This window comes from Actinoplanes cyaneus, from assembly GCF_016862095.1.
Lineage (GTDB): Bacteria > Actinomycetota > Actinomycetes > Mycobacteriales > Micromonosporaceae > Actinoplanes > Actinoplanes cyaneus.
On record NZ_BOMH01000073.1, the window covers coordinates 57,187 to 103,093 of the forward strand.

General features: G+C 69.4%; 44 protein-coding genes and 2 pseudogenes (1 of these 46 cut by a window edge). 23 read left to right on the forward strand and 23 right to left on the reverse strand.

All coding sequences use genetic code 11. From position 1 onward, the window contains the following. A pseudogene (locus Acy02nite_RS40680) lies at positions 1-118 on the reverse strand (response regulator) (it extends 493 nt beyond the left edge of the window). A gap of 184 nt (positions 119-302) precedes the next feature. Here Acy02nite_RS40680 and Acy02nite_RS40685 point away from each other — a divergent pair. After that, positions 303-438: pseudogene (locus Acy02nite_RS40685) on the forward strand (IS5/IS1182 family transposase); the annotation flags it as partial. 116 nt (positions 439-554) lie between these two features. Continuing rightward, positions 555-1,235 (forward strand): DUF2238 domain-containing protein, encoded by a 681-nt coding sequence (locus tag Acy02nite_RS40690; RefSeq protein ID WP_203753973.1) that lies wholly within the window; start codon positions 555-557, stop codon positions 1,233-1,235. 9 nt (positions 1,236-1,244) lie between these two features. Here the strand turns inward: Acy02nite_RS40690 and Acy02nite_RS40695 are convergent, their stop codons facing one another. Then, entirely contained in the window at positions 1,245-2,516 is a 1,272-nt protein-coding gene (locus Acy02nite_RS40695; RefSeq protein ID WP_203753976.1) for a hypothetical protein, read from the reverse strand. 215 nt (positions 2,517-2,731) lie between these two features. Here Acy02nite_RS40695 and Acy02nite_RS40700 point away from each other — a divergent pair, with 215 nt between their 5' ends. Next, positions 2,732-5,035, forward strand: a complete 2,304-nt coding sequence (locus Acy02nite_RS40700; RefSeq protein WP_203753978.1) for a sialidase family protein — start codon at positions 2,732-2,734, stop codon at positions 5,033-5,035. Between the two features lie 148 nt (positions 5,036-5,183). Here Acy02nite_RS40700 and Acy02nite_RS40705 read toward each other — a convergent pair whose 3' ends face one another. From Acy02nite_RS40705 to Acy02nite_RS40715, 3 genes are all read right to left on the reverse strand, one after another. Then, the gene (locus Acy02nite_RS40705; RefSeq protein ID WP_203753981.1) at positions 5,184-5,801 is read right to left on the reverse strand and encodes an NAD-dependent epimerase/dehydratase family protein; all 618 of its coding nucleotides are present in this window, start codon (positions 5,799-5,801) and stop codon (positions 5,184-5,186) included. After that, positions 5,788-6,048, reverse strand: coding sequence for an alcohol dehydrogenase catalytic domain-containing protein (locus Acy02nite_RS40710; RefSeq protein WP_203753983.1), 261 nt, complete (start codon positions 6,046-6,048; stop codon positions 5,788-5,790). The genes Acy02nite_RS40705 and Acy02nite_RS40710 overlap by 14 nt, the downstream gene beginning before the upstream one ends. 132 nt (positions 6,049-6,180) lie before the next feature. Then, positions 6,181-7,035, reverse strand: a complete 855-nt coding sequence (locus Acy02nite_RS40715) for an NmrA/HSCARG family protein (RefSeq protein WP_203754086.1) — start codon at positions 7,033-7,035, stop codon at positions 6,181-6,183. 160 nt (positions 7,036-7,195) lie between these two features. Between Acy02nite_RS40715 and Acy02nite_RS40720 the strand changes: the two genes are divergently transcribed. Beyond that, positions 7,196-8,014, forward strand: coding sequence for an AraC family transcriptional regulator (locus Acy02nite_RS40720; protein WP_203753985.1), 819 nt, complete (start codon positions 7,196-7,198; stop codon positions 8,012-8,014). 545 nt (positions 8,015-8,559) lie between these two features. Here the strand turns inward: Acy02nite_RS40720 and Acy02nite_RS40725 are convergent. Further along, positions 8,560-9,000 (reverse strand): hypothetical protein, encoded by a 441-nt coding sequence (locus Acy02nite_RS40725; protein ID WP_203753987.1) that lies wholly within the window; start codon positions 8,998-9,000, stop codon positions 8,560-8,562. Between the two features lie 62 nt (positions 9,001-9,062). Beyond that, entirely contained in the window at positions 9,063-10,286 is a 1,224-nt protein-coding gene (locus tag Acy02nite_RS40730; protein WP_203753989.1) for a NucA/NucB deoxyribonuclease domain-containing protein, read from the reverse strand. 248 nt (positions 10,287-10,534) lie between these two features. On the opposite strand from Acy02nite_RS40730, the gene Acy02nite_RS40735 reads away from it, so the two are divergent. Next, complete coding sequence (locus Acy02nite_RS40735; RefSeq protein WP_203753991.1) at positions 10,535-11,059, forward strand: hypothetical protein; 525 nt, start codon at positions 10,535-10,537, stop codon at positions 11,057-11,059. A gap of 46 nt (positions 11,060-11,105) precedes the next feature. Next, positions 11,106-11,549: a carbohydrate binding domain-containing protein gene (locus Acy02nite_RS40740; protein ID WP_203753993.1), complete on the forward strand. Its 444-nt coding sequence runs from the start codon at positions 11,106-11,108 to the stop codon at positions 11,547-11,549. A gap of 466 nt (positions 11,550-12,015) precedes the next feature. Here Acy02nite_RS40740 and Acy02nite_RS40745 read toward each other — a convergent pair whose 3' ends face one another. Further along, positions 12,016-12,225: a hypothetical protein gene (locus tag Acy02nite_RS40745; RefSeq protein ID WP_203753995.1), complete on the reverse strand. Its 210-nt coding sequence runs from the start codon at positions 12,223-12,225 to the stop codon at positions 12,016-12,018. A gap of 90 nt (positions 12,226-12,315) precedes the next feature. Between Acy02nite_RS40745 and Acy02nite_RS40750 the strand changes: the two genes are divergently transcribed. The 4 genes from Acy02nite_RS40750 (at position 12,316) to Acy02nite_RS40765 (ending at position 14,642) form a co-directional block, all read left to right on the forward strand. Then, positions 12,316-13,005, forward strand: a complete 690-nt coding sequence (locus Acy02nite_RS40750) for a hypothetical protein (RefSeq protein WP_203753998.1) — start codon at positions 12,316-12,318, stop codon at positions 13,003-13,005. A 332-nt stretch (positions 13,006-13,337) separates the two neighbouring features. Further along, positions 13,338-13,526 carry a transposase gene (locus tag Acy02nite_RS47670; RefSeq protein ID WP_203754001.1) on the forward strand — a complete coding sequence of 63 codons (189 nt, stop codon included), beginning with the start codon at positions 13,338-13,340 and terminating at the stop codon, positions 13,524-13,526. Between the two features lie 140 nt (positions 13,527-13,666). Then, positions 13,667-14,095, forward strand: a complete 429-nt coding sequence (locus tag Acy02nite_RS40760) for a nuclear transport factor 2 family protein (RefSeq protein WP_203754003.1) — start codon at positions 13,667-13,669, stop codon at positions 14,093-14,095. 28 nt (positions 14,096-14,123) lie between these two features. Then, positions 14,124-14,642, forward strand: coding sequence for a TetR/AcrR family transcriptional regulator (locus Acy02nite_RS40765; RefSeq protein ID WP_203754005.1), 519 nt, complete (start codon positions 14,124-14,126; stop codon positions 14,640-14,642). Positions 14,643-15,188: 546 nt separating this feature from the next. Here Acy02nite_RS40765 and Acy02nite_RS40770 read toward each other — a convergent pair. After that, positions 15,189-15,581, reverse strand: coding sequence for a hypothetical protein (locus Acy02nite_RS40770; protein WP_203754008.1), 393 nt, complete (start codon positions 15,579-15,581; stop codon positions 15,189-15,191). Between the two features lie 500 nt (positions 15,582-16,081). On the opposite strand from Acy02nite_RS40770, the gene Acy02nite_RS40775 reads away from it, so the two are divergent. The 3 genes from Acy02nite_RS40775 to Acy02nite_RS40785 all read left to right on the forward strand — a co-directional run bounded on the left by Acy02nite_RS40775 (position 16,082) and on the right by Acy02nite_RS40785 (position 19,880). After that, the gene (locus tag Acy02nite_RS40775) at positions 16,082-16,870 is read left to right on the forward strand and encodes a hypothetical protein (RefSeq protein ID WP_203754010.1); all 789 of its coding nucleotides are present in this window, start codon (positions 16,082-16,084) and stop codon (positions 16,868-16,870) included. 348 nt (positions 16,871-17,218) lie between these two features. After that, positions 17,219-18,826: a methyl-accepting chemotaxis protein gene (locus tag Acy02nite_RS40780; protein WP_203754012.1), complete on the forward strand. Its 1,608-nt coding sequence runs from the start codon at positions 17,219-17,221 to the stop codon at positions 18,824-18,826. Between the two features lie 10 nt (positions 18,827-18,836). After that, positions 18,837-19,880 (forward strand): BMP family lipoprotein, encoded by a 1,044-nt coding sequence (locus Acy02nite_RS40785; RefSeq protein ID WP_203754014.1) that lies wholly within the window; start codon positions 18,837-18,839, stop codon positions 19,878-19,880. A gap of 26 nt (positions 19,881-19,906) precedes the next feature. On the opposite strand, the gene Acy02nite_RS40790 is transcribed toward Acy02nite_RS40785, so the two are convergent. The 3 genes from Acy02nite_RS40790 to Acy02nite_RS40800 form a co-directional block, all read right to left on the reverse strand. Beyond that, positions 19,907-20,743 (reverse strand): cysteine/serine endopeptidase inhibitor, encoded by an 837-nt coding sequence (locus Acy02nite_RS40790; RefSeq protein ID WP_239175703.1) that lies wholly within the window; start codon positions 20,741-20,743, stop codon positions 19,907-19,909. A gap of 133 nt (positions 20,744-20,876) precedes the next feature. Further along, entirely contained in the window at positions 20,877-22,016 is a 1,140-nt protein-coding gene (locus tag Acy02nite_RS40795; RefSeq protein ID WP_203754017.1) for a hypothetical protein, read from the reverse strand. A gap of 94 nt (positions 22,017-22,110) precedes the next feature. Further along, positions 22,111-25,815 (reverse strand): BTAD domain-containing putative transcriptional regulator, encoded by a 3,705-nt coding sequence (locus Acy02nite_RS40800; protein ID WP_203754020.1) that lies wholly within the window; start codon positions 25,813-25,815, stop codon positions 22,111-22,113. 330 nt (positions 25,816-26,145) lie between these two features. Here Acy02nite_RS40800 and Acy02nite_RS40805 point away from each other — a divergent pair, with 330 nt between their 5' ends. Both Acy02nite_RS40805 and Acy02nite_RS40810 read left to right on the forward strand, forming a co-directional pair. Further along, complete coding sequence (locus tag Acy02nite_RS40805; protein ID WP_203754023.1) at positions 26,146-28,041, forward strand: GDSL-type esterase/lipase family protein; 1,896 nt, start codon at positions 26,146-26,148, stop codon at positions 28,039-28,041. A 280-nt stretch (positions 28,042-28,321) separates the two neighbouring features. After that, entirely contained in the window at positions 28,322-28,924 is a 603-nt protein-coding gene (locus tag Acy02nite_RS40810) for a GNAT family N-acetyltransferase (protein ID WP_239175707.1), read from the forward strand. On the opposite strand, the gene Acy02nite_RS40815 is transcribed toward Acy02nite_RS40810, so the two are convergent. Together Acy02nite_RS40815 and Acy02nite_RS40820 are read right to left on the reverse strand one after the other, a co-directional pair. After that, positions 28,906-29,892 (reverse strand): phosphotransferase, encoded by a 987-nt coding sequence (locus Acy02nite_RS40815; protein WP_203754029.1) that lies wholly within the window; start codon positions 29,890-29,892, stop codon positions 28,906-28,908. The two genes, Acy02nite_RS40810 and Acy02nite_RS40815, sit on opposite strands and share 19 nt — an antisense overlap. A gap of 95 nt (positions 29,893-29,987) precedes the next feature. Further along, the gene (locus Acy02nite_RS40820; RefSeq protein ID WP_203754031.1) at positions 29,988-30,461 is read right to left on the reverse strand and encodes a hypothetical protein; all 474 of its coding nucleotides are present in this window, start codon (positions 30,459-30,461) and stop codon (positions 29,988-29,990) included. A 131-nt stretch (positions 30,462-30,592) separates the two neighbouring features. Here Acy02nite_RS40820 and Acy02nite_RS40825 point away from each other — a divergent pair, with 131 nt between their 5' ends. The 3 genes from Acy02nite_RS40825 to Acy02nite_RS40835 all read left to right on the forward strand — a co-directional run bounded on the left by Acy02nite_RS40825 (position 30,593) and on the right by Acy02nite_RS40835 (position 32,425). After that, positions 30,593-31,090, forward strand: coding sequence for a DUF6226 family protein (locus Acy02nite_RS40825; RefSeq protein ID WP_264653409.1), 498 nt, complete (start codon positions 30,593-30,595; stop codon positions 31,088-31,090). A gap of 126 nt (positions 31,091-31,216) precedes the next feature. Continuing rightward, positions 31,217-31,855, forward strand: coding sequence for a hypothetical protein (locus Acy02nite_RS40830; protein ID WP_203754035.1), 639 nt, complete (start codon positions 31,217-31,219; stop codon positions 31,853-31,855). A 156-nt stretch (positions 31,856-32,011) separates the two neighbouring features. Next, positions 32,012-32,425 (forward strand): Imm10 family immunity protein, encoded by a 414-nt coding sequence (locus tag Acy02nite_RS40835; RefSeq protein WP_203754037.1) that lies wholly within the window; start codon positions 32,012-32,014, stop codon positions 32,423-32,425. A 720-nt stretch (positions 32,426-33,145) separates the two neighbouring features. Here Acy02nite_RS40835 and Acy02nite_RS40840 read toward each other — a convergent pair. Beyond that, complete coding sequence (locus Acy02nite_RS40840; RefSeq protein WP_203754039.1) at positions 33,146-35,122, reverse strand: hypothetical protein; 1,977 nt, start codon at positions 35,120-35,122, stop codon at positions 33,146-33,148. Positions 35,123-35,230: 108 nt separating this feature from the next. Between Acy02nite_RS40840 and Acy02nite_RS40845 the strand changes: the two genes are divergently transcribed. The 3 genes from Acy02nite_RS40845 (at position 35,231) to Acy02nite_RS40855 (ending at position 38,771) form a co-directional block, all read left to right on the forward strand. Next, positions 35,231-37,765 (forward strand): hypothetical protein, encoded by a 2,535-nt coding sequence (locus tag Acy02nite_RS40845; protein WP_203754041.1) that lies wholly within the window; start codon positions 35,231-35,233, stop codon positions 37,763-37,765. Between the two features lie 247 nt (positions 37,766-38,012). Then, complete coding sequence (locus tag Acy02nite_RS40850) at positions 38,013-38,225, forward strand: hypothetical protein (protein WP_203754044.1); 213 nt, start codon at positions 38,013-38,015, stop codon at positions 38,223-38,225. A 210-nt stretch (positions 38,226-38,435) separates the two neighbouring features. Then, complete coding sequence (locus tag Acy02nite_RS40855) at positions 38,436-38,771, forward strand: hypothetical protein (RefSeq protein WP_203754047.1); 336 nt, start codon at positions 38,436-38,438, stop codon at positions 38,769-38,771. Between the two features lie 101 nt (positions 38,772-38,872). On the opposite strand, the gene Acy02nite_RS40860 is transcribed toward Acy02nite_RS40855, so the two are convergent. Beyond that, the gene (locus tag Acy02nite_RS40860) at positions 38,873-39,118 is read right to left on the reverse strand and encodes a hypothetical protein (protein ID WP_203754049.1); all 246 of its coding nucleotides are present in this window, start codon (positions 39,116-39,118) and stop codon (positions 38,873-38,875) included. Positions 39,119-39,298: 180 nt separating this feature from the next. Further along, positions 39,299-40,060 (reverse strand): SDR family oxidoreductase, encoded by a 762-nt coding sequence (locus Acy02nite_RS40865; RefSeq protein WP_203754051.1) that lies wholly within the window; start codon positions 40,058-40,060, stop codon positions 39,299-39,301. 104 nt (positions 40,061-40,164) lie between these two features. Here Acy02nite_RS40865 and Acy02nite_RS40870 point away from each other — a divergent pair, with 104 nt between their 5' ends. Then, positions 40,165-41,040 carry a helix-turn-helix transcriptional regulator gene (locus tag Acy02nite_RS40870; protein WP_203754053.1) on the forward strand — a complete coding sequence of 292 codons (876 nt, stop codon included), beginning with the start codon at positions 40,165-40,167 and terminating at the stop codon, positions 41,038-41,040. A 350-nt stretch (positions 41,041-41,390) separates the two neighbouring features. Continuing rightward, the gene (locus Acy02nite_RS40875; RefSeq protein WP_203754055.1) at positions 41,391-41,561 is read left to right on the forward strand and encodes a hypothetical protein; all 171 of its coding nucleotides are present in this window, start codon (positions 41,391-41,393) and stop codon (positions 41,559-41,561) included. Positions 41,562-41,725: 164 nt separating this feature from the next. Here the strand turns inward: Acy02nite_RS40875 and Acy02nite_RS40880 are convergent, their stop codons facing one another. The 6 genes from Acy02nite_RS40880 to Acy02nite_RS40900 form a co-directional block, all read right to left on the reverse strand. Next, entirely contained in the window at positions 41,726-42,142 is a 417-nt protein-coding gene (locus tag Acy02nite_RS40880; protein WP_203754057.1) for an RICIN domain-containing protein, read from the reverse strand. Beyond that, positions 42,139-42,291, reverse strand: coding sequence for a hypothetical protein (locus tag Acy02nite_RS40885; protein WP_203754059.1), 153 nt, complete (start codon positions 42,289-42,291; stop codon positions 42,139-42,141). Before Acy02nite_RS40885 ends, Acy02nite_RS40880 begins: the two co-directional genes overlap by 4 nt. A gap of 235 nt (positions 42,292-42,526) precedes the next feature. After that, on the reverse strand, positions 42,527-43,015 hold the full coding sequence (locus tag Acy02nite_RS40890) for a hypothetical protein (protein ID WP_203754062.1): 489 nt from the start codon (positions 43,013-43,015) through the stop codon (positions 42,527-42,529). Positions 43,016-43,053: 38 nt separating this feature from the next. Next, positions 43,054-43,182 carry a hypothetical protein gene (locus tag Acy02nite_RS47380; protein ID WP_264653406.1) on the reverse strand — a complete coding sequence of 43 codons (129 nt, stop codon included), beginning with the start codon at positions 43,180-43,182 and terminating at the stop codon, positions 43,054-43,056. A gap of 304 nt (positions 43,183-43,486) precedes the next feature. After that, entirely contained in the window at positions 43,487-44,362 is an 876-nt protein-coding gene (locus Acy02nite_RS40895) for a UbiA prenyltransferase family protein (protein WP_203754065.1), read from the reverse strand. Positions 44,363-45,125: 763 nt separating this feature from the next. Next, positions 45,126-45,907, reverse strand: a 782-nt coding sequence (locus tag Acy02nite_RS40900) for an META domain-containing protein (protein WP_203754068.1), incomplete at its 5' end; no start/stop codon positions are given.

Here is a 45,907-nt window from a genome sequence, read left to right on the forward strand (position 1 = left end):
GGCATCCGCAGGTCCATCACGACGACGTCCGCCGCTGTGCTGCGGAGCAGGCGCGGCGCCTCGGCGCCGTCGCCGCCTCGCCGACCACGGTCATGTCGTCCTGGTAGTCCAGTACCATCCGGAACCCGGCCCGGACCAGGTGCTGGTCGTCGACGAGCACGATGCGGATCACGCCGTCACCGCCCGGTTGTCGGCGAGCGGGAGGCTGGCGTGGATCCGCCAGCCCCGGGCAAGGGCCGGCTTCGAGCTGGTGTCGCTGTCGGTGTTCCTCACCGTCTTCGTCCTGCCTGACATAGCGGACGGTGAGGGCCGCAGTCCGCGCCAACGTGATGTCCTTCGCCGACAAGGGGTACCAAGGCGCTCGCGGCAGCGTGCGCACCCCGTTCAAACGGCGACGGTTTCCGGCCGAAGCGGTCACGGCGGCAGAAGGCGATCAGCGGCACGAGGCGGCCCGAGGACATCGCTGGTGCGATCGTCGCGCGCCTGGACCGGCGAGTACGTCCCCCGGCATCACCTCAGAGGAGCCGCCGGCGCCGTGACGCGAGAATGGCGCGATGATCGCACCCGCCGCCGTACCCCGCCGCCGTGAGCCCGCTGTCCTGCTGACCGTGGGAGTGGTCGCTCTGGCGGTCTCCGCCGTCGGCGCCAAGTCGCTGGGCACCTGGTTCCTGGAAGTGCTCGCGGCGCTGGTGGCGGCTGTGGTCCTGGTCGCCACATACCGCAGGTTTCCGCTCAGCCCGCTGGCCTACCGGTTGATCCTGGCCCACGCGCTGATCTTGATGATCGGTGGCCACTGGACCTACGCCGAGGTGCCGGCCGGCGACTGGGTGCGCGACGCGTTGGGGCTGGCCCGGAACCCGTACGACCGTCTCGGACACTTCGCTCAGGGATTCGTGCCGGCGATCGTGGCCCGCGAGATCCTGTTGCGTCGAACTCCGTTGCGGCCCGGCCGCTGGCTCACCGCGTTGGTGATCTGCGTGGTCATGGCGGTCAGCGCGACGTGGGAACTGTTCGAGTGGCTGTCGGCCGTCATCGGCGGTTCCTCGGCCGACGACTTCCTGGGCACCCAGGGCGACGTCTGGGACACCCAGTGGGACATGTTCATGGCCGGCGTCGGGGCGATCACCAGCCTGCTGGTGCTCAGCCGGCTGCACGACCGTCAACTCCGCGACGGTTCCCGGCCGGACACCTGTGGCCGCGGTGCACCCCGTCGCAAGCCCAGGACTGCAGGTTGAAGAACACGCTCAGCCGGGGGCGGTCGTCGCCAGCCAGTCGGCGAACGCGGCCGCCCGCTCCAGACGCTCACCCAGGCCCGCCAGCCGGCCGGTAAGTCCGGCGGCCGGGCCGAACGCCAGGGCGCCGATCGAGCCCCGCTGAGCCTCGGCGAGGCTGGGCCAGAGCTGGGCGTCGATCTCGGCCGGGTCGGCGGCCACGTTCACGTCGATCACGGTCTTGCCGAAGTGGACGCGGGCGCGGGCGGCCGGCTCGCCGGACGGCGTCCAGACCGGGACCAGGTCGACCCGCCGCCAACCGTCCCGGCCCCCGTGGACGTGGAGAATGTCCTGCTCCTCGCGGCTGACGGCGCGGATGCCGAGCTGCCGCCACAGGGTCCGTCCCGGATCGCCGGCGAGTACCGCGTTCCGGTTGGTGAGCCGCCGGCGTACCGGGCCGAGCACCGCCTCCCGTGGCTGCCCCCACCCGGCGTCGGTGACGCGCTGCCGCGCGACTTCTTGATCCGCTTCGCCCAGGTGCGCGACGGCCAGTTCGAGCTCGTCGATCAGGGCGTCCACCGCCGCCCACGCCCAGATGTCGGTGAGGTTGGTCGGGGTGGGAATCTCCGCACGAGCGTTCAGGAACGACAGCCACTGCGCTGCCACGTCGCCGCCGACGCCGGGGGACGGTGAGGTGAGCACGACCGCGGTCGACGTGTCCACCAGTGGCGGATCCTCCATGGGGGCCGGCCGCAGCCCCGACGCTGTCAGCTCCCACGCCGGCCGTGGCCGGACGTAGTCGCTGCGGGTGGCGTACGGGTGGCCGCCCCACCGCCGGGGGAACGCGAAACCGTCACCGGCCCGGGTCCACTCCCGCACCGGTTCGCGGAGCTGCCGCACCGCGGCGGCGATCGTTTCGGCCGGCGCCCGGCGTGACAGGGCCACCACCGTCTCGTTCGGCCGCACCAGAATCACCTGAGCCGGCGGCTGGGCCGGCAGCGTCCCCGCCACGAACCAGACGGCCGGCTCCTCGGCACGGCGCCACCCGAACCGCCGTCTGCCACCGCCGAGCGGCACCCGCATGACCGGCTGCGACCCCTCCGGCTGTCCCGCTCCCCACCCGTCGGCGGCCGCGGCGAACAGGGCGGCCGCGCTGAGCTCGCCGGCTGCTCGGGGCTGCGGGCGGTCCGCCAGGGTGCTCTGTGAGCCGGCGGCCCGCTGGGCAGCCACCGTCTCCTGGACGGCTGCGGCCCGCCGGGCCAACTCTCCCGCCACCCGCGCGGCCTGCGCCTGAGGATCGGTCACTCGTCGCCACCCCCGCTTCCCATCGATCGAGCGGCGTCCATCGTACGGCCCTCGGCCTGTTCCTTGACCTTGAGCGGGTCCCCTCGAGCAGACGCGGACGTCGCCCGGATGAATCCTCAGTGGAGTTTGCGTGCGTACCGCCAGGCGCCATCCTTCCGTGGCAAGATGATCACACTGACGGGGAGGGCAGTATGCGTCGTTCGATGGGTTTTTCCATGCTTGCCGGAATGCTGGCGCTGATCGTGACACCGGTGGTGGCTCCGCCGGTGAGCGCCGCGGCGGCGACCAAGACGGAGATCGCCGGGCTGTCACCTACCGCGCCCGCGCTGGTGCTCGGTGCGCCCGGCACCGCCTATGACCCGCCCGGTGACACGCCCGCCTGGTTCGCGATGACGAGCGCCTACGACTCCGGTACGGCGCAGAACCCCACCCGGCCGGTCCGGGCCGGTTACCTGCGCCACTACGATGCCGGCGCCCGCGAGGAGCCGGGCCGGCTCACGTCGGCCAACGGCGGGCTGACGTTCAGCGCGTCGATCGGGGACAGTCACGAGACGGCGACCCGGCTCGATGACGGACGGGTGCTCCACGTCGCCCTCGCCGGGCAGGCACCGCCGGCGAACGGCCCCGCGCGCCCCCAGCAGCGTTCCGTGCCTGTCTCGTACTCGTCCGACGACGGCGGCACGTACGGCGCGCCCGTCTCGGCGCAGATCGACATCGCGCCGCAGTCGTTCCTCAACGGCACCGCGAACTTCATTCCCACCTCCCTGGTGCAGGTCCCGAGTGGACCGGTGCTGATGGCCGGGTACGCGGTGACCGATCTGCAAACCACGACCTCGATGCTGCTGGCCAGCGTGGACCAGGGCCTCACCTGGAATCTGCGCGCCACCATCGCGCAAGGCAGCAGCTCCCACAGCTTCTCCGAGACCGGGCTGGTCCTCGCCGCGAACGGTGACCTCGTCGCGGTGATGCGCACGTCCACGTACGACAACCTCTGGGTACGCCGGTCCACCACCGTCGGCACCACGTGGACCGCGGCAGCCGCGCCGATCCCCGAGTTCGCCGCGGACGCCAACGGCAACCGGCCGTTCGGGCGGATCAACCCGCAGCTGTCGCTGCTGCCCAACGGCATCCTCGCGCTGGTGGCGGGCCGTCCGCAGAACTTCGTGGCGCTGTCGTACGACGGCACCGGCCGCACCTGGGACGTCAAACGATCGTTCTACGACAACCACTCGGTGGCCGCCCCGCAAGACCTGAACGACGGCACCAGCGGCAACGCCGACTTGATTTGGACCGAGTCCAACCGGGCCGTGCTGATGGCCGACTCGTGCCACGCCCTCGTCTACCAGGGCACCAACCGCAACAAGTGCACCTGGCGCGGCGCCACCATGTCCGACGGAACCACCACGTTCCAGATCAAGCGGGTGCTGGCCGACATGCTGACCGCCGGCGTCGGCAAGATCGACCTGGCCGGAAAGGCGGCTGCCGGGACGGTGCAGCTCGACGGGGACTACGGCACCACGATCACGGGCCACCCGCGGACCGGCAGTCGAGGCGCGGTCGACGGCAGCAACGAGATGTGGTCGAGCGCGATCCGGTCCGGCGGCGCGGGTGTCTTCGACATCTCCCTCGACCGCACGTACACCCTGTCCAAGGTGGGGCTGAGTCTGGCGATCGGCGGCACTGCGAGCGCCACAGTGCAGACCCGGCTCACCGCCGACGAGCCGTGGACCGACTGGTACAGCGTCACGAATCAGAGTGGGTACGCGCTGAAGTACACCACCCCCGCCGCGTCCCGGCAGGCCCGGCAGGTACGGGTGCTGGTCGGTGAGTCGTCGATCTGCCCGCCGGGCGTCGCGGCTCCGTGCAGCCAGCTCAACGAGATCGAGCTGTACGCAGACGACGTCGACTCCTTCGAGAACGACCCGGTCAACGGCATCCCGCGCGGCTATCGGGCCGACCACACCCTGGACGACGCCGGCGCCGGTCACATCGGCGTGTGGGTGAGCCAGTCGACCGCGGGCAGCGGCAGCAGCCGGGCTCTGCGGATCGCTGACGGCAGCACCGTGCACCTCCCGGCGGTCCGCCGCCTCGATTCGGCCGCCGGCGTCAAGACGGTCGGGTTCCGCTTCCACCCCGACCAGTGGCGGACGACCGGCGAGCCGGAATCCTCGGCGATGCTGTTCGACGTCCTCACCGGCACCCGCCAGGCGGCGTTCCACTTCGCGCTCACCAGGGAGGGAACCGTGCGGTACTACGACGGCAAAGTCTGGCGGCCCCTCGGCACGGGGCAGTCCTTCAACCCGTCGGCGTCCTGCACGGGCGGTTGCGTCTGGACGGACGTCGAGGTGCGGGCGACCACGACGACCGCCACGATCACCGTGAACGGCCGGCTCATCGGCACGGCGACCCGCGCTGACGGTGCCACCTCCACGCTGACCGGTCACTCGTTCTCGGCCAGCAGCACCGCCGACGCCGACGAGAACTTCCTCGTCGACGACGTGTACACCCGTAACGGCTGACGATCGGCAACGAAGACCACACCGGGACGTACGAGCCGGGCCCGACCACCTCCGGAGCCGTTCGGAGTGTGTCGGCCCGGCGATCCGGTGTGGGTGCACCGGAGTGGCCCCCGTCGCGCCGCTATCAGCGGCACCGCCGCCCATCGCCTCAAGCCGCGGCGGCCAACTCCCGCAGCACGTCCTCGAGCGGCGTCGGCTTCAGATCGAACTCGGCCGCCGTCCGTGACCAGTCCAGGATGGCATCGCGGTAAGTCAGGTATTGCATCTCCGCCATCTCGACCATCATCGGGTCCGCCATCGCCGCGTGCAGCTCCAGCGGCGTCATTTCGCGGACGGCCGGCTGCGGACGGCCGGCCACCGTCGCGAACCGGGTCACCATCTCGCGGATCGACAGGTCCGAGGTCTGCGGCGTGTGCCGGGCACTGCCCCACGACCGCTCGGATAGCGCCACCGCGACGAGCGTCCTGGCCACGTCACCCGTATAGGTCCAACTGTGTGCCACGTCCAGATCGGCCGGGAACACGACCTCCTGACCGGCCTGCACCTGAGGGCCGATGAACAAGCTGAACGCCGCCAGCGCGCCCACGCCGAGGTAGTCAGCCGCCCGGACCTCCGTGAACCGCAACCGGCCCGCCTCGTGCGCGGCGAGGCCGTCCCGGTACATCTGCGCCCGCACGCGCCCCTTCACGGTGGTCGGGCGCATCGGCAGATCCTCGGTGAACGGACCGTCGACCGGGCCGTAGCCGTAGGTGTTACTCTTCGTCACCCACCGCGACGCCGGTCGTGCCCTCGCCGACCTCGTCGACGACGCCGGCCGCCTCGAAGCCGGGTATCACCGGGAACGGCGGCGTCATCTGCGGCCTCCACCCATTGCGGATCTTGTAGTCGAGCGGGTTGACCGCTGCCGCCACGACCTTCAGCCGCACCTGTCCGGGTCCGGCGTGCGGCTCGCCGACGTCCACGAGGCGGAGAACTTCCGGCCCGCCGAACTCGGTGTAGGTGATCGCCTTCATGTCGTGCTCCAGCGCTCGTCGCTCTAAGTGGAAGATCAAGGTGTGCTCACGAGGCGTATCCCCGTGACGGCCGTGCCCAGGTCGCGCCGAGACCGTGGGCACGATCGCGGGGTGTTCATCGCGGGCGGAAGCTCAGGAGCCGGCCACGGTCGTGGGCGCTGTCCAGCCGGTGGCTCGGATCCACTCGACCAGGTCCAGGGTGGCCGGCTCGATCGAGCGCACCACCGTGAGGTCCGAAGGATGTTCCGCCGCCTCCGCGAACTGGCGGAACATCATCCTGTCGAGCTCGTTGGGAAGAACGCTCAGCGGCAGGGCCTCGTACCGTGCCGGGAGTCCGGCGTGCGCGCCGAACGCCGCGGCGATCTGGGGGCCTGTCAGCTCGTCGGCGACGAGCTCGACGGCTCCGCCGGGCGCCTCGGCGGTGTCGAGCAGGAGCGCGGCGGCGACCCGGCCGATGTCCCTGACCGAGATCATCTTCAGGGCGGCGTCCTCCGGCATCGGCAGCCTCAGCACGATTTCTCCGTGCTCCACGCTCGGTGCCATCACCTCCATGAAGGGGGCCGGGCGAACCATCGTGGCCCGCAGGCCGGACTTCCTGAGGTGCTCCTCGATCCAGTGTTTGGAGTCGTGGTGCGGCACGCCCCTCTCCCGGTCCGCTCCGATGACCGAGTGGAACACGACGTGCGGGACGCGTGCCGCGACCGCCGCGTCGACGAGCGCGGTGCCGATGCGGATCTCCGCCTCGACCTCGTCGAGGCTGTTCGCCTCCGGGGTCATGAAGGAGAACGCCTCGACCGCCGTCAGCGCGGCGGCCAGCGACGCCGGGTCGTCGGCCCGGATGGCCGCCAGCTCGACGCCGCGGGCGGCCAGCGCCTGAGCCCGGCCGGACTGCGGGTCGCGGACCAAGGCCCGCACCCGCGCCCCGCGGTCCAGCAGCGCGTCGACCACCGCCCCGCCCTGTTGCCCCGTCGCGCCGAAGACCGCGATCGTGCCGGTCGTCTGCGTGGAGGTGGGGAGGACGACGCGGCGTGCTCGCGCTTGATTTGTTGTGACATGTCTTCACGATGCGTCCTGCGGCGCCAGGCGTACCACCGGTATCCCGCCACGTTTTTCCGAAAAACCGCCAGCGGCGGGTAGCCTCGATTGCGTGTCCGACCCCAGCGGTGAGCCGAGCTTCTGCACCGACGATGCGCCGTTGTCGGCGTCGCTGGCCCACGGCGCCGACGTGGCCGCGCACTTCCACGACTACGGCCAGCTCCGCTACGCCGCGCGTGGGGCCCTGGTCACAGTGACCCAGGTGGGTACCTGGGTGGCGCCGGCCAGCCGGATCATGTGGGTGCCGCCTTTCGCGGTGCACAGCAGCAAGGCGTACGGCGAGACGGACATCCGGGTGCTGTCACTGCCCGGGACGCTGACCGGACAGCTGCCGGCCGAGCCGTCGGTCTTCGTGGCGAGCGCGTTGCTGCGCGAGGCCTATCTGGCGCTGATGAGCGAGGGCGAGCCGATGGAGAGCCCCCGTGCGCGGCTGCTGATCGACGTCGTACTCGCCGAGCTCGCCCGCGCCGCACAGGAGCCGATGCGCCTCCCGGAGCCGAGTGACCGGCGCCTCAAGGCGGTCACCGACCTGCTCCACGTGGACCCGGCGAACCCGGCGACCCTGGCCGAGCTGGGCCACCGCACCGGCGCCAGCGAACGCACCCTGAGCCGACTGTTCGGCAGCGAGCTGTCGATGAGCTTCCACCAGTGGCGCACCCTGCTGCGCACCCAACGGGCGCTGATCGAGCTCAGCGACGGCGCCTCGGTCACCGACACGGCGATCCGGCTGGGCTGGTCGAACCCCAGCAGCTTCATCGACGCCTTCACCGAGCTGGTCGGTCAGACACCCGGCCGCTATCGCTCGTCGGCTCGGTCCTCCCGCAGCCCCGACCAGGTGCGATACGGTGGGGCAGGTCGACCTCCTGGTTGACAGGCGAACCCGGCGCGCGCCGTTCTGCATCAGGTCGGCGAGTGCCTGCCGGGCGTCCTGGTCCGGTTCGCAGGTGACGACGAGGCGGCCCCGGGCCGGTGCGAGGAACCGCAGCGACGCCGCGCTGCCCAGCGGTACGACGTCGTCGACTGCACCGTTCTCCGGCAGGCCGGCGATGACGGCTGCCAGCCCCGCCGCGTCGATCAACGTGATCAGGCCACTGGAGTGCAGGGCACCGATCACGTTCGCCAGTGCCGCGTTTCCGGGACGGCGACCACGCCCACGGCGTCGGCAGCCCGCAGCACTTCGAGCCCGATCGTCCGATGAGCGGGGATGGGACTCGACAGTGAGCGGGCAACCGCCGTCGCGTCCATGGCGCGAGGATGGGCAACCACCGTGAACGTCGGCTGTCGACCGGCGTCCGGATGTTCGTCGATTGTCAAACGCCGGATCCGGTGGCAGCTGTGCCCCGAGCGATGCTCGCCATGGAGAAGACGATCGAGGATCGCCTGGACAGGCTCGAGGCGAACACAACGGGGTTGAGATCAGCGCGGCGGGGTGGCCGTGTCGGTCCACAGTTGAATGAGCCATTGTTCTCCCTGGCGGTCGCGACGGGCGGCGCGGAGCTGGTAGGGGCCGGGTGTCGGCAGGGTCAGGCGGCGGGCTTCCCTTCCACCCGTGAGGCTGTCGATGACGATCTCGCCGGAGGTGTTGGCCAGCGGCAGGACGGGTGACAGCGCCTCGTATCCGGCGGGCACCGGTGGTGGCACCGGCCAGCATTCAGCTCGTACCGCGGCGGTGTGGCCGGTGTCCCCGCTGAGGAAGGCGGCCGCGGTTCCGGCGACGCTGACGAGCGTGTCGTCGGTGAGACCGTCGACGGCGGCGAGCACGTCCCCCGTGGTGCTCGGGTCGAGGAGGCGAAAGCATTGGCTCTCGATCCACACGGAGAGGTCCACTGCTGTGAGCGGCGCCGGCGGGATGGTCATGCGGTGTCCCTAAATGGGCACAGCCGGCTCCGAGGCCAGGGCCGGCTGTGAACCCGGGTCGCTTACGGTTTGATGTTGATCCAGAAGGCGTCGCCTTCGAGGATGTGGTCGTCCTGGTACCAGACGCCCAGCCGGGCGCCCGCGCGTCGGTTGTCGTACTTGTCTATCGGGCGGACCGAGAACGAGCGCGGGTTGACCTCCAGGTTGACGGTCGCGGTTCCCTGATGGGTGCTCTGCATCGGGTATTCGTCGCAGTCCTTGGTGGCGCCGTCCGTGTAGCCGGAGCCATACGCGGCCTTGCAAGCCTTAACCGACGCGTTGTAGTTGGCCTTCTTGAAGTCGGCATCCCTCGCGCGGGTCAGAGCGGCCCCGCGCTGCAACTTGTCGTTGCTGTTGAAGTTCCCCGGCACGTAGGTCCCCGGCACCCCGGGCTTGGTCCGGGAGATGTCGGTGAAGGCGTCGTTGACGTGTTTCGCGGCCTCGTCGACGTCCGGGTTGCTCAAGCTCAGGCCCTCCCAGTGGGCTCGGACATTGTTGAAGATGCAGCCGCCGTTGTGCTCGTAGGTGGCCCAGTCGCACCGGACGTCGAGCGTGGACAGGACGATCTCCGGCTCTGTCGGGTAGGCCGTGAGGAACAACTCGGGGGTGAACTCGTAGTAGATGAGCTTGTCCGGGCCGGTTCCCACGGTGTTGTTGTTCAGGTCGACGGTGAGGTCGGTCTTGCCGGTGTGGCGGAAATCCAGCACGGTGTCACGGCGACCGTGCTGATTGACATCCGGGCAGCGCGCTCCGGTCGCGAACGCGCAGTCGGCGTCGAAGTCCAGCGACGCCGCCCAGTCCGCGAGACCCCACTCGTCCCAGTGGTCGAACTCGTAGTGGTGGACCAGCTGGCGAGTTCCCTTGGAGCCCTCGACGACGCCGGTGACGCGGAAGAAGATCTGGCCCACGGTCTGCCACTTGCCGTCGATCTTCTGCAGCGTGTCGACTGACCACTCGTCGATGGCGCAGGCGAGGAAATGGTTCTTGATCCACCACGTGTCCTCGACACCGTCGGTGTGGTCGTAGTACTGGTCGCGGCACTCGTCGAGTCCGAAGGGCTCGTCCGCGGCCAGTGTCACCGCGTCGGCGCCGCTTCCGTAGGACTGTTCGGACGTGGTGGACAGGCGGCTCGCCGCGGCAAGACCGCGCGGAGCCGCACGTCTCTTGTGGCTGCCGGCGTAGGGGTGCGGCGCTTTGACTCTCTTCTGCGCCGCGGCGGTCGCGCCGCTGTGATGGGTGAGAACCACGCGCTTCGTCTCCGATGGTGCTGCGACAGCCTGTTGCCCGGCGGCGATCAATGAGAACACGCCGAGTAAGGCTGCGACGGCTATCCGAGCGGACATTCCGCTTCCTTCCGTTGGTCTGTGGGCGCCTCCGGTGGTCGACTACATCAATGCCACTCGCTGTCCGGCTACTGGCCGGATCGTGTCCGTACTGTTCAGGACGCCGCCGAACACGTCGAACGGCCTTGCCTTCATCGATTAACGTCCATGTTGTGACCCAGAGGCTGAGCTCTGATCCGCACATCTGGCCGGCGGTGCGGACGGCGGAAGACTTCCTCGCCGAACTACGCAGACTGCGCGCGCAAGCCGGCGACCCATCGTTCCGGCAGCTCCACCGGATCGCGGCAAAGCTGATCGCCGACGCGCCCACCGGTTACCGGATGGACCCGCTCTCGCCGAGCACCACCTCCGAGGTGCTCGCCGGCAAGAGGTTGCCTCGCCTGCCCCGGCTCGAGTTCGTCGAGTCGTACGTGGCGGCGTGCCTGTCATCGTCCGGCGTCGACGAGCCGGCCGTCGATGCCGAGGTCGCTCGATGGCGCACGCTGTGGCACTCGCTGACGACGCCGCGAGAGCCCGAGGAGCCGGCAAACACCGTACGTGTGAAACGCCCGAGCCCGTCGCTGACGCTGCTCCTGATCCTCGTGTTCCTGGCCGGTCTGGCGGTGGGCGTGGTGGGCGCCCGCGGCTGGAGTGTCCGGCACGTGCCGGTGGCCGGGGTGGCGATCGGCGAAGCCTAGCGCGGACCCGCCTGACGTCTGCCTGGCCGCCGGAACGGTCCCGCCGATGGGCAATGACGCGTTGAGGCTGCCACCCGCGGGGCAGGAGACCGGCTCCTGGTGGGTGAACGATGCCGGCACCGCCGCGCTGGAGACCGACGGCCGCCGGTTCCGGGCCGACGTCGCCGCGGGCACCTCACGACCCGGCGACGTCATCATCGTCAAGAGCGACGTCGCTCTGATCGAAGGCCGTTCCTACGCCCTGTCGTTCAGCGCCACCGCGGATCGGTCAACCACCATCCGGGTACGGGTGCAGGACAGCCAGCCTCCGGCGTACCTCCCGTCTTACGACCGGGAGGTATCCGTCGACCAAGGCACCTGCCTGCACCTCTATCGGTTCGTCGCGCGCCGGACCAGCGCACACTCCGAGCTCACGTTCCAGGTCGGCGGCCGCCCTCAGGACTTCCAGCTGAGGGTGGGTGACACGTCGCTGGTGGAGACACCCGCGTGAGTGGCCGACGGGCCCGGCCGTGCCGGGTGAGTAACAAGAAGAATCGATGAACTCGTCGAACCGATATCCGACCCGTCCCTAGACGAGGCCACCAGAAGCATCGCCGTGTTCGCCGTCGACGTGCCCGAACGGGCGCGGATCGAGGGTGAGGTCCGCGGCTACACCCGGTTGTCGGCGAGCCCCGCCGCGACGAGAGCGGGGATGCCGATGGCCGGTTCTGCTGGATCCTGCCGGTCAACGGCATCGACCAGCGCATCGTCATGCCCGGCATCCCGGTGACGGATCTCCAGCTGTTGGCGACCACCACCCCGCAGTTTCTCTCGGGGGGGCCCGCTGTGGACCCCCTTCGCCGACCTCACGCGGTGAGTACCAGGCTTGCCAGCTGCTCCTGGTCCGGCCAGCGTGACCGGGCACGGTTGTCACCAAATCTGCGCCCTCAAACGTAGGTGTCCCCTGGCTGGCACCCTCACTGGCCCTTGAACGGCCACGGGTCCTTGTCGTAGATCTTGTTCTCGTCGATGGTGACGTCCCAGTTCGCGTCCGCCCGGGCCGGCGAGGCGGGTGTCACCAGGGCCGCGGTGACGGCCGTGCCCGCGACCAGGGCCGCCAGGAGGCGGCGGCCCCACCGCAGTCCCGCCGCCGTCCGGACACACAGCGGCCGACAGCCGGCGGCCACACTGCAGGCTGTCGCAAACTGGCGCGGTTTCTCTATGATCGGCGCATGGTGTCGGGGAGCACACGAAGCGCTACTGCATCAGTGGTCCTCATGCTGGAGGGCAGGTCGGCGTGGCACATGACGGGCGCGCTGGTCGGCGACGTCCTCCGCGGCGTCTACATCGGCGGCATGGTGGCCGCCGTCCCGTTCGTGGCGACGATGCTGCTCGTCCAACTCGCCGGCGTGACGCCGCTCGCCTTCGCCGTGCCGATCCTGATCACAGTTCTCGTGGCGGTCTCCGTCACTCGCAGCCAGCTGCCCGGCCGCGACGCCCTGCTGCGCGTCGACGTCGACCGGTCGCCCGAGCCGACCCGGATCGGGCTGGTCCGCCCGTTCCGCCGCAGCTGGTCGCCGATCGGTGAGGTGCGCGCGGTGACCATTGTGGAACGCCGTATCCGACCGGTCGGTACGCACCTTGCCGAGGCCGCCCCGCCGGCCGATGGGGAGGAGCCGGCCGAGGAGGGCTTGCCGCACAGTGTCGAGGTGACCCTGACCGGTCCGGGCGGGCGCACCTGGACCACGTCGTCCGTCCACAGCGATCTGCGGGTCGGCCTGCTCGATACGGTGGCCGGCCGCGCCCCGACGGTGGTCGCGGAGCATCTGACCGCACAGTTCTCCACCATGCTGGCCGGCACGCCGGCCGTGGTGCGCCACGAGCGCCGGTGGGTGGAGCTCGGTGAGCTGCGGACCCCGGCGTGGTTCTCCGGCGGTTCCGCGTCGGCGAACGCGAGCGGCGGCTAGCGTACGGGCGCCCGGTCGGCCGGGGGGTTGCCGTGCCGGCCGCTTCGGGTCCGGTCCCCGCGGAACCCGGCTGCCGATCTCGGCTTTCAGTGACGATTCAGGGCCTCAGCCGGCACTGTGGCCCAGCCTGTGCGCGGTATTGATGGCGATGTCGTTGACCAGCCCGGCGGCCAGCGCGAGTCCCGCTGCGCCGACCACGCTGATTCGGTGCGCCCAGACGCCTCAGAGGGCATCTGATCCTTTAAGACCGCATCTCGTTTGGGTTTGTTGTAGTGCGAGGTCGTTCGTTGTACGGGCGTGGGTGATGTAGAGAGGTACTGTCCGGAAGCGTTGTGGCACCTTGCGCAGCCGTTGCTGCCCGAGCACCCGAAAGGCATCAAGGCGGCGGCCAGCGACGTATCGATGATCGGATCGCGCTGGCCGCGATCTTGTACGTGCTCGACTCGGGCCGTGCCTGGAACGAGCTTCCGGCGTCGTTCCCGATCTCTTTGGCCAGCGCGCATCGCCGGTTCAGCGAGTGAACGGCCCAGGGAGTGATGGCGGCACTGCACCAGGCCGCCCTTGACCAGGAAAAGCTCGGTTGGGCAAGCGCCGTGTGTCATGATCGACCGCACAGCGTTTGTTATAGGTCGACCACTAATTGCGGTGCTAGGTTTCGATCATGAACGACACGAGCGAGACCCGCACCCCTGCCCAGCACGCTGCGGCCGAGCACCTGCGGTTGCTGACAGCCGCCGACCTGGACGCCTGGGCCGCCCTTTTCGCCACCGACGCCACCTTCACCTTCCCCTTCGCCCCGCCCGGCATGGTCACCGAACTGCACGGACGGGAAGCCCTTCGCGCGCACATGCGCGGTTTCACCGAAACCTTCGATGCACGACTCGTGGACCTGACCTTCATCGACACGGCCGGCTCGCAGGTCGCCGTGGCGCGGGGAAAGCTCGACGGGACAGCCCGGCCCACCGGCAAGCGATTCCAGCAGGACTTCATCGTGGTCGTGCACACCGACGCCGACGGGCTGGTCACCCGGTTCGACGACTACTGGAATCCGCTGGCCGCCGTTGACGCCCTGACACCGGCCGATGCCTGAGGCTGATCATGGCGGATAGGCTGGTCACATGCCTGCTGCCGGGACAACAGTCAAGAGTGACCAGCGCCGCCAAGGCGTAGTTGACGCTGCGGTTAGGTGCTTCGCGCGCAAGGGCTTCTACGGCACGACCACCCATGAGATCGCCGAACGGGCCGGCATCTCCCAGCCGTACCTCTATCGCCTCTTCGCCAACAAGCAGACCATCTTCGTCGCCGCCGTCGAGCACGTCGGCGGCCTCCTGACCGAGGCCCTGAGCACGGCCGATACGACAGCGAAGGCTCTACAAGACGCCTACGGCACAATCATCGAGGACGGCGACATCCTGCGCTTCCTCATGCAGGCCAACTGCGCCACGGACGAGCCGCTCATCCGTGACGCCGTCCGTGCCTGCTACGCCCGGCAGGTCGCGGTCGTGGACAAGCTGCTCGACGGTGACGATGAAGCCGTCCGGCGCTGGTTTGCCGTCGGCATGCTCGCGAACGTCACGACCGTGCTGGACCTCGCCGAAATCGACGAACCCTGGGCCAAGACACTCGCCAACATCTGAGCCTGCCCTCCTCACCCGTCGCCGATTCGGCCGAGGGCTCCCCAGGCCGCCACTGCCCGGCAGACGAAAGAGCTGTCGGGCAGTGGCGCGACCAGCGGTAGAGACACCCGCCCCCTCGGTAGCGCCGAGCGGAGCTCCTGGGCACCCTCATTACCGGCGGCGCCGCCGTCGAGGACGTGACCGCGGCGGCCGCTGCCATCGAGAGGATCAACGAGCCGCGGGAACTGACCCGCTTCATCGTTCACGCAACGCGGATCACGTTCGAGCAGTGATGAGGGCTGACGCGGCGGGTGGCCGCGGCCGTTTCAGGTGGGAACTCGATAGATGCCGTGGCCGGCTCCGGGTCGATCTGGCTGTTCCATCTCGGCGAGAACCTCGACGCCCTGCTCGGCAAGGCCAGCAATGCCACTTGTCTCGTTCGATTCAAGGTTGCGGCCGGTCACCGCGTTGACCGGGCATCCGTTAGGTAGGTCCGGACGGTTCGGTGTTCGATCGGCCAGACCCAGTCCGCGGAATCGGCGGTGACGGTGGCCGTCACGCCCTGAATCACCTGACACCGGGAGGTTCGTAGCCGCGCCCACCGGGCTGGGTCTCCTGCCATTCTTCGACGAGCGCGGCGCCGACGATGGTGACCGGGACGAATGAGGTGCCGGTGATCAGGACTATCCCGAGTGCGGCGAGCAGCCACGCCCGTCCAGCGCTGCGTGGCCGTCGGGCACGCAGCCATAGCCACACCCCGACGGGGTACGCGAACAGCGGCGCTACCAGCAGCGGAACCGTGCCGAGCTGTTCCACCGTGAGGTTTGACAGACCTGCCATGCCGCCGGCGATGCCCATGCCCAGGAACATCACGGCGGATGGCAGGGCGCAAAGGCCGACCAGACACATGACGAAGATCAGGAGCCGGGCGGGCAGCCGCGACGGCTGGGCGTTTTCCACGCGGTGACCGTAACCATCGAGTGCACCCCGCGGCTCCGCAAGGTAAGTCCGGGCACCGCAAGGTTCGGCTGGTGAGACTTCTCGGCCAGGTGTCAGCGCCCTTCTCGTCTCTGACAGGCTGTCATTCGCGCTGGACGACGGAGGAGAGCCGGCCGTGGCCGTGGGCGGCGCGGAAGTGGTCGCGGAACCGGGCCAGGGTGCAGGGCGATCGTGTGGGCGACCTCGGCCGAGCGGACGCCGCGGACGGCCGCGTCGAGGTAGCGGCCGGCTCTGTCACATCGGTCCACGGCATTGCTGCCGGCACGGGTCATCCGGGGCCGCAGCGGCTGATCTGTCCCCTGCATACAGATCTGACCAGGCCGGGGACAGGTAGGCGTTGTTCCCTGCCCCGGCCACTGCTGATCCTCGAAGCCAAGAAACGGCGTCGCCGGATGACCGCTGGCGTCGATCACCGCGGAGGGACATCCCCCTGACAAAGGGGAAACCGAAAGGGCAGTGAAATGGAGAGAGTCATCTTCTGGAGCAGGCGAGCGATCGTCGGGCTTCTCGCGTCGGTGGTGGCGATGACCGGTCTCGTCGTTGCCGGTGCGTCGCCGGCCTCTGCCGTGGGGGGCTGTTACAAGACCCGGCAGTCCACCGTTTACCTCAACGGCAAGAGCAACGAGTACGAGTACACCACCTATTACTCGCACAGCGGTCGGGTCACCGTCGGGAAGCGCCATTTCTACCGCAAGAACGTCAAGTCGGGCTATGTCGCCGTGACGTTCTTGGCCTGCAAGCGGACCCGGACGGCACCCTGGACGGCGCTCACCTACTCGACCAGCACCAATCTGAAGGACCTCAAGCTGATCATTACGGGGAGGAAGGTCAACCCCGTCCCGGTCAACAACAAGCGCGGTTTCGGTCTGTTGGTACAGCGGGTCACCAAGAGTGCGGTCCAGGTGCAGCCGCTGGTCTGTACCAAGAAGGCAGGCCGGTTGACGGCTCTGGGTGCTGCGAAGTTCGTGACCGGTCTGCCCATCCCGGTGTCCCCGGGCAAGGCCGTCGGGCTCTGGGTGGCGAACAACGCGCTGAAGGAGCAGGACGACAAGTTCCAGTGTGGTCTGGTGGGCCAGGTGACCAATGTGCCGTTCACCTTCACGGCCGGCGGTGAGGCCAGGCTGAGGATGCCGTCGACCAACCACTACGTCTTCTCGCGGCGGGCCACGTGGACCGAGTCCTGCCCGTCGTACCGCTACTGCGGCATCACTCACGACCAGGTCCTGGAGGTCCGGTCGGGCAAGTTCTGACGCCACCCACGATCAAGGTCACCGGCGGCGAGACCTCGCCGCCGGTCTGGCGCTGTGCCGAGCGCGGCAGCACCCAGCCGGGCGCCTCCTGAAAGGGCGGCGCTCGCTGCGGACAGGGCGGCTTTTCGGTAGTCGACCGGACGTGCTTGTCGCTGCGCTGCTGCCGGTCACGCCTGTCAGCGGGAGCGGGGGAGTAGTGCGCTGATCGAAGACGGCTCGGTAGCCGGGCGGCTGGAGCTCCGGAACCCGTACGGGAGCAAGCCGGTGATTTTTCTCTGTCAGCCGCTCAGCGGTCGGCGCTGGGTGCCGATGGGGAGAGGTCGGGACTTCGCTGACGGAAGGATGGCCGTGCGGCGTTTCAGCATCGGCGCCCGGCTGTCCGGGGCGTTCGCCGGCGTGCTGGTGTTGTTGTTCGCTGTCGCCGCGGTCGCGTTCGCGACGATCGTCGCGCAGCGGGACGCGGCCACCGACGTACGCCGGCTGGAACTGCTCACCCGGCAGGCCGGCGAGATCAAGACTCATGCGACGACGTTGAACGGCTGGCAGGCCGGTTTCATCAACGACATCTACCGTCTCGGCGCCGCCCGGGCGCTCGGCGGGGACTCGGTGGCCTACAAGGCGTGGCAGCAGGAACGCGACGCTTTCAAGACCTATCTCGGCCAGGTCGACACCGCGAGCATGACTGCCGCCGAGCGCGACGTCTTCGACACCTTGAACGACGAGCTGGCGGCGTATGTCGCCATCAACGACAAGGTGGTGGCGGCGTACCGGCCGGGGACCGCGCAGGCGTTGTGGAACGCCGACCAGATCGCGCTGTACGACAGCTGGAACAGCTACTACCGGATCATGGTGTCGGCGCAGAAGCTCGCCGCCGCCGTCGACGCCCGCAGCGTGACCGCGGTGCGCTCGTCAGCGGAGGACGCCGCCCGCGCCCAGTTGATCATCGTGGTGGCCACCGGGCTCGCGCTGGCGCTCGGCGCTGTCTCGGCGTTCCTGGTGACCCGCAGCATCGTACGGCCGGTCGGGTCGGCCCGTGACGCGCTGCGCCGCATGGCGGACCGGGATCTGACCGCGCCACCGCCCGCCGACGTCGGCCGTGACGAGCTGACGGAGATGTCAGCCGCGCTGGGGCAGGCGCTGGTGGCCGTACGCACGATCGTGTCCGACGTGGCTCAGCAGGCGGAGATCCTGACGCGTACGTCGGCCGAGCTCGACGAGGTTTCCGGCGCGTTCGCGAAGTCGGTCGGTGACACCAGTCAGCAGGCCGAGATGGCGGTCACGGCGGCCGAGGACGTCAATCGCAACGTCGACACCATGGCGGCCGGGTCGCAGGAGATGGGCGCCTCGATCGAGGAGATCTCCCGCAACGCCGCGGAGGCCGCGTCGGTGGCGGCGGAGGCGGTGGCCGCCGCGCACTCGGCGAACCAGACGGTCGGCAACCTGGGCACCTCGTCGTCAGCGATCGGCGACGCGGTGAAGCTGATCACGAGCATCGCCGCGCAGACGAACCTGCTGGCGCTCAACGCGACCATCGAGGCGGCCCGCGCCGGTGACATGGGCAAGGGCTTCGCCGTGGTGGCCGGTGAGGTCAAGGACCTGGCGCAGGAGAGCGCCCGCGCGGCCGACGAGATCGACTCGCTGGTGCAGGCCATCCAGGCCGACACGTCGGCGGCGGTCACCGCGATCGAGATGATCGGGGAGGTGGTGAGCCGGATCAGCGACTACCAGACCAGCATCGCCGGCGCGGTGGAGGAGCAGACCGCCACGACGGGGGAGATGAACCGGGGTGCGACCGCCGCGGCCGGTGGCACGGCCGACATCGCCGAGAGCATCCGGACGGTGGCTGCCGCGTCGGCCGCGACCTCGGCCGAGGTGACCCGTTCGAGGGAGGCGGCCGCCGAGTTGAGCCGCATGTCCGCCCAGCTGCGTGACGCGGTGGGCCAGTTCCGGTACTGAGGACGAGACGATGAGCAGACGTACGACAGTGGGGCTGTTCGCCGCGGCTCTGACGGCGCTGATGACGACGGCGTGCTCGACGGTGATGGTTCCGGTGTCGCCGGGTGACTCCTCCGGCCTGGGCCGGGAGACCGTGCGGGTCGGCATCGCCTACGACAGCGCGGGGCGCGGCGACAAGAGCTTCAACGACGCTGCCGCCGCCGGCATCGACCGGGCCAAGCAGGAACTGCTGGTGGAGGCGGCGGAGGCGAAGACCCAGGCGGAGACCGACGAGGCCCGCGAGGCCGCGCTGCGGGGTCTGGCCACCGGGGGCAGCAACCCGGTCATCGCTGTCGGTTTCCTGTACGCGGGCGCGATCGGCACGGTCGCCAAGGAGTTCCCGGACACCCTGTTCGCGATCATCGACGACGACTCGGTCACCGCCGACAACGTGGTGTCGCTGCTCTTCTCTGAGGAGCAGGGCTCCTACCTGGTCGGTGTCGCGGCGGCGCTGGCGACCCGGCGCAACCGGGTCGGTTTCGTCGGCGGGGTCGACGTCGCCCTGATCCACAAGTTCGAGGCCGGGTACGTCGCCGGCGTGCACAGTGTCGACCCGGGCATCCGGGTGGACGTGCGCTACCTGACCAAGCCGCCCGACTTCGGCGGGTTCGGCGCTCCGGCCAAGGGCAAGACCGCCGCGGCGCGCCTGATCGCCGACGGCGCGGACGTCGTCTACGCGGCAGCCGGCGGCTCCGGCACCGGGGTGTTCGACGCCGTAGCGGCCGCCGGCAACACCTGGGCGATCGGGGTCGACTCCGACCAGTACGCCACCGCGTCCGAGGCGGTGCGCCCACGCATCCTCACCTCGATGCTCAAGCGCGTCGACAACGGGGTCTTCCAGGAGATCCAAGCGTTCGTCAAGGGCGACCGGGCCGGCGGCAAGAAGCGTTACGACCTGAAGGTGGACGGCGTCGGCTACGCCACCTCGAACAGCAAACTCGGCCCGTACCGCTCCGGCATGGACAAGGCGCGCTACCGCGTCCTGGCCGGCGCGGTGAAGGTGCCGGTGTCCTGACCCGCGGGGACACCGGCAGTGAACGGTCAGGCCGGCACGTTCCACTTCTGGCCGGCGCCGCCGGTGCAGGTCCACAGCTGGGTCACGGTGAAGTCGGCGGAGGAGCCGCCGGCCAGGTCGAGGCACTTGCCGGCGTTCGGGTTCACCAGGTCGCGGCCGCTGCTGTGCACCCATTGCTGCGCGGCCGTGCCGTTGCAGTCCCAGAGCTGCACCCTGGTGCCGTCAGCCGTGCCGGCCGCCGAGACATCAAGACACTTTCCCGCGGTACGGATGGTGCCGTCACCGGGCAGCGTCCATTGCTGGGTGGCGTCGCCGACGCAGGAGTACAGGTCGACGGCCGTGCCGTTGGCGGTGTTCCCGGCGGCCGCGCCGATGCATTTGCCGGCCAGCCCGGTGATCGGACCGGTCCGGGTCCCGCCGCCGCCGTTGTTGCCGGAGGTGACGAACTTCCAGGTCACGCTCAGCACGCCCGGGGTCGTCGCCGGGTCGGTGGAGGCGAACTGGCCGAACGCCGCCTGGCTCAGGTCGATGTGCGCGGCGTCGCAGGACGGGCACTTGTCACGCACCGGCACCGTGATGGTCTTGCCGTTGTAGGTCACCTGCACGGAGATGCCCTGGCACAGCGGGTCGTTGTTCGGATTGGCCGTGGTCCAGAACGTGTGCGAGACGGCGACCAGCATCTCGGTCGCCGCGTTGATCGGGGTGCCGCACGCGCCGTACCCGCTGTCGTTGTAGTAGGTGGCCGGCCCGGTGAAGGTCTGGCCGACGGGTACGGCGGCGGCCGCGGTGGCGGGCAGCAGCAGGGCGGCCGCGGCCGCGAGAACAGCGAGAATGCGCATCGGGGTACGTGGGGATGAACTCATGGGGGATCCGTCCGTCTCGTTCCGAAACCCTGCGGCGAGCGGCGCGACGCCTGTAGATATCCAAGTTGGTCAAAGCCGCAAGGGCAAGAAGGTTTCCTAAGAATTCCGGAGGACCGCCGAGGAACGGTGGCTCTCAGGAGCGGTAGAGGACGTTCGGGGACCGGGGCGGACCGGCCTGCCAGCCCACGGCCCACAGGACGGTGCCCGCGGGATCGCTGGTCGCACCGGCGAGCGGGGTCGCCGAGGCGATCTCCCCCTGCGGACGGACCGGCCCGCTCGGCCCGCCCGGCGGCGCGATCGAGGCGTCGGCCCGGAACGCCTGGCCGGTCCAGCGCTCGACGTGGCCGGACTTGAGACCGGTCACGGTGCTGCGGTAGCCGAACGTCCACACGCCCGACTTCGACGCGACGATCTCGGTCACCGCCGACCCGTCCGCACTGCTCTCGGTCCGCCACCCGGTCGCCGTCCGATGCAGCACCAGCGGTACGCAGACCAGCGGCGTGACACAGTCCGCCCCGGCTGCCCAGACGTCGCCCGCCGCGGCGGCGACGCTGTTCAGCACACTCTTACCGGTGACCGGGACGTCCACCCGCGTCCAGGCCGTGCCGTCGAAGTGCAGAACGGTCGCCGGTGAGCCGACCGCCCAGACGTCGCCGCCCGCGGTCGTGCCGACCGACGTCAACTCGACACCGGGCAGGTCCGGGGTGGGGGAGACCGCCCAGACCCCGCCCGTCCGGTGCAGGACGAGGGGCCGGCTCACCCCGTCCGCCTCGGTGTGCCCGACCGCCCAGGAGCCGTCGATGTCGTCCAGGTTGCTCTCCACGCCGGCCGGCGCAGCCGGGACCGGCACGGAGGTCCACGCCGTACCGTCGAAATGCATGATCACCGCGGTGGTCGGCCGCGGGGCGCCCGGCGCGTCGTCGTCGCCGCTGCCGACCGCCCAGACGTCGTCGGACGCGAGCGCGTCGACCCCGGTCAGGTAGGTCGGCTGGGAGAGCTCCGGCGGCGGTACGAGGGTCCACGCCTGCCCGTTCCAGTGGACCGTGAACGGGCCCTCCGCCTGGCTGTTCCACCAGGTCCCGACCGCCCACACGTCGTCGGGCGCGGCCATCGCCACGTCCTGCAGCACGGTGTTCGTCGCGCCCGGGGGCAAGGGGACCGGCGGTGGCAGGTGCCAGGCGGGTACGGCCGCGCCGGCGCTGCCGGTGGGAGCCAGCGTCGCGGCGACGGCGAGGCCGGCGGTGACGAGCGAGCGGGCGAGGTGCGTACCCATGAGGAACGTCCTTTCGGTGAAGGTGACTGCGACCCATCGTCTGACCCCGCGCGGGCCGGCACAGGTCCGCCGCCTACCACCGTTGTCGCGGCGGCTACCCAGATTCCGCGGCGAAGGCGGCGAGAGCGCCCCGCCGCCCGGCCCCGGTCTTGGCCAGCAGGCTCGCGACGTGCTTCTCGACGGTCCGCGAGGACAGGTAGAGGTGGTCACCGATCTGCTGGTTGGTCAGACCGGCGACGACCAGGTCCAGCACCTCGTGCTCGCGGACGGTCACACCGTGGCGCCGCAGCCGGGGCGGGAGCGCGGCGCTGCCCCGGCGATGCTGCGGCACCGGCGCGCCGGCCTGCCGCATGAGAGCACGGCAGGCCCGGGCCACATGCGGCGCGGCGTCGTGGAAGTAGGCGTCGGCGGTGCGCAGCCAGGCCGCCGGATCGCCCCACCCGCCGTCCAGCGCCTCCTGAGCGACCAGCCGCAGTCCGAGGTGATGGGCGAGCGGATACGGCGCGGAGACCTCCACGAAGCGGGTCACCGCACGGCCCGCGTCGCCGCCGCGGCCCGCCCGGCCGTGCACGAACGCCTCGGCGAGCACCAGGAACTGCCGATTCCAGGCAGCCTCGTGCTGCGCCGACCCGGCGAACGCCGCGCACTCGGCGGCGCCGGCGCGTCCGCTGCGGACGGCCAGGAGCAAGTGCGGGCCGTGGATCAGCGACAGGTACGGCGTCGGCTGCCGCGCCTCCCGCGCGCTCGCCTCGTCCAACTCGGCGAGCGCGGCCTCGTGCTCCTCGTGCAGCAGGTGGCAGAACGCCGCACCGAGCCCGTGCGTCGCCGAGGAGAAGTCGTCGTCCTCCCCGCCGAGCTCCGCGAACCGGGCCAGCAGCGTCGCCAGTTCCGACCGCCGGGCCCGGTGCCCGGCGACGATCGCCCGGACACCGACCGCGATCTGCTGGGTCAGGGTCAGCCGCAGCCGCCCGGCGGTCTCCTCGCAGTGGCGGGCGTCGGCGTCCGCCGCCTGGAACTCGCCTCGGCACAGCCGCAGCACGGACAGTTCGAGCCGGATGTCGAGCGCCGTGGTGACCGCGCCGGCCTCGGTGGCCAGGGCCAGCGCCTCACGCAGCCGGCTGTCGTCGGCATACCGGATGCCGTGCCCGGCGCCCAGGTTGTAGAGCAGGCTGATCCGCCAGGTCAGCAGGTGATGCTCGGTGGCGATCGCCAGCCCGCGCTCGTAGAGAGCGTCGGCCTCGGCCAGGTCGCGCAGGCGGGCACGGCGGCCCAGCGTCTTCAGCGCGCTGCACGACACGTCCGGCAGGCCGGCCGCCTGCGCCCCGCGCAGCGCCCGCTCGGCCAGCACGATCGTGGCGGTCAGCCGGTCCGGGGTGGCAGGATCGCCGAACACCAGCTGCGCCTCGATCGCGTCCATCCGGGCGGTGAGGCCGGGATCGGGCAGGTCCCCGGCGCCGCGCCGGGCGGCGGCGAGCGCCTGCGCGCCCTGCGACCAGTGGCCGGCGGCGACAGCGACGTGCGCCACCTGCAGGTGGATGCGGGCCGGCCAGGGCGGTGCGGCCCGCTGGTCGAGGCTTTCCCCCATCGCGTACGCGTCGGTGACCCGCCCGGCGATCGCGTACGCGTCGACCAGCGCCTCCCGCACCTGCAACGCGGTCTCCCCGGTCCCGTCACCGGCCAGCAGCCCGTGGGCCCGTTCCAGCAGTGTGATCGCCGTCGACACGGCGCCCTGCCCGATCGCCTCCCGCCCGGCTCGCGCGAAGTGCCCGGCCGCGAGCACCGGCTCCCCGGCCACACTCCACAGCGTTCCGGCGAGCCGGCTGGTGTCGTCGTCACGTGACCCCGGGGAACCGGCGAGGGCTTGCGCGGCACGCCTTGCCAGTGCGGCGCGTTCCAGCGGCAGCGGCAGGGCCAGCAGGGACTCGGCGGTGAGCATGTGCCGGAACGCGTACCACTGCGGGTCGTCCTCGGGCACCACCAGCTGACTGTCGACCGCCTCGCGCAGACAGGCGATCAGGTCCGGCCCGGGCACGCCGGCCGCGGCTCCGGCGGCCACCGCGGGGAACCGCCTTCCGAACAGGGCGGCGGCCTGCAGCAGCGCGGCAGCCGGGCGGCTGAGCCGGTTCGTGCGGCCCACCAGGGTGGTCCGCAGGCTCGCCGGTACGGCGTCCGGGACCGGCCCGGTGATCGCCCACCCGGCACCGGTCCACGCCAGCACCCCGTCGGCGACCATCGCGGCGAGCAACTCCTCGACGTGCAGCGGCACACCGTCGGCCGTGGCGCGGAGCCGGTCGAGCACCGGGACGGGCACGGCGCCGGCGTCCACCCCGAGGCAGCCTGCGGCCAGATCACCCACCTGATCGTCGTCGAGTCGGCACAGCTCGGCGACGGTGGCGGCCCGCCTGTTCTGAGCGGCGCGGATCAGGTGTTGCGCCGCGCCGGGCGTGTCCCGGCTGGTCCCCATCACCAGCAGCCGTTCCCGCCCGAGGTTGTCGATCAGGTAGTCGACCACGGCGAGGGTGTCCGCGTCGGCGTCGTGCAGGTCCTCGACGATCAGCATGCAGCCGTGCGGCCGGCCCACGGTGACGAGCAGCCGCAGCACCGCCTCGGCGAGCACCACCAGCGAATGGTCCGAGGCCGGGGCACGTTCGCCGCGCCACTCCGGGACCAGCATCGACAACGCCGGCCGGTACGGCGCCAGCTCCGGGCCCGCCGGTGGACCGTCCCGCCGCAGCACCGACAGCAGCGCCTCGGCCAGCGCCCGGAACTGCGCCTCGGGGTTCGCGGCCCGTCCCCGCAGCACGGTGAGGCCGGCCTGCTCGGCGAGCCTGGCGGACTCCGTGGCGAGGCGGGACTTCCCGATGCCGGGCTCCCCGAGCACGAACACCGCCCCGCCGCGGCCCCGGCTCGCCGCGTCGACCGCGGCCCGTACCGTCGCCAGTTCGTCCGTCCGGCCGACCACGGGCGTGCCGGTCAGCCGCACCAGGCCCGGCCGGGGCGGCTCCGGGCTGGACGGCAAGGCTCGTACGGTGACGGAAGGCCGCGGTGGTTCCAGCGCCGGGTCCTGCCGCAGGATCGCCGTCTCCAGCGCCCGCAGCTCCCCGCTGGGCAGGATGCCCAGCTCGTCGGCGAGGGTGAGGCGCAGCCGGCGGTAGCCCTCCAGCGCGTCGGCCTGCCGCCCGCTGCGGTACAGGGCGAGGATCAGCTGACCCTGCAGCCGCTCGTCCAGCGGGTTCTGCGGTGCCAGCCGCTGCAGCTCGGGCAGGACACCGGCGTGCTCACCCAGCTCCAGCCGCGCGTCCATCAGCAGGTGCGTGCCGCGCAGGAAGAGGCCGCCGAGGCGCTGGGCGGCCTCGTCGAGCCGGGGGATGCCGGTGAGGCCGCCGAGCGGTTCGCCGCGCCACAGCGCGCGTGCCCGTCCGGCGAGCCGGGCCCGGTCGGCGGGCCTGTCCGCCCTCTCCGCCTGATCGATCAGGTCAGCGGCGAGCTCGGCGTCGACCGACCCCGGCGGCAGCACCAGCAGGTAGCCCGGAGGCCGGGCGACGACGGCCTGCCGCCCGCCGAGCAGCGCCCGCAGGTACGAGATGTGCCGTTGCAGCGTGTTGGTGCTGACCGAGCCGGCGGCCTCACCCCAGACGACGTCGGTGAGCTGGTCGGCGGAGACGACCCGGCGGTGGTCGAGGGCGAGCACCGCCAGTATCGCCTTGCGGCGCAGGCCGGTGACCTGCTGATCGATGCCGCCGAGCGTGATGCCGACGGGGCCGAGTAGTCGTACCTGCGCGTCGGTGTCCTCGCTCACCCGGGCAGGGTAGCCACGGCGCCGGTTCGATGTCAGTCAATATCATGACCGTGCGCGGGGTATCAGCGTGTCGCCGGCCTTAGGCTCCAGCCCGTGCAGCTACTGCCTCACCAGCCGCTCCAGCGGGTGCTGCCGACCGCCGGGCAGAGGCGAAGCCAAGCGCGTTGTCTGCGGCAGATCGGTAAGCACGGCGGCGCGGGGTTCCGGCTGGTCGCCGCCGTGGCTGTGACCGCCGCATCACCACGATGAGCACCAGCCGGGCCCGGCAGCGGAGGCGTGGGCCGGATGCGGCCTATGACGCGACGGATAACAGACCTATGATTTACGACCATGAATATCACGCGGCGCGCGCTGATACCGGCCATCCTGCTGACCTTCGTCTGCCAGGCTCTCGGTGGTATGCCGGCGATGGCCGCGGCGGCGACCCGCGTCCTGATCGTGGGCGACTCGATCACGCAGGGCTCGTCGGGTGACTACACGTGGCGCTACCAGCTGTGGAAGCACCTGCAGGCCAGCGCTCCCGGTGCGACGGACTTCGTCGGCGAGCGAACCTGGCTGTACGACAACATCGCGAACACGCAGGGCTCCACCGCGTACGCCAATCCGAACTTTGATCGTGATCATCATGCGAAATGGGGTCAGCAGCTCCAGCTGGAGAAGGACGAGATCGCCCCGGCGGTGTCGGCCGCCGCGCCCGACGTGATGCTGCTGCTGATGGGCATCAACGACCTGACCTGGGGTGGCGAGTCACCGGCGACCGCTTTCGGCAACCTGCAGGCGTTGCTGCGCAATGCCCGCGCGCAGCGACCGTCCCTGCGAGTCGTGGTCGGGCACACGCTGAGCCGATGGGATCTGCTCGGCCGCGTCGAGCAGAACGTGACCGATACCGCCCAGCTCAACGCGCTCATCGACACGCTTCCTTCAAACCCGGATTTCTCGTACGTACGGGTCGCGCGTACCGACGCGGGATGGAACCCGCAGGCCGACACGTGGGACGGCACGCACCCGAACGGCACCGGTGAAGTGGTGATCGCGGGCGCGTTCGCCGACGCGCTGGCCGGTCTGGGCATCGGCAGCGCGTACGGCACGAGGGCGGCCGTGCAGTGGCCGGTCAGCACCGTGATCACCACAGCGGCCAGCACCGCCGCGGCACCGGCGGCCGGCGGATCGGTGAGCGCGATCGCCGGCGACAATCAGGCGACCGTCTCGTGGACCGCGACGGGCGGCGCCTCCGGATACCTGATCCAGCAGCGGCAGAACGGCGGCGCCCCCGACCAGCTCGCCTGGCCCGTCACCGGCACGTCGTTCACGCCGGGCATCCTCGCCGGCGACTCCCTGTACGACTTCCGCGTGGTTCCGGTCAGCGACAACGGACAGATCCACCTCGCGTGGAACGCCGCGCCGGGTGCGAACGCCTACGCGATCCGCAGCCGCGACCTGACGAGCGGGTCGGGCTGGACCACACTGCCGCTGCCCGTGCAGGCAACCAGCTACGACCTGGCCGGAATCCCGGACCACGTCTACTCGTTCGCGATCCAGCCCGGCAAGGGCGTGATGACCGGCGTTTGGAGCCCCGAGGCGTCCCAGCTGATCCGCAGGACGGGCGTCCCTTCGGCCTGGTCGGCGCAGGTCCGGGTCAAGGACTACCACGGCAAGCGCAAGGCCGCACGAGACTTCGCGCGCCAGTGGGCGGGCGCGTCGGAAGCCACCTGGGAGGATCGCTACGGCACCGCGGGCGACGACTGCACCCACTTCGTGTCGCAGGCGCTGCTCACCGCCGGCTACCCGGAGATGGGCGAGCCGTCGATCCTCGACCCGATCGGATTCGACAGAGCCGTCAACGACGACGGCACCTGGTGGCGCGTCAACGAGGACAGCCCGATCCGGGCGGGGGGTCTGGACGGCGGTTACGTCAAGCGCAACGCCTCGGGCACGTTCACGCTGGCGCCCCGGCTGGCGAACCACTTCGCGTTGCGCTCGATCTACGGGCTGGCGCAGCAGGTCAGCGATCCGCGGCTGCTCGACTACGGCGACGTGATTCTGATGGAGACCAACAACCACGGCCCCGGCATCGACCACGCGGTGATCGTCACGGGCTTCGACGCCACCGGCTATCCGCTGGTCAGTGAGCGCAGCGACCCTGCGGTCGACAAGTCCCTGCGGCTGATCGAGAGCCAGAACCCGAGGCTGATCCTGCACAACTGGCACTTGCTGCAGTTGAGCTAGGTGTGCTGTCCACGAACGTTCGCCGGGTCTGAGTGGTCAGGGCGCCTTGAGCCGGAGCCAGCCCAGCGGCGCTGCGCACGGTCGGCGGCAATCGAGTGGGGATTGAGCAACGATTTTGCCGCGCGACGCAGCGCGGTTGACGATGTGCCGCGTGACCTACGTCAGAGTCAAGGTCGTGCGCTGGGTCGACGCTGAATTGCCTGCCGCTGGGAAAACGCGCTGTGCGGCAGACCCGCACACGCCTTGACGATGTCTGCTGATCGATACGCTCAGAGCCGTGATGTTCGATCTTCAGCCTGTGCTCAGCGGAGACCTTGTCGGCGTGAGGCCACTACTCGCGACCGATTTTGAGGCGCTTTACCGTGTCGCCAGCGACCCCCTCATCTGGGTTCAGCACCCTGCGAGCGATCGACACGAGCGCCGAGTGTTCCACGAGTTCTTCGCCCAGGCCTTGGCGTCCGGCGGCGCATTGGCAGTCACATCTCCGGCAGGTGAGGTGATCGGGTCGTCCCGATTCCACGGTTACGATCCGCAGCGCAGCGAAGTCGAGATCGGGTGGACGTTCCTCTCTCGGGCGTACTGGGGTGGCCCAACGAACGGGAACCTCAAGGCGCTCTTGCGTGACCACGCCTTCCGCTTCGTTGAGCGAATCGTGTTCCTGGTCGCCCCGGACAACCGGCGCTCGCAGCGGGCGCTGGAAAAGGTGGGCGCAGTCCGTGCGGGAACCCGACTCGACGGGTCGGGCCGAGACAGTTTCGTGTTCGAGATGCGACGTTCACCGTTCAGCACGCAGGCTTCAGGACTCGTGGATCAGAATGATGGTGCGCTGGCGGTTCCACCGCACCGATCGGATGTTGAAGCCCATTACGTTCCGAGGCGATGAACGCGGTGCAGTGCGGACGGTCCCCACCCGGTCGGGTCGTCGCCGGGTGGCACCATCGCCATGGCCTGCCAGAGCAGCAGGATGTCCAACCAGCGTGCCTCGGCCGGGGCCAGTGGGCGCACAGCCCGGTAGCCGGCGAGGAACTGCGCGTGGACCTCAACCGGCACCGGCCCCCAGTCGTGGTAGCGGGTGCCGAGCAGGATCGCTGCGCGGGCCAGTTCGACGAGCCGGTGGTCGTGGCGAGCCTCCTCGAAGTCGATGACCGCGATGACCTCGCCGCCGGAACACAAGATGTTGGCAGAGCGGAAGTCGTAGTGGACGAGTTGCTGCGGCAGCCGGTCCGGTGGCGCGTCAGCGACCAACCTGCGCAGCGCATCGCGAGCCGCTGGCGGCAAGTGTTCGGCATGGGAGTCGAGCCAGCCGTTGACCCGCTCCACCAACGGCTTGGACGCGACGGCGAGCGCGGGAATGCGTTCAGCGTCGGGGTATGCCGCCAGCGCGTCCTGCAGCCGGGCCAGCGTCGCTCCGGCCGCGCGCACCTGACCGGGATCGGCCGTGTCGAGAAGGTTGCCCTCGATCACTCGCTGCAGGCCGATGGAGACTCCGTCCACCTCGACCTGCAGACGGCCGTCCCGCGCGGGAATCGGCGCCGAGACCGGCAGCGCCTGGCTGTCCAGCCAGCTGGTGAGCCGCGCCACCTGCGCCAGTCGCGAGAAACGCTCGGGCACCACTGACCACTTCGCGAGCAGTCGACCTGCCGGCGTGCCGACCCACGCCAGCGCGTTGCCGGCGCTCATCACGATCCGCTCGCAGGAGCCGATGCGAACACCCCAGTGCTCACCCAGGGTCTCGGCAACCCAGCGGCCGGCCGCTTGCCCGTCGCTGAAGCCGAACCTTCCGTCGAGCGCGTGATGGGGATCGTGTGCCTCCCACAGCATCTCCAACACCGGCGCGTGCGCTTCGGTCATGCGGCGTATCCCATCACAGGACCGGCGACGCAGCGCTCGCCTGCTGCCGCGTGGTTGAGCATTCTCAGCGGCAAATCAGCGTGTCGGGAAGCCTGTCACCAGCGGTGATGATCCATGGCAGGGATGCTGTTCGACCAGCGGGGCTGTACCACTGCCAGCCCCATGAGAACGTGCATAGGAAGCACTGCCAGCGAGGTGGCAGTATCACCGGTGAGCACGAGAGACAGCACCAGCGCCGGCACCACGAACACGGCAAGGGCTGCGATCCGGAACCAGTACCACCGCAGGCCCGCCCAAGCCCGCAGAAGTGCTAGTGCACCTGCGGCCAGCAGGAGCGCAACGCCGTGCAACGGCGCAGCCCAACACACAGCGATGAGCACATGAACACCGACGACGAGGACCTTCGAGGCGCCGTGAAGGTCACTGGTGATCTCAGTCGCGTTCAGAACCGCCAGCGTTGCCAGGTCGAGCGTGAAGTACAGCAACAGGTGCACAAGCAGCCAAACACGCGACGAGTCCGCGATCGTGCGAAGGGGTGAGCACCGAGAAACCCCCACGAGGGATGCCATGCCATCAACCTAGGAGCCCTGCGCCATACGCCGGTGCCCCTGATTCAGTGACGCCGGTGACATATCCACGCGGACGTACTCATCTAGGCAGGAGCGCGCGCCGGCCACCTTGGTCGAGGTGGCACTGTGTGATGGCCCTCCGTCAGTGCGCCGCGCGTTCGGCGGCAGTTGCTGACGTTCGATCATGGTGTCGGGCACACCGCTATAGCGTCGACTGCATGAGTGATGCGGACCCCGAACCTGATGCATACGGCCGGGTGACCAACCCCGGGCGTTATCAGGTTCTGCATGATGTGGCAGAGCGGCTTCTGGGCGAGCTCGCGCGGAACTTCGCGGTAAGCCGGAGTGAGAGCTTGGTGAGCGATCCAAGCCGTTCCAGCGGTCAAGTACGCATGGTGCAACTCGACCCCGCACATCCGGGAGTTGGCGTTCTTCGGGTCACCTTCACCGGCTTTCCGGGGCTGATGGTCAAGCTGGGTCAGGAAAGCGAGACAGCTTTGCCGGCATGTGGCTGCGATGCCTGTGACGAAGACCCCCAGGAGCTCATCGAAGAGCTCCACCACAAGATCGGGCGCCTCACTCGAGCGGGCTCGACCGAGTCGGCCCGATGGCGCCGACGCCTTGAGTAGCCAGGGAAGCTCGCGCCCTGCGGCAGAACAGCGCATCTGATCATGGGCTGACCTGTCGTAGCGGCGCGGACCCGGGCGTCACCGATATCAGTCGGCCGGCTGGCCGCTGGCTATTACGGTGTCGCCATGCCCGCCTTCGATGACAGTGTTCGAGGAACGCATCCCGAGGACTACCAGCTCCTGATCAACGGGCACGTCCATTTCTACCGCCACCGGTGGGCACTTGATCGGCTCCAAGCCGACCTCGGCTCGCTGGGCTACGTGTTGATCACCGCCGACCTGTCCTCCTGCAAGGATCCCAATGCTGTCCGAAAGGCTGTCATCTCAGCCACTCCTGGCTGGCCCGAAGGTTACGGCCGGGGAAGTTGGGCCGGCTTCATCGATGGCCTCACCGACCATCTGCTCAACGCGGACCGACACCAAGTTGTCCTGACCCTTGCCTGCTGGGGCCAAGCGCACCGTACGCGCGGGACTGAAGCGTGGGCGCTTCTCGACCACCTCGCCGGCGCCGGCCGATGGCATCTGCTGTTCGGCCGTCAACTCATCTGCTTGATCGAGAACGACGATCCCGATCTTGAACTGCCAGCGTTCGGCGCCGAGTACGCGGGCTGGAATCGTCATGAATGGTTCGATAGACATCGCCGGGGAGAGATTGTGCCGCCCTGGATCGAGATCAGCGGAATCGAAGATGATTCCTTGTCTCCACGCACTGTCATCGGCACGAGCGCGCAACCGGCGAGCCAGGCTGACGCTTGCACCGCGTGACGGGTCCCGGTGGTCCGCCGCGCACTGACGGCGGCCGCTCGGTGCGTTCTGGAGCCCCCTTCTCGGCGAGCGCGGCACCAGATCGGCAGCGCCATGATGTTCTGGTTCAGATGGCACTGGCCTTGAGGCAGCGTGACTGTTCAGCGGGAGTCCCGGATGCAGAGTCGCAGGGTAATGGTTGCTCGGGCTGCGGGGTTCGAGATCGACGACGCGGATGAGGTGGTCGAGGCGGGCTTCGCTGAAGAGCCCGATGGGTCGGGCTTTGCGCTGATGTTTCAACGCACTGACTACGAGCCCGATGAGCAGGACGTCCGTTTTGGTTTCGACACCTACTGCCTCACCACGGGCGACGGCCGAACCCATTACGGTGGGCTTCGCTCAGCGAAGCTGGCTGGCGCGGATCTGACCTTGACGATATCGCCAGACGCCTCCGCGACCATCGGTGTAGCTGAAGTCAGCACCATCACGCTCGACGTTGATGCTGATTCTCTTGCGGCCTTCCGCGATGGACTGCCCCAAGTCGTGAACTGGGGTAGGGATTCCGAGATTCCGGCTCTCAGCGGCTTTTAGACAGTCATCGCCGGGACCTTTCACCGGTTCCAGCCCTTCGCGGCTGACGCACTGTCATCGGCATAAGCGCGTGTCCGGGTCGACCAGCCTGCATCACGCTGAGTGACAATGCAGCGCTGACCGCCGCACGCTCGGCAGCAGATCCGGATGGTGGTAGCCACTATGCCAGGATGAGGCATGGGTCATCAGCCCGAGCATTCAGAGTCGTTCGCCGGCCTGGTCCGTGCAGCGGAGTCGGACGGCTCCGACCGACAGCATGCTGCTGGGGTATGGCCGCGCCCCATCAGCGACGGCCGCTGGATCGACGATCGTGGGATCCATTGGCAGATCCGTGGGCGAGAGCTCGAACCCGCCGGTCCTCCGCTGCGACGCCTCCTGAAGCGCGCCGATCTCCGCTTTCTGCATGCCTACGGCGCCCATCCACGCGAGGTTTCCGGACGGGAAAGTGAAGCACTACTAGAGCGAGTAGGGCGCTTCGCTGCCGGCGACGTTCCTGCCCATAGTGCCTTCCGGCTGGCCGAGTTCCGAAGTAACGATCGACAGGCCATGCTCGTCATCGAAGAAGCGTGCTGAACGTCCGGATCTCGGCACGAGCGTGCGCCGGCCAACTGGGTTGACGTGACGCTGTGTGACGTCCCCGGTCAGCGGGCCGCGCGCTCGGCGGTAGAAGCGGATGCGCGAGCGCGCGCCGTAATCTGAATCTGAGCTGCTTTACCTGACTCATTTGGCGATCTTCTGGCGGGCGGCGTTCGTGGTAGTAAGGAGTCTTTCGTCCGCGCGCATCTCGGCGTCGTCGTCACCGATGTCCATTCCGGCTCGGTGCCGGGAGGCCACGAATCGATCGAGTCGGTCGAGTACCGGCCGCGCGTGCGACCCCATCGTGGCGAGGACCCGCAGCGCCTTGGGCCCGTACAGGTCGTTGGACAGGTACTGCGGGAGAGCCTCCAGCAGTTCAGCGGCTACCGCGGGACCTTCGTGGAGCCATAATGCGCCGGCCGATTCCAGCTGCCCGAGTCCGGGAGTCCGGAACAGGCTCCGCAGCTGCTTGTGCTGACGGGTCGTGAGCCCGCCGTGCTCGGCCAGCCAGCTCAATAGCGCGGCCCCAATTCGGCTCTGTCGAAGTTCCTCCGGCCGGCCATCGAGATACTGTTCGGCCACCGCCCGGTCCGACGTGACTTGCAGAAGGGCGAGCGTCGCGCCTTGCGTTGGGTACTGGCGCAGCGGCGCGGCCGCGGCTGCGGCGGCCGACCCGATCCGTCCCAGGACGTAGATCGTGCAGTCTGGAGTGTCGTTCTCGGCCCCTTCGAGTCTGGCGATGAGTTCCGGCACCGCGGCAGCAGCGGCCGGGCCGAACGCGGCTAGTACCCGCATCGGCAGTGCAGGCTCGGACGAATCCGGCAGCGTGGCCAGGATTTGCCGGGCGGCGGCCACCGGCGCCTCGGGCTCGGCGCCCGCCCGGGCGACCGCCTTGAACGCCTCAGCCAGGCGGGGCTCGTCGCTGCCGGAGAGCAACAGGCGGACCAAACGCGGCACCGCCCGGTGGTCGCCGACGCTACCCAGCGCGGTCGCGGCTACCGCACCAAGCTCAGGGTCCTGCAGTACCGCGGCCAGTTCGTCGGCGGCCAGACGGGACGCGGTCAAGGACGCCGCCACCGCGTGCAGCGCCGCCGACCGTACCTCGGGAATCTCATCGTGTAGGAGGCCGGTCAGTATCGGCGTCACCCGGCTGGGTGCGGCGCGCCACTGACGCATCGCCGCGAGCGCCATCCGTATGCCTTCGAGCCGGACCTGTGGACGCTCGACCCAGTTCGCCAGCCCTTCGGCCCAGGCGCAGCAGTCGTGCTCTCGATCGAGGTCGGTCAGCGTCCGCGCCCAGCGTTCACCTGCGGTCACCGAAAGGCGGGACCCTGGCGCGTTCAGGACTCCGGCGCACAGTTCGAGGTCGGCGCGGATCGCGGCGTCCAGCGCCGACCAGGCCGCCGGGTCGTCTCCGCTGACGATTGCGATGTTGGCCAGTAGCCGGATGGCCGGAACGGGATCCGACCGTAGACGTTGCAGGATGGCTTGATGCTGCGCGACCCGGTGCCACGGAATGGCATCCACAAGGGCGATCCGGACCACCGGATCGGTCGAGGCGTCCAACGCCGCCATGGCCCGCTCAGGTTCGGCGGTGTCGACGAGTAGGTCCGCCGCGGTGCGCCGTACTTGCGGATCTACGTCGTTCAGGGCCGACTCGGCGGCGTCTGCCGCCAGGAGCCAGTGGGGATTCTGGAAGCACAACTCGTGCAGCAGTTCGAAGATGGTCCGCCGAGTTGACAGACGGCGGTCGGTCGTGAAGGTCACCAGGCGCCGGGCCATCGGCCCGTCCCGGTCGGCCTTGACCCAGTAGAAGATGTGTGATCGCACATCGCTGCCGGGGACCAGAACATCACCCGAGACGATGCCGGCTTCCAGCCATCCCCAGTCGCCCAACGGCGACACCGGGGCCGGGCCCTTCACTGTGCGAGGCGCTGGGCGCCCTTCCAGTACGTCATGAACCTGATCTTCGCTCACCAGCATTCCAGCGCGCAACGCGTATCCGACCTCATCGGCGTCGCCTCCCGCGACGCGATCCTGTCCGCCGCCAAGAAATAGGGCGCGGCCGCCGTGCAACCCTTGTCGGCCAGCACGGGCCCGGCCGGCATCGAGGCTGCTCACCCGCACCCGGCGCAGAACCGGGATTGAATCGAGCGCTGGGCGGGGCGGCAAACGGCATGGATCGATGGAAAGGTTGGCATCACTGTCGATCCGATCTGGAGTGAGATCTTGCGTTCATCCCCCCGCCGGCTGGCTGCCCTCGTGGCCGCCTGCCTGCTCGTGCCCGCCCTCGCCGTGGCCACTGCCGGCACGGCAGCCGAAGCCGCCTGCTCGACGCCGTCGACGGTGCCCGGCTCGCCCTCGTTCCCGTACGCGGCCGGGCCCGTCGTGGCCGTCGCCGGTGGGAAGGAGCCGGTCACCGCTGGGCCCGGGAACACGACCGACCCGGCGAAGATCGCCTGGCGGCCTTTCACGTTCGGCGCCGATGTGGTCAAGCGGGACGCGTCCGGCAACGACGTGAAGTCGCGCGCGATCACCATGGTCTATCAGAAGGACTTCGACGGCGGGTCGGCCGCGAATCCGTACCAGGCAATGGTCAGCACCGACTCAGGCGCGACCTTCTCGAACCGCTCGTTCAGCACCGACCAGCTGAAGGACATGGGCGAGGTCGGCCAGCTCAACGACGGTCGGCTGCTCGCGGTGAACTTCGTCGTGCAGCACGGCGCGGTCCCGGGCACTACTGGGCAGTACTACGTCAAACTTCGGCTCTCCGAGGACAAGGGCGCCACCTGGGATGGCGCAAACTGGGATGGCGCGCTGGAGCCGAGCGCGGTCCTGCACTACCCGTCGAGCGGGTACACGGTCGGCAGCTTCCTGGGCATGTCGGCGGCGGGCCGGCCGATCCAGAAGGCCGACGGCACGATCGTGATCCCGGTGTACGTCAGGGTCAAGGACACCACCGCGGCGCAGACCTTGCACTCGTACTTCGCCGCGCTGACCTACACGCCGACGATGGGCGCCGACGGCCGGTACAGCACGACCGGCTGGGTCTTCACCATGGTCCCGCTGCTGGCGAGCGCGGCCGACGACTACACCGAGGGCGCGGTCGCCGAGCTGCAGGACGGCCGGCTGCTCGCGGTCGTGCGCGGCGAGGTGCGGGGTTCGAGCACGCTCGACCCGCGGCTGAACTACGCGATCGTGGGTCCGGGCGGGACCGAGACCGGCCTGATCTCGTTCGCTGACAAGGCGGGCTGCCCGGTCAACGGCGTCCTGCCGCAGCTGACCCGGCTCGCGAACGGCACGCTGGTGCTGGGCAGCGGCCGCCCGGACAACTTCGTGGCGATCGCCACCGACGAGACCGGCAAGGTCTGGTCGAACGAGACGACCACGTGGAAGAACCGGGCCAGCGGCTCCGGCGCGAACTGGGTGTACGGCTCGTCGGGCTACACCTCCCTCGAACCGGTCGCCGGGAACCAGGTGCTCCACTTCGTCGACAACTGCCAGGGCCCGAACGGCGGGCGCAAGAACGGGTGCGCGGGTGCCTACACGTACACCACCAACAACGTGTATCGGATTGAATCGCGCACGGTCGACGTGCTGCCGGCCGAGACCGGGCGGATCGACATCGCGGGCCGGCTGCGTCACGGGACGGCGCACCTGACCACGAACATGACGAGCACGCCGCCGGCGAAGGTGACCGGGCCGACGACGCCGTACGGCTCCGCGCCGTCCGCGGCCGACGCCACCAGCACCGACTACTGGTCACGGGCCGAAGGCGCGGTCGACGGCAGCACCGCGTTCTGGTCGGGCGCGCTGGCCGACGGGGACGGCTCCTACCAGCTGGACCTGGGCCGTACGTACAACCTGACGAAGCTGGGCCTGGCCCTGCTGCCGGGCGCCGCCGCGACCGCCCGGATCTCCACCTCCGCCGACGGCGTGACCTTCGCCCCGGCCACGCTGTCCTACCCGAGCGGTGTCCCGGCCGGTGCGGAGGCCGGCCTGATCAGCACGCCCGGCGACCGGGGCACCCGGTTCTACGGCCTGAACGCCACCGCCCGCTGGATCAGGGTGGAGACCGGCGGCGTGCCGTGCGCCGGAGCCGGCGTACCGGGAAATTGCAGCATGATCAACGAGCTGCAGCTGTTCTCGACGACCGCGTCGGTCGAGGACGAGGTCTCGAGCCCGCGCGGCTTCACCGAGACCGCGTGCGCCCGTGTCAGCCAGCCGGGCATCAACCTGGACCCGAACCACGACAGCCAGTACGCGATCCGCCTCAAGGACATCGCCGGAACCGACGACTCCTACTGCGACGGTGACAAGGTCCAGGGGCGCCTGACCTACCAGGGCGCGGGCACGAAGACCGCCCGTACGCTCCAGGCCCAGGTCTATCCGCATCAGGTGACGACCAGCTTGCTGTTCGACATCAACGGCGCCCGGACCTCGAACGGCACGACCTCGATGGCGTACCGGTTCGGCATCAGCAACGACGCCGCCCACCATTGGATGTACGACAACGGATCCGGCTGGGTGATCTTCACCAACGGCCCGGCCGCGACGATCGACCGGTGGACAACGATCCGGGTGGTGGCCTCGACCACGAGCGCCGCGCTGTACGTCACCGACGCGCAGGGCGCCGAGGTGCTCGTCGGCGCACTGCCCAAGATCGGCGACCCGGTCAGCTCGATCTCGGCCTACACGGTCGCGACCAACGGCTCGCCCACCTTCGGTGACGAGGTCGTCCTCGACGACCTGTCCTTCGAGTAGGTTCCCGAACGGGTAAGAGTGCTGGTCCGGCCGGGGTGACGGCCCGACTGCCGGCTGGTCGGTATGCCGACCAGCCGGCGTGGTGCCGGATGCCCGGGTCGCCCGGTTCATGTTCGGCGCCGGCCATCCGGAAAACGTCTTCGGCCCGCGCAACTACGGAGGTAGCGACTAATGGCGCAGTGCGAGCCCTCGACGAGACGACGACGGTACGGGCGGCGCGGACCTGCTGCCGGCGCAGCCGTAGCTGATGTCGGCCGTCGTCACGCAGGCCGCCGTCAACCTCGGCTGGCAGGTTACCGACTTCGACCATGAGTGGGCGGACCTCGGCGCGTTCCTGGACACCGGGCTCGGGCTCGGGCCGATGAGCGGCTTTCTCCGTACCGACGAGCAGAGCCGCGTCGAGTCGGTCTCGATGAATCTCATGTGCGCCGGCCAACTTGGTCGGCGTGACACTGCGTGACGGCCTCCATCAGTGCGCCGCGCTCGGCGGCTACGCGAACAGGGGTTCAACATCCGGTCGGCCGACAGAAGAAAGCCTGACACACCAGTCGCGGGCGGAGGGGCGAAGTCCTGTGAAAGCTCGTCCCGACCCCCACACTTCTCCACCGGCACACGACTCGCGGCAGAGGACCGCGTCAACTGGTGAGCCCACATGCGGCATCATCGTTGAATGCACGATTTGGTGACGTTGAACGGCCAGTGGTGGGACTGGCAGGTAGATCGGTGGGACGTTTCCGAGTTCCGCCTCATAGCGGACAACGACCTGACCTACCACCACAGCGTCGCGGTCACCTTCACGGACGTCGCCTGGGTCTCCTGCGCTGATCTGTTTCACCACCCGGTATTTCGATCTCCGAGGATCCCCGAGACCGAGTTCATGCGACAGGTCGCTACCGAGGACGAGCATCACGTGTACGCATGGGATGCCGAAACAGCCACAGGGATCGTTCCGATGATGGTCGTCGCTCGGAGTGCCCGCATCGTGGAGCAGGTTGTCCACCACTGACGCTCGCGCAAGGTAGCAGCGAACCACTACAGAACGCCCGATCGGCGGCAAACGAGGACGTCTTGAGAGCTGCTTCTGTCACGGCTCAGAAGACGGCCTGCCTACATCCCGAGGCTATCCAGCAGCCGCTCCCGCGCAGTACGCAGCCGGTCTGAGTAGTCCGGCATGAGGATCTCGACGAGCGACTTTTCCAACGTTCCAGCGACGGTATACAGCGGCGACCAGACCGCGCGTTCCTCGTTCACCAGGTTGTCGAACGCGGGCGTGCCCATCATTCGGTAGAGCCAGTCGGACAGCACGAGCGCCTGGTCTTTGGTGAGCTTGGCCGCGAGGTCGTCGTCGGGCATCGGCGAAGCGTACTTGTTTCGGGCATGGTGGCCGCGCCGACGCACGAGCGAGACCAGCGGCATGAGAGTGAATCGGCAGGCATTCCCTCGCGCTCAGCCGGCTATTGCATTACAACAGCGCTTCCCGGCTGGTCAGGGGGCAACGTACGGACCAGCGCGCAGTACCTGACCGCCGCTGGCTCATGCTTGCGGCGTGGGCAGGACGATCACCTGGCGCAGGTTGACGTGGCGGGGGCGGGAGACGGTGTACGCCACGAGGTCGGCGACGTCTTCGGAGCGCAGCGCCGGCAGCGCCTGGTACATCTCGCCCACCCGACCGGCGATCTCGGCGTTGTCGATGTGCCCGCTCAGTTCGGTGTCGGTGAGGCCGGGTTCGATGTTGGTCACCCGGACCATTTCCGAGCCCAGTTCGGTACGCAGCGCCGCGGAAAGCTGCGTGACGGCGGCCTTCGTCGCTGCGTAGACCGCGAAGGTCGGGAACATCGCATGCGCGGCGATGGAGGAGACGTTCACCAGATCGGCGGCCCGGCCGGCGGACGCGGCCGCCCGCAGGCCCGGCAGGAACGCGCGGATGATGCGCAGCGGGCCGGTCAGATTGGTATCGATCATGCGGGCCCACTCGTCGTCGCGGCCGTCGGCAATCGGGTTCGGCAGCATCACCCCGGCGGCGTTGACGATGAGGTCAGCGGGCCCGAACGCTGAAGTGACCTGTGCGGTGGCGGCGTTCACCGCGGCGGCGTCGGTGATGTCGGCCGGCACTGCCAGTGCGGTGCCACCCGCAGCTTGAATCTTGGCGGCCAGCTCGTCGAGACGGTCGCGGCGGCGGGCCAGCAGCGCCACCCGGGCGCCGGCGGCGGCGAACAGTTCGGCGGTGGCGGCGCCGATGCCGCTGGCGGCTCCGGTGATGACGGCGGTGCGGTTCTGCAGGTCGTAGCTGTTCATGTCATTCAGCGTGGCCGGGTCCGCGCACGGTAGGCAGGGGCGCGTCGTTACCTGGGTCTGACAGACCTAGGTTAGAGCCGGCCGCGCAAGGCAGAATGACCGTCATGATCGTCCGGGAATCTGAAATCGGCGCGTTCCTGCGCGCACGGCGGGCCGCCGTGCGGCCGGAACAGGTAGGCCTGCCGGTGTTCGGCCGGCGCCGCGTTCCCGGGCTGCGCCGTGAGGAACTGGCGCAGCTTGCTGGAGTGAGCCCGGACTACTACATCCGTCTGGAACAGGGCCGCAGCCGCAACGTCTCGGATGCCGTGCTCGACTCCGTCGCCCGGGTCCTCGGCCTCGACCGGGTCGAGCGGCAGCATCTGTTCAACCTGGCCCGCCCTCGCCCTGCCGAATGCGCGCTGCGGGGTGTGCGTCCAGGTGTGCAGCTGCTGCTGGACCTGATGGAGACCGTGCCGGCGTTCGTCCTCGGCCGGCGGATGGACGTGCTCGCCTTCAACGCGTTGGGCGACGCCGTCAACGGCTTCAGCGCCTGGCCGCTGGAGCGGCGCAACATCGCCCGGCAGGCTTTCCTCGATCCGGCCGCGCGCACCCTCTACCCGCAGTGGGAGGCCGTGGCAGCCGACACTGTCGCGTTCCTGCACCTCGACGCCGGACGGCATCCGGGTGATCCGCTGCTCGCCGCGATGATCGGCGAACTGTCGATCGCCAGCCCCGATTTCGCTCGGCTGTGGGCGGCTCAGCGGGTGCGGGAGAAGACCTCCGGGACCAAGGTGATCCGCCATCCCCTGGTCGGTGAGATGGAGTTCGGATACGAGACACTGGCGCTGCCCGGCGAGGCCGACCAGACGCTGGTGACGTACACCGCCCCCGTCGGCAGCTCCACCCACGAGTTGTTACGGCTGCTGGCCAGCTGGGCCGCCCCGGCACACCCCGAGCCCCACGCCGAACAGCCCGCTGACCAGGCTAAGCCTGATCTTTGACCTCGACCGCGCGTCGAGATCTACCCACTCGTGCTGTTGCCTACGCTCAGACGGCTCGATCCTGCTGCCGTGGCCGTGACCGAGCGCACTCACATCGGCAGATCAGTGAGCCCTTTGGGCGGCTCGGCGCGGCCGGGACGGTCACCGTGGCTGCCCGATGGGCTCGAGCGGTGGACTACACGCTCTCACCGCCACGCAGCTGCAGCTGCTCGCCCTGGCCCGGTTGTTGCTGCGCGCCCCGCCCGTGGTTGTCCTCGACGAGGCCACCGCCGAGGCCGGCAGCGCGGGCGTCCGCGGACCTCGAAGCCGCGGCCGCCGCACTGATCGGCGGCCGCACCTCCATCGTCGTCGTGCAGCGGCTGACCCAGGCCCGCGCGTGCGGCCAGATCGCGGTCCTCGCCGACGGCCGGGTCGCTGAGGTCGGCTCGCACGACGAGCTCCTGGCTCGCGGCGGTACGTACGCCGGGCCATGGGCCCTGTGGGACCGGCAATCCGTCCCGCGGACGCGCGCCGGGTCGTGACCGTGGATCGAACAGCTCACCGGCGGTGGCTGTGGTGGTGATCCTGGTGTTGTGGGCCAGGATCACCTACGACGCGTCCTCGGACAGCCGCACCGGGGTGGCGACGGTGCGGCTGTCCGTCGATCACCACGTCCGGCCGCTACCAGTGACTCCGTGCTCCCCGGTCAGTAGATGTTCCAGCGCTGGTTCCAGGCCCAGCCGCAGTCCCAGACCTGTAGCTTCGCGCCGTCGGTGTGACTGGCGTTGGTGACGTCGAGGCACCGGCCGTCGGACATGTTCTCCAGACGGACCCAGTTCAGGTTCGTGTCACCGGTCTGCTGGGGGATCATGTGGGCGCGCCACTGCTGGTTCTTGCTCGAGTTGTTGCAGGTGTACTGCTGCACCACGTCTCCGTTGTCCAGCGAGCCGTCGAGGCGGCGGTCCAGGCACTTGTTGCTCAGCGCGTTGCGCAGGTGGTAGACGCCCATGCCGGAGTCCTTGTACATGAGGTCGACGTACCAGCGCTGGTTACGCACCTCGTCCTGGTTGCGGTAAATCCACAACTGCGCCTGGGTCATGTTCTCCATCGACCAGCCGGTCATGTCGAGAACCCTGGTCGGCTGATGCTGGTCGGCTTGAGCACGCTGATGTAGATCGGGCCGGCGGCCTGCGCTGCCGCCGGGGCGACGAGCAGGGTGAGCAGGGACAGTGCGACGGTGGCGATCGCGGTGGGCAGTCTGCCGATACGCATGGCTCTCCTCGATAGATCGACTTCGATCACGGTGAGGCTATGAGACGGGCCCGCATCGGACTGTCATCCATCGGACGGCGTCGGATTGCCGTATCGAGAAGGAAGGAGCCCGCCGAGCCGGTGCAGGGTCCGGCGGCGGGGGCCGAAGTTCGACCGGCAAAGCGGTGGTCTGATCATGCGAGGACTCCCGCGGGCACAGGTTGTCGCTGAGCCCGCGGGAGCCGGGTGGGAACCGCTAGGCGTAGGCCTCGGACTCGGCCAGCACGGCCACGAACATGTCGGGCCTGGTTTCCATGTTGGCAACGATCCGGACCCCGTAGGTCGCCACCACCATGTCGATGTCGACGTAGTAGTACGGATCCGCCACCTTCGTGTAGCCCAGGATCACGTGCCGCTGGTAGCCGACGTCTCGCTTGCCCTTGGTGAAGAACTCCCAGCGGAGGTTCGGCGAGCGTTTGATCATCGTGTCGCCGAGGAACAGGCTGATGTCGTTCACGACGGCGTACCAGATGTTCTCGAGTCGGTCGACCCGGGCGTTGCCCTCGACGTTGTCGCGGAACCAGTCGTCCAGCCGCTGAATGCCGTCGTCGCTGTCGTCGAGGGTCACGCCGTTGGCAGCCAGGAGCTGTCCGAGCGAAGCCTTCCGGTCGTTTTTCGCGGCCATCAGCCGGTCGAAGGCTTTACGTGCCTCGCGCCGGGGCAACTCGTGCAGCGGCCGGTTCACGCCAGGATCAAACGGGCTGTACCCGTCCCATGCGACGCTCATCGGATCACGAAGGGAATCTTGGCGTCGTCGAGGGCGTCGCGCAGCGGGCCGGTCGGCCCCTTCGCCCCGGTGAAGGGGCTGGCCCGGAACTCCCAAAGCACATCGTTGACTCGACTCCCCGTCATGTTCAAAAAAGGTAGCGAAACATTTAAGATCATTTATGCCGTGCGGGTTGGGTGAACGGATCGAACTTGCAGCCCGTCGACTGGTTTTGGGAGCGCTCCCACCTCAGCTACCCTGCCGCCCGCGCCTCACCGCGACGGCAGTGGTGCATCTTCGTGCGGTTGAGCGCCTCTTGCGGCTATTGCGCTCGCGGCGGCAAATGCGGTCGTAGAAATGCCAGGATCCCCCGACGCATGAGCCATGCGGGCCAAGGCGGCTGTGGCCTTCTGCGACAACGGACCGGGCAGCCCGGCACCCGATCGGCATTCAGCCGACATGGCTCAGCATGAAGCCCACCGTCGGAATGCCGAACAGCATGGACACGACCGCGAGTTTCGGGATCGTCGGCTCGCGGGTGAGAACCGCGTAGCCGGCGATCAGGAACGGTGCGGTCATCAGCTGGGGGATCAGCGTCGAGCGCGGCAGCAGTTCCCCGTCCGCGGCGCAGAGCATGGGGCACACCAGCGCCGCGGTCCAGAGCAGGATGCCGAGGCGGTACGCGAACCGGGCTCCGAATCGCACCGCGAACGTGGTGTCCCCGACCCTCGAGTCGGCGGTCAGGTCGGTGACCGTGGTCGGCAGGTAGAGCGCCGCCGCGAACAGCACCCCGATCAGCCCGAACCACCATGGGAAGTCCCACGGCGCCCGGGTGATCGACCAGCCCGCGGCCGGTGACACCAGCCCGACGACCAGAGCGTTCACCGCGACGTCCCAGCCCGGCCGCGTCTTCAGGCGCAGCGGCGGCACGCTGTACGCCCAACCGAGCAACAGCACCCCGCCGACCCCGAGCATGAACAGCGGCCCGACCAGCAGCGCTACCCCCGCCGCCGCGAGAGCCATCCCTCGGTACCAGACGCGCAGCCGCGCGGCCGGCAGCGCCCCGGTCACCAGTGGAGCGTTCGCCTTACGCGGATTCTCGCGGTCGCTGGGCAAGTCGTTGAGATCGTTCTGGGCCAGCACGGCACCCCAGACCAGCGGACCGAGCACGAGCAACGCGACCGCGGCCCGGCCGGGGTCAGCAGGAAGCCAGGCGTGGCCGGCCAGCACGGTACCGAGGTAGGCCGGCACCCAGGACACCGGCCAGAACCAGGGCCGGGACACCGCGACGAGTTGAACGACCGGGCTTGCCGTCAGTGTCGTCATGTCCGCATCCTCGATCCGGCCCGCTGTGCCCCGGCTGAGAACGCACCGGGATGGCCGGCAGCATCGCGTCCACGGCCAGGGCGAACGGCATCGGACAATCGATCGCGGTGTCGGCCGGACCAGCGATCAGCGTGCCGCCAGCCATGTCGGGGTCGTACGGGGTGCTCCCGATCCCGCCCGTGAGCGCGCCGCCGGCGTCACCGATGTCGGCCAGGACGGGCGGTTCTCCCCGGAGAAGGGCCGGCGAGCCTTGGCCGATTCCTGATCGCGCCGGAGACACCTGCGCTCATCGCAGGAGCCGTGTGCCTGCCTCCGTCGAGCGATGATGACCCTCCACTTCGCGCGCGGTCCGCGGCATGTTAGTAAGTTGATCAAGGCTGCGTCTCGGACCGCGAAGCTGGCTTTGTGTCAGCGAAGTCGCGTGCGAACCCGACAGGGCCGGAGCCCTTGTTGTCGTCAAGTCCTTCGATCGTGTGCGAGGGTGGGCGGTCATGACCGAAGTGCTCAGGCCGATCGGGTACTGGGACGGACGGGCAGCACCAGATGGGTGGCCCGATGTCTGCGATTTCATCGCGCCCATCGATGGCAAGGTGCGGCAGGTTGTTGCCGATTATTCAAGAGCGGGCAGGGCCTCCGGCCGTGACGGCGGCTGCCGACCAGGCGCACAGCGGCATGAGAGTGAATCTGCCTGATGGGCCTGACCGGCGACGGCCAGCGGCGGAACATGTATGCATCTTGGCGCTTGCCCGCGTCGGTGGACTGGTCACTCACCGGATGGTGATGTGGTGATGTCCGGGTCGCTGTCGTCACGACGGAGGCGCCCCAGTTCCGCGGCGTTCTGGTCGAGTAGCACGAGGGTCGCGCCGTCGAGTCCGGCTCGCCGCGCCGATGACAACCAGCTGCCGACCGGTACGTTGTCGCAGCCCACAAGAGTCGTTATCCCGGTCGTGGCCAACAGCGTGCCCGCCGGGCCCGAGACCCAGCCACCCCCGGAGCCGTTGCACCCGTCCGAGCCCGCCCAGCGGCCGTCGGTGCCGAATGCCAGGTACGGCTGGTTGGGCGGCTTCGGTCCGTCACTGACCGGTACCCATCGGCCGGGCAGATCCTGCCGGACGACCGGCGTCAGACCGGCGGGCAGCACGGCAGGGGGAGCGAAGGATCGGCGGAACTCGGCGGGCACCTCGAAGGATTCCCGGTCGGGTCGCAGCGGCTTTCCGCTGGCAACCAGGTGGGCGATGGTCGCGCCGTCAACGTCGACCAGGACCACGGTGCGGCCGTCGACCCGGTAGCCGGCGGCTTTGTCCAGCCAGGCGACGCGGGTATCCGGGTCGCATCCGTCGGAGCTGCTCATGACATCGGCGATGAACAGGCCCTGAGAATCGGCTTTCCAAGCAGCCTGCAACTCGCCGCAGGTCTGGTAGACCGTGAGTTCTTCCGGGGTCAGACCCACTACCGAGGCGGGTTCTGCGCCAATACCGACCGGCGTCCACATGCCGACCAAGGCGATCGGGTCCGACGGCCCAGAAGGGGAAGGGGGCGGTGCGG

Excerpts from the sequence above, each read along its gene's own strand:
- Acy02nite_RS40775 (WP_203754010.1), top strand. The coding sequence starts at position 16,082 with ATGGAGAGAGTCATCTTCTGGAGCAGGCGAGCGATCGTCGGGCTTCTC.
- Acy02nite_RS40835 (WP_203754037.1), top strand. The coding sequence starts at position 32,012 with ATGCAGAGTCGCAGGGTAATGGTTGCTCGGGCTGCGGGGTTCGAGATC.
- Acy02nite_RS47380 (WP_264653406.1), bottom strand. The coding sequence starts at position 43,182 with ATGACGGGGAGTCGAGTCAACGATGTGCTTTGGGAGTTCCGGGCCAGC.
- Acy02nite_RS40760 (WP_203754003.1), top strand. The coding sequence starts at position 13,667 with ATGAACGACACGAGCGAGACCCGCACCCCTGCCCAGCACGCTGCGGCC.
- Acy02nite_RS40710 (WP_203753983.1), bottom strand. The coding sequence starts at position 6,048 with ATGAAGGCGATCACCTACACCGAGTTCGGCGGGCCGGAAGTTCTCCGC.
- Acy02nite_RS40895 (WP_203754065.1), bottom strand. The coding sequence starts at position 44,362 with ATGACGACACTGACGGCAAGCCCGGTCGTTCAACTCGTCGCGGTGTCC.
- Acy02nite_RS40850 (WP_203754044.1), top strand. The coding sequence starts at position 38,013 with ATGTCGGCCGTCGTCACGCAGGCCGCCGTCAACCTCGGCTGGCAGGTT.
- Acy02nite_RS40790 (WP_239175703.1), bottom strand. The coding sequence starts at position 20,743 with ATGAGTTCATCCCCACGTACCCCGATGCGCATTCTCGCTGTTCTCGCG.
- Acy02nite_RS40810 (WP_239175707.1), top strand. The coding sequence starts at position 28,322 with ATGTTCGATCTTCAGCCTGTGCTCAGCGGAGACCTTGTCGGCGTGAGG.
- Acy02nite_RS40870 (WP_203754053.1), top strand. The coding sequence starts at position 40,165 with ATGATCGTCCGGGAATCTGAAATCGGCGCGTTCCTGCGCGCACGGCGG.
- Acy02nite_RS40740 (WP_203753993.1), top strand. The coding sequence starts at position 11,106 with ATGGGCAATGACGCGTTGAGGCTGCCACCCGCGGGGCAGGAGACCGGC.
- Acy02nite_RS40700 (WP_203753978.1), top strand. The coding sequence starts at position 2,732 with ATGCTTGCCGGAATGCTGGCGCTGATCGTGACACCGGTGGTGGCTCCG.
- Acy02nite_RS40865 (WP_203754051.1), bottom strand. The coding sequence starts at position 40,060 with ATGAACAGCTACGACCTGCAGAACCGCACCGCCGTCATCACCGGAGCC.
- Acy02nite_RS40815 (WP_203754029.1), bottom strand. The coding sequence starts at position 29,892 with ATGACCGAAGCGCACGCGCCGGTGTTGGAGATGCTGTGGGAGGCACAC.
- Acy02nite_RS40725 (WP_203753987.1), bottom strand. The coding sequence starts at position 9,000 with ATGACCATCCCGCCGGCGCCGCTCACAGCAGTGGACCTCTCCGTGTGG.
- Acy02nite_RS40860 (WP_203754049.1), bottom strand. The coding sequence starts at position 39,118 with ATGCCCGACGACGACCTCGCGGCCAAGCTCACCAAAGACCAGGCGCTC.
- Acy02nite_RS40795 (WP_203754017.1), bottom strand. The coding sequence starts at position 22,016 with ATGGGTACGCACCTCGCCCGCTCGCTCGTCACCGCCGGCCTCGCCGTC.
- Acy02nite_RS40830 (WP_203754035.1), top strand. The coding sequence starts at position 31,217 with ATGCCCGCCTTCGATGACAGTGTTCGAGGAACGCATCCCGAGGACTAC.
- Acy02nite_RS40765 (WP_203754005.1), top strand. The coding sequence starts at position 14,124 with ATGCCTGCTGCCGGGACAACAGTCAAGAGTGACCAGCGCCGCCAAGGC.
- Acy02nite_RS40855 (WP_203754047.1), top strand. The coding sequence starts at position 38,436 with ATGCACGATTTGGTGACGTTGAACGGCCAGTGGTGGGACTGGCAGGTA.
- Acy02nite_RS40805 (WP_203754023.1), top strand. The coding sequence starts at position 26,146 with ATGAATATCACGCGGCGCGCGCTGATACCGGCCATCCTGCTGACCTTC.
- Acy02nite_RS40825 (WP_264653409.1), top strand. The coding sequence starts at position 30,593 with ATGGCCCTCCGTCAGTGCGCCGCGCGTTCGGCGGCAGTTGCTGACGTT.
- Acy02nite_RS40750 (WP_203753998.1), top strand. The coding sequence starts at position 12,316 with ATGCTGGAGGGCAGGTCGGCGTGGCACATGACGGGCGCGCTGGTCGGC.
- Acy02nite_RS40880 (WP_203754057.1), bottom strand. The coding sequence starts at position 42,142 with ATGACCGGCTGGTCGATGGAGAACATGACCCAGGCGCAGTTGTGGATT.
- Acy02nite_RS40690 (WP_203753973.1), top strand. The coding sequence starts at position 555 with ATGATCGCACCCGCCGCCGTACCCCGCCGCCGTGAGCCCGCTGTCCTG.
- Acy02nite_RS40820 (WP_203754031.1), bottom strand. The coding sequence starts at position 30,461 with ATGGCATCCCTCGTGGGGGTTTCTCGGTGCTCACCCCTTCGCACGATC.
- Acy02nite_RS40785 (WP_203754014.1), top strand. The coding sequence starts at position 18,837 with ATGAGCAGACGTACGACAGTGGGGCTGTTCGCCGCGGCTCTGACGGCG.
- Acy02nite_RS40885 (WP_203754059.1), bottom strand. The coding sequence starts at position 42,291 with ATGCGTATCGGCAGACTGCCCACCGCGATCGCCACCGTCGCACTGTCC.